This window comes from Lentzea sp. NPDC055074 (assembly GCF_053608005.1).
This window is the reverse complement of sequence record NZ_JBSGUQ010000002.1, coordinates 278,780-326,781: the sequence shown is the minus strand read 5'-3', so window position 1 is coordinate 326,781 and position 48,002 is coordinate 278,780. Positions and strand designations below refer to the sequence as shown.

The 48,002-nt window shown below is 70.5% G+C and carries 56 protein-coding genes (1 of these 56 cut by a window edge); 32 read left to right on the top strand and 24 right to left on the bottom strand.

The features are described 5' to 3' along the window. The first annotated feature begins 219 nt into the window (after positions 1 to 219). Both ACWF7A_RS05620 and ACWF7A_RS05615 read left to right on the top strand, forming a co-directional pair. Entirely contained in the window at positions 220 to 567 is a 348-nt protein-coding gene (locus ACWF7A_RS05620) for a PadR family transcriptional regulator (protein WP_452249227.1), read from the top strand. Then, positions 564 to 1,451, top strand: a complete 888-nt coding sequence (locus ACWF7A_RS05615; protein WP_452249226.1) for a hypothetical protein — start codon at positions 564 to 566, stop codon at positions 1,449 to 1,451. The genes ACWF7A_RS05620 and ACWF7A_RS05615 overlap by 4 nt, the downstream gene beginning before the upstream one ends. Here the strand turns inward: ACWF7A_RS05615 and ACWF7A_RS05610 are convergent. Further along, the gene (locus ACWF7A_RS05610; protein WP_452249225.1) at positions 1,448 to 2,860 is read right to left on the bottom strand and encodes an MFS transporter; all 1,413 of its coding nucleotides are present in this window, start codon (positions 2,858 to 2,860) and stop codon (positions 1,448 to 1,450) included. The genes ACWF7A_RS05615 and ACWF7A_RS05610 overlap by 4 nt on opposite strands. A gap of 54 nt (positions 2,861 to 2,914) precedes the next feature. Further along, positions 2,915 to 3,676: a glycerophosphodiester phosphodiesterase gene (locus ACWF7A_RS05605; RefSeq protein WP_452249224.1), complete on the bottom strand. Its 762-nt coding sequence runs from the start codon at positions 3,674 to 3,676 to the stop codon at positions 2,915 to 2,917. A 296-nt stretch (positions 3,677 to 3,972) separates the two neighbouring features. On the opposite strand from ACWF7A_RS05605, the gene ACWF7A_RS05600 reads away from it, so the two are divergent. The 3 genes from ACWF7A_RS05600 to ACWF7A_RS05590 all read left to right on the top strand — a co-directional run bounded on the left by ACWF7A_RS05600 (position 3,973) and on the right by ACWF7A_RS05590 (position 7,047). Continuing rightward, a complete protein-coding gene (locus ACWF7A_RS05600) occupies positions 3,973 to 4,314 on the top strand; it encodes a hypothetical protein (protein ID WP_030475304.1) in 342 nt (113 codons plus the stop codon). 72 nt (positions 4,315 to 4,386) lie between these two features. Continuing rightward, the gene (locus ACWF7A_RS05595) at positions 4,387 to 6,387 is read left to right on the top strand and encodes a putative bifunctional diguanylate cyclase/phosphodiesterase (RefSeq protein WP_452249223.1); all 2,001 of its coding nucleotides are present in this window, start codon (positions 4,387 to 4,389) and stop codon (positions 6,385 to 6,387) included. A gap of 15 nt (positions 6,388 to 6,402) precedes the next feature. Continuing rightward, a complete protein-coding gene (locus ACWF7A_RS05590; protein ID WP_452249222.1) occupies positions 6,403 to 7,047 on the top strand; it encodes a VOC family protein in 645 nt (214 codons plus the stop codon). On the opposite strand, the gene ACWF7A_RS05585 is transcribed toward ACWF7A_RS05590, so the two are convergent. Together ACWF7A_RS05585 and ACWF7A_RS05580 are read right to left on the bottom strand one after the other, a co-directional pair. Further along, on the bottom strand, positions 7,040 to 7,429 hold the full coding sequence (locus tag ACWF7A_RS05585) for a hypothetical protein (RefSeq protein WP_452249221.1): 390 nt from the start codon (positions 7,427 to 7,429) through the stop codon (positions 7,040 to 7,042). The two genes, ACWF7A_RS05590 and ACWF7A_RS05585, sit on opposite strands and share 8 nt — an antisense overlap. 19 nt (positions 7,430 to 7,448) lie before the next feature. Next, entirely contained in the window at positions 7,449 to 7,913 is a 465-nt protein-coding gene (locus tag ACWF7A_RS05580) for a PPOX class F420-dependent oxidoreductase (RefSeq protein ID WP_452249565.1), read from the bottom strand. Between the two features lie 10 nt (positions 7,914 to 7,923). On the opposite strand from ACWF7A_RS05580, the gene ACWF7A_RS05575 reads away from it, so the two are divergent. Next, positions 7,924 to 8,766 (top strand): alpha/beta fold hydrolase, encoded by an 843-nt coding sequence (locus tag ACWF7A_RS05575; RefSeq protein WP_452249220.1) that lies wholly within the window; start codon positions 7,924 to 7,926, stop codon positions 8,764 to 8,766. A 4-nt stretch (positions 8,767 to 8,770) separates the two neighbouring features. Here the strand turns inward: ACWF7A_RS05575 and ACWF7A_RS05570 are convergent, their stop codons facing one another. The 3 genes from ACWF7A_RS05570 to ACWF7A_RS05560 form a co-directional block, all read right to left on the bottom strand. After that, positions 8,771 to 9,961, bottom strand: a complete 1,191-nt coding sequence (locus ACWF7A_RS05570) for a diguanylate cyclase (protein WP_452249219.1) — start codon at positions 9,959 to 9,961, stop codon at positions 8,771 to 8,773. A 274-nt stretch (positions 9,962 to 10,235) separates the two neighbouring features. Then, entirely contained in the window at positions 10,236 to 11,435 is a 1,200-nt protein-coding gene (locus tag ACWF7A_RS05565; protein WP_452249218.1) for an MFS transporter, read from the bottom strand. A gap of 3 nt (positions 11,436 to 11,438) precedes the next feature. Further along, positions 11,439 to 12,935: a carboxylesterase/lipase family protein gene (locus ACWF7A_RS05560; RefSeq protein ID WP_452249217.1), complete on the bottom strand. Its 1,497-nt coding sequence runs from the start codon at positions 12,933 to 12,935 to the stop codon at positions 11,439 to 11,441. 144 nt (positions 12,936 to 13,079) lie between these two features. Between ACWF7A_RS05560 and ACWF7A_RS05555 the strand changes: the two genes are divergently transcribed. The 4 genes from ACWF7A_RS05555 to ACWF7A_RS05540 are packed head-to-tail and all read left to right on the top strand — an operon-like array spanning position 13,080 to position 16,459. Next, complete coding sequence (locus ACWF7A_RS05555) at positions 13,080 to 13,736, top strand: HAD family hydrolase (RefSeq protein WP_452249216.1); 657 nt, start codon at positions 13,080 to 13,082, stop codon at positions 13,734 to 13,736. Next, the gene (locus ACWF7A_RS05550; RefSeq protein ID WP_452249215.1) at positions 13,733 to 14,737 is read left to right on the top strand and encodes a phosphotransferase family protein; all 1,005 of its coding nucleotides are present in this window, start codon (positions 13,733 to 13,735) and stop codon (positions 14,735 to 14,737) included. The genes ACWF7A_RS05555 and ACWF7A_RS05550 overlap by 4 nt, the downstream gene beginning before the upstream one ends. Continuing rightward, a complete protein-coding gene (locus ACWF7A_RS05545; protein WP_452249214.1) occupies positions 14,737 to 15,948 on the top strand; it encodes an acyl-CoA dehydrogenase family protein in 1,212 nt (403 codons plus the stop codon). Before ACWF7A_RS05550 ends, ACWF7A_RS05545 begins: the two co-directional genes overlap by 1 nt. A gap of 4 nt (positions 15,949 to 15,952) precedes the next feature. Beyond that, positions 15,953 to 16,459 carry a GNAT family N-acetyltransferase gene (locus ACWF7A_RS05540; RefSeq protein ID WP_452249213.1) on the top strand — a complete coding sequence of 169 codons (507 nt, stop codon included), beginning with the start codon at positions 15,953 to 15,955 and terminating at the stop codon, positions 16,457 to 16,459. A 13-nt stretch (positions 16,460 to 16,472) separates the two neighbouring features. Here the strand turns inward: ACWF7A_RS05540 and ACWF7A_RS05535 are convergent, their stop codons facing one another. Together ACWF7A_RS05535 and ACWF7A_RS05530 are read right to left on the bottom strand one after the other, a co-directional pair. Further along, positions 16,473 to 17,186, bottom strand: a complete 714-nt coding sequence (locus ACWF7A_RS05535) for a poly-gamma-glutamate hydrolase family protein (RefSeq protein ID WP_452249212.1) — start codon at positions 17,184 to 17,186, stop codon at positions 16,473 to 16,475. A 54-nt stretch (positions 17,187 to 17,240) separates the two neighbouring features. Next, positions 17,241 to 17,672, bottom strand: a complete 432-nt coding sequence (locus ACWF7A_RS05530) for an Hsp20/alpha crystallin family protein (protein WP_189153443.1) — start codon at positions 17,670 to 17,672, stop codon at positions 17,241 to 17,243. A 104-nt stretch (positions 17,673 to 17,776) separates the two neighbouring features. Between ACWF7A_RS05530 and ACWF7A_RS05525 the strand changes: the two genes are divergently transcribed. Beyond that, a complete protein-coding gene (locus ACWF7A_RS05525) occupies positions 17,777 to 18,322 on the top strand; it encodes an HSP18 transcriptional regulator (protein ID WP_452249211.1) in 546 nt (181 codons plus the stop codon). Positions 18,323 to 18,325: 3 nt separating this feature from the next. Here the strand turns inward: ACWF7A_RS05525 and ACWF7A_RS05520 are convergent, their stop codons facing one another. Together ACWF7A_RS05520 and ACWF7A_RS05515 are read right to left on the bottom strand one after the other, a co-directional pair. After that, positions 18,326 to 19,174 carry a S66 peptidase family protein gene (locus ACWF7A_RS05520; protein ID WP_452249210.1) on the bottom strand — a complete coding sequence of 283 codons (849 nt, stop codon included), beginning with the start codon at positions 19,172 to 19,174 and terminating at the stop codon, positions 18,326 to 18,328. Beyond that, a complete protein-coding gene (locus tag ACWF7A_RS05515; RefSeq protein WP_452249209.1) occupies positions 19,171 to 21,057 on the bottom strand; it encodes a dipeptidyl-peptidase 5 in 1,887 nt (628 codons plus the stop codon). Before ACWF7A_RS05515 ends, ACWF7A_RS05520 begins: the two co-directional genes overlap by 4 nt. 78 nt (positions 21,058 to 21,135) lie before the next feature. Between ACWF7A_RS05515 and ACWF7A_RS05510 the strand changes: the two genes are divergently transcribed. The 6 genes from ACWF7A_RS05510 (at position 21,136) to ACWF7A_RS05485 (ending at position 25,807) form a co-directional block, all read left to right on the top strand. Continuing rightward, on the top strand, positions 21,136 to 21,702 hold the full coding sequence (locus tag ACWF7A_RS05510; protein ID WP_189153447.1) for a DUF3090 domain-containing protein: 567 nt from the start codon (positions 21,136 to 21,138) through the stop codon (positions 21,700 to 21,702). 1 nt (position 21,703) lies between these two features. Continuing rightward, a complete protein-coding gene (locus ACWF7A_RS05505) occupies positions 21,704 to 22,489 on the top strand; it encodes an SCO1664 family protein (RefSeq protein ID WP_452249208.1) in 786 nt (261 codons plus the stop codon). A 178-nt stretch (positions 22,490 to 22,667) separates the two neighbouring features. Further along, entirely contained in the window at positions 22,668 to 23,702 is a 1,035-nt protein-coding gene (locus ACWF7A_RS05500) for a S66 family peptidase (protein WP_452249207.1), read from the top strand. A gap of 135 nt (positions 23,703 to 23,837) precedes the next feature. Further along, on the top strand, positions 23,838 to 24,284 hold the full coding sequence (locus ACWF7A_RS05495; protein WP_452249206.1) for a hypothetical protein: 447 nt from the start codon (positions 23,838 to 23,840) through the stop codon (positions 24,282 to 24,284). Between the two features lie 254 nt (positions 24,285 to 24,538). Beyond that, entirely contained in the window at positions 24,539 to 24,991 is a 453-nt protein-coding gene (locus tag ACWF7A_RS05490) for an aminoglycoside phosphotransferase family protein (RefSeq protein ID WP_452249564.1), read from the top strand. A 9-nt stretch (positions 24,992 to 25,000) separates the two neighbouring features. Beyond that, a complete protein-coding gene (locus ACWF7A_RS05485; RefSeq protein ID WP_452249205.1) occupies positions 25,001 to 25,807 on the top strand; it encodes a DUF3097 domain-containing protein in 807 nt (268 codons plus the stop codon). On the opposite strand, the gene ACWF7A_RS05480 is transcribed toward ACWF7A_RS05485, so the two are convergent. After that, a complete protein-coding gene (locus ACWF7A_RS05480; RefSeq protein ID WP_452249204.1) occupies positions 25,804 to 26,220 on the bottom strand; it encodes a hypothetical protein in 417 nt (138 codons plus the stop codon). The genes ACWF7A_RS05485 and ACWF7A_RS05480 overlap by 4 nt on opposite strands. 98 nt (positions 26,221 to 26,318) lie before the next feature. Here ACWF7A_RS05480 and ACWF7A_RS05475 point away from each other — a divergent pair, with 98 nt between their 5' ends. From ACWF7A_RS05475 to ACWF7A_RS05455, 5 genes are all read left to right on the top strand, one after another. After that, on the top strand, positions 26,319 to 26,744 hold the full coding sequence (locus tag ACWF7A_RS05475) for an NfeD family protein (RefSeq protein WP_452249203.1): 426 nt from the start codon (positions 26,319 to 26,321) through the stop codon (positions 26,742 to 26,744). Positions 26,745 to 26,770: 26 nt separating this feature from the next. Beyond that, positions 26,771 to 27,976, top strand: a complete 1,206-nt coding sequence (locus tag ACWF7A_RS05470; RefSeq protein ID WP_452249202.1) for an SPFH domain-containing protein — start codon at positions 26,771 to 26,773, stop codon at positions 27,974 to 27,976. 186 nt (positions 27,977 to 28,162) lie between these two features. Continuing rightward, positions 28,163 to 28,585 (top strand): YciI family protein, encoded by a 423-nt coding sequence (locus ACWF7A_RS05465; protein ID WP_452249201.1) that lies wholly within the window; start codon positions 28,163 to 28,165, stop codon positions 28,583 to 28,585. 194 nt (positions 28,586 to 28,779) lie between these two features. Next, positions 28,780 to 30,069, top strand: coding sequence for an RNA polymerase sigma factor (locus ACWF7A_RS05460; protein WP_452249200.1), 1,290 nt, complete (start codon positions 28,780 to 28,782; stop codon positions 30,067 to 30,069). A gap of 69 nt (positions 30,070 to 30,138) precedes the next feature. Then, the gene (locus tag ACWF7A_RS05455) at positions 30,139 to 31,215 is read left to right on the top strand and encodes a hypothetical protein (RefSeq protein ID WP_452249199.1); all 1,077 of its coding nucleotides are present in this window, start codon (positions 30,139 to 30,141) and stop codon (positions 31,213 to 31,215) included. A 36-nt stretch (positions 31,216 to 31,251) separates the two neighbouring features. On the opposite strand, the gene ACWF7A_RS05450 is transcribed toward ACWF7A_RS05455, so the two are convergent. Then, positions 31,252 to 32,676 (bottom strand): amidase, encoded by a 1,425-nt coding sequence (locus tag ACWF7A_RS05450; RefSeq protein ID WP_452249198.1) that lies wholly within the window; start codon positions 32,674 to 32,676, stop codon positions 31,252 to 31,254. 50 nt (positions 32,677 to 32,726) lie between these two features. Between ACWF7A_RS05450 and ACWF7A_RS05445 the strand changes: the two genes are divergently transcribed. Beyond that, positions 32,727 to 33,239 (top strand): hypothetical protein, encoded by a 513-nt coding sequence (locus ACWF7A_RS05445; RefSeq protein ID WP_452249197.1) that lies wholly within the window; start codon positions 32,727 to 32,729, stop codon positions 33,237 to 33,239. A 37-nt stretch (positions 33,240 to 33,276) separates the two neighbouring features. Here the strand turns inward: ACWF7A_RS05445 and ACWF7A_RS05440 are convergent, their stop codons facing one another. After that, the gene (locus tag ACWF7A_RS05440) at positions 33,277 to 33,777 is read right to left on the bottom strand and encodes a CGNR zinc finger domain-containing protein (RefSeq protein WP_452249196.1); all 501 of its coding nucleotides are present in this window, start codon (positions 33,775 to 33,777) and stop codon (positions 33,277 to 33,279) included. Between the two features lie 25 nt (positions 33,778 to 33,802). Here ACWF7A_RS05440 and ACWF7A_RS05435 point away from each other — a divergent pair, with 25 nt between their 5' ends. Together ACWF7A_RS05435 and ACWF7A_RS05430 are read left to right on the top strand one after the other, a co-directional pair. Beyond that, on the top strand, positions 33,803 to 34,009 hold the full coding sequence (locus tag ACWF7A_RS05435) for a hypothetical protein (protein WP_452249195.1): 207 nt from the start codon (positions 33,803 to 33,805) through the stop codon (positions 34,007 to 34,009). Further along, positions 33,996 to 34,610, top strand: a complete 615-nt coding sequence (locus tag ACWF7A_RS05430) for a TetR/AcrR family transcriptional regulator (protein ID WP_452249194.1) — start codon at positions 33,996 to 33,998, stop codon at positions 34,608 to 34,610. Before ACWF7A_RS05435 ends, ACWF7A_RS05430 begins: the two co-directional genes overlap by 14 nt. On the opposite strand, the gene ACWF7A_RS05425 is transcribed toward ACWF7A_RS05430, so the two are convergent. Genes ACWF7A_RS05425 through ACWF7A_RS05415 form a run of 3 tightly spaced genes read right to left on the bottom strand, consistent with a single transcriptional unit; the run spans position 34,564 to position 36,645 of the window. After that, positions 34,564 to 35,214, bottom strand: a complete 651-nt coding sequence (locus tag ACWF7A_RS05425; RefSeq protein WP_452249193.1) for a hypothetical protein — start codon at positions 35,212 to 35,214, stop codon at positions 34,564 to 34,566. The two genes, ACWF7A_RS05430 and ACWF7A_RS05425, sit on opposite strands and share 47 nt — an antisense overlap. 4 nt (positions 35,215 to 35,218) lie before the next feature. Continuing rightward, on the bottom strand, positions 35,219 to 35,740 hold the full coding sequence (locus ACWF7A_RS05420; RefSeq protein WP_452249192.1) for an AAA family ATPase: 522 nt from the start codon (positions 35,738 to 35,740) through the stop codon (positions 35,219 to 35,221). Positions 35,741 to 35,781: 41 nt separating this feature from the next. Next, positions 35,782 to 36,645: a sucrase ferredoxin gene (locus ACWF7A_RS05415; protein WP_452249191.1), complete on the bottom strand. Its 864-nt coding sequence runs from the start codon at positions 36,643 to 36,645 to the stop codon at positions 35,782 to 35,784. A gap of 111 nt (positions 36,646 to 36,756) precedes the next feature. Here ACWF7A_RS05415 and ACWF7A_RS05410 point away from each other — a divergent pair, with 111 nt between their 5' ends. Further along, on the top strand, positions 36,757 to 37,128 hold the full coding sequence (locus ACWF7A_RS05410) for a DoxX family protein (RefSeq protein WP_452249190.1): 372 nt from the start codon (positions 36,757 to 36,759) through the stop codon (positions 37,126 to 37,128). Here ACWF7A_RS05410 and ACWF7A_RS05405 read toward each other — a convergent pair whose 3' ends face one another. After that, positions 37,129 to 37,452, bottom strand: coding sequence for a hypothetical protein (locus ACWF7A_RS05405; protein WP_452249189.1), 324 nt, complete (start codon positions 37,450 to 37,452; stop codon positions 37,129 to 37,131). It lies immediately after the preceding gene. Continuing rightward, positions 37,449 to 38,036, bottom strand: coding sequence for a PadR family transcriptional regulator (locus ACWF7A_RS05400; protein WP_452249188.1), 588 nt, complete (start codon positions 38,034 to 38,036; stop codon positions 37,449 to 37,451). The genes ACWF7A_RS05405 and ACWF7A_RS05400 overlap by 4 nt, the downstream gene beginning before the upstream one ends. A 49-nt stretch (positions 38,037 to 38,085) precedes the next feature. Between ACWF7A_RS05400 and ACWF7A_RS05395 the strand changes: the two genes are divergently transcribed. Beyond that, the gene (locus ACWF7A_RS05395) at positions 38,086 to 38,784 is read left to right on the top strand and encodes an SDR family NAD(P)-dependent oxidoreductase (RefSeq protein WP_452249187.1); all 699 of its coding nucleotides are present in this window, start codon (positions 38,086 to 38,088) and stop codon (positions 38,782 to 38,784) included. Between the two features lie 50 nt (positions 38,785 to 38,834). After that, entirely contained in the window at positions 38,835 to 39,464 is a 630-nt protein-coding gene (locus ACWF7A_RS05390) for a class I SAM-dependent methyltransferase (RefSeq protein WP_452249186.1), read from the top strand. Between the two features lie 6 nt (positions 39,465 to 39,470). Here the strand turns inward: ACWF7A_RS05390 and ACWF7A_RS05385 are convergent, their stop codons facing one another. After that, the gene (locus tag ACWF7A_RS05385) at positions 39,471 to 40,559 is read right to left on the bottom strand and encodes an epoxide hydrolase family protein (protein WP_452249185.1); all 1,089 of its coding nucleotides are present in this window, start codon (positions 40,557 to 40,559) and stop codon (positions 39,471 to 39,473) included. Positions 40,560 to 40,611: 52 nt separating this feature from the next. On the opposite strand from ACWF7A_RS05385, the gene ACWF7A_RS05380 reads away from it, so the two are divergent. Together ACWF7A_RS05380 and ACWF7A_RS05375 are read left to right on the top strand one after the other, a co-directional pair. Next, positions 40,612 to 41,556 carry a helix-turn-helix transcriptional regulator gene (locus ACWF7A_RS05380; protein WP_452249184.1) on the top strand — a complete coding sequence of 315 codons (945 nt, stop codon included), beginning with the start codon at positions 40,612 to 40,614 and terminating at the stop codon, positions 41,554 to 41,556. A 2-nt stretch (positions 41,557 to 41,558) separates the two neighbouring features. Beyond that, complete coding sequence (locus ACWF7A_RS05375) at positions 41,559 to 41,825, top strand: hypothetical protein (protein WP_452249183.1); 267 nt, start codon at positions 41,559 to 41,561, stop codon at positions 41,823 to 41,825. Here the strand turns inward: ACWF7A_RS05375 and ACWF7A_RS05370 are convergent. Together ACWF7A_RS05370 and ACWF7A_RS05365 are read right to left on the bottom strand one after the other, a co-directional pair. Further along, positions 41,773 to 44,685: an NACHT domain-containing protein gene (locus ACWF7A_RS05370; RefSeq protein WP_452249182.1), complete on the bottom strand. Its 2,913-nt coding sequence runs from the start codon at positions 44,683 to 44,685 to the stop codon at positions 41,773 to 41,775. The two genes, ACWF7A_RS05375 and ACWF7A_RS05370, sit on opposite strands and share 53 nt — an antisense overlap. 30 nt (positions 44,686 to 44,715) lie before the next feature. Further along, complete coding sequence (locus ACWF7A_RS05365; protein WP_452249181.1) at positions 44,716 to 45,267, bottom strand: cadmium resistance transporter; 552 nt, start codon at positions 45,265 to 45,267, stop codon at positions 44,716 to 44,718. A gap of 94 nt (positions 45,268 to 45,361) precedes the next feature. Between ACWF7A_RS05365 and ACWF7A_RS05360 the strand changes: the two genes are divergently transcribed. Together ACWF7A_RS05360 and ACWF7A_RS05355 are read left to right on the top strand one after the other, a co-directional pair. After that, positions 45,362 to 46,228, top strand: a complete 867-nt coding sequence (locus ACWF7A_RS05360; protein ID WP_452249180.1) for an SDR family NAD(P)-dependent oxidoreductase — start codon at positions 45,362 to 45,364, stop codon at positions 46,226 to 46,228. A 9-nt stretch (positions 46,229 to 46,237) separates the two neighbouring features. After that, complete coding sequence (locus tag ACWF7A_RS05355) at positions 46,238 to 46,798, top strand: TetR/AcrR family transcriptional regulator (protein WP_452249179.1); 561 nt, start codon at positions 46,238 to 46,240, stop codon at positions 46,796 to 46,798. Here ACWF7A_RS05355 and ACWF7A_RS05350 read toward each other — a convergent pair. Beyond that, positions 46,787 to 47,584 (bottom strand): LLM class flavin-dependent oxidoreductase, encoded by a 798-nt coding sequence (locus ACWF7A_RS05350; protein ID WP_452249178.1) that lies wholly within the window; start codon positions 47,582 to 47,584, stop codon positions 46,787 to 46,789. The genes ACWF7A_RS05355 and ACWF7A_RS05350 overlap by 12 nt on opposite strands. 64 nt (positions 47,585 to 47,648) lie before the next feature. After that, on the bottom strand, positions 47,649 to 48,002 hold the 3' portion of the coding sequence (locus tag ACWF7A_RS05345; protein WP_452249177.1) for a DinB family protein. 141 nt of this gene lie beyond the right edge of the window; the window shows 354 of its 495 coding nt (coding positions 142-495); its start codon lies beyond the right edge, outside the window — the gene reads right to left on this strand; its stop codon occupies positions 47,649 to 47,651.

Sequence of the window (48,002 nt, the reverse complement as noted above, 5' to 3'; positions counted from 1 at the left end):
GGGGGGGGGGGGGGCGGGGGTGGGCCCGCCGTGGCCGGTTTGGGGGCCCCCTTCCGCGCTGGTCACAGCCCCCCCCCGGGTGCCGATCGGCATGTCACCTGCGCGAACGGAGCGCTCATCAGCGCTCGAACTGCTCGATAACTTCAGTGTTGACCGAAACCAGCTCTTACTGATCCTTCCGCTTCCCGATATAGCTCGCGCCGCGATATATTCAGCGACATGAGTGGTCGGGTCATGTCCGAGCAGACGTTCTTGGTGCTCACCGCGCTGGCGGAGGAGCCCCTGCACGGCTACGCCATCGTGCAGGCGGTGGAGCAGCTGTCCGAGGGGCGGATGGTGCTGAGGGTCGGCACGCTGTACGGCGTGCTGGACCGGTTGGTGGCCGACGGTCAGGCCGAGCGTGACCGCGAGGAGGTCCACCAGGGCCGGCTGCGGCGCTACTACAAGCTCACCGACTCCGGTGTGCGGGCGTTGCAGGGGGAGGTCGCGCGGCTGAGTGCCAACGTGCGGGCGGCGAGTGCCGTGCTGAAGGGGAGAGGGCTGCGGGCGTGGGCGGGTCTGGCGTGAGGAACCTGGAGCGGCGGTATCGCACGCTGCTGAAGGTGTTGCCGCAGTGGTACCGGCGGGACCGCGAGGAGGAGATGGTCGGGATCTTCCTGGCCGAGCGGGACGACGACCTCGACCTCGAGCACAGCTGGCCGGGGTGGGGGGAGACGGGGGCGGTGCTCGCGCTCGCGGTGCGCACGCACCTGGCGGCGGGGGCGGCGTTCCCGAGCGTGCCGGTGAAGGTGGCGTGGCGCGGGGAGATCGTGCGGGCGCTGGGGATGCTCGGGTTGCTGCTGGGGCTGTTCTACGCGACGGCGGCGGTCGTGGACGTCGTGCTGCGCTCCGGGAGCGAGTACCCGGCGGTGTTCCCGTGGTGGCGGGTGCTGGAGCTGGGGCCGTTCGTGGCGTTCGGCGCGTTGCTCGGCGGGCGGCGGACGCTGGCCAAGGTGGCGGCGGCCGGGCCGGTGGTGGTGGCGGTGGTGTCGATGTCGTTGCCGCACAACCCGTTGCTGTGGGGGCTGTTCCAGCTGCCGTCGTTCGTGACGCTCGTGTGTCTGTGCCTGGGTTTCCACCGGGAGGCGCCGACGCCGCCGGCGGGCAGGCTGCTGTGGTGGGGCGGGGGAGCGGTGGCGCTCGGGGTGCTCGGTGGTGTCGCCACGGGGGTGGGGCTGATCTCGGTCGGGCTCGTCACGGTGCTCGCGCGGGTGGCGGCGTTCGTGCGGGGTGACGCGGTGCTGGGGCGGGCGTTGTCGTTGTTCGCGGTGCTGCAGCTGGTTCCGCTGGGGTTCCTGGTCTTCGCGGATCCCGGGGTGTTCGTGCTCGCGGGTGCGCTGGCCGCGGTGCTGGTGCTCGTCGTGGTGCTGCCGGTGCGGCGCCGCCCGAAAGCGGCGCCGCGGACCGCTTAGACGAGTGCGGGTTCCTTGTTGCCCACGGCCTTGATGGCGCGGCGGACGGGCACGAAGATCAGCAGGACGAAGCCCGCGACGAAGAAGATGATCAGGGCGAGGATGGCGGGCCGCAGGCTGCCGGTGGCCTGGCCGACGCCGGCGAAGACCAGCGGGCCGAGCCAGCTGGTGGAGCGCTCGCCGACCTCGTAGAGCGAGAAGTACTGGGCTTCGCGGCCGGGCGGCACCATCTGGCTGAACAGGCTGCGGGACAGGGCGTTCGTGCCGCCGAGGACGATGCCGATGCCGGCGGCGACGAGGTAGAACGAGGTCTCGTCGCCCGCCTCGACGAAGAACGCCGCGGTGATCACGACGATCCACACGACGAGGGAGCCGAGGATCGTCTTCTTGGCGCCGATGCGCTTGGCGACGAAGCCGTGCAGGACGCCGCCGATGAAGGCGACGAACTGGACGATGAGGATCACGGTGATCAGCGTCTGCTGGGTGAACTTGAGCTCGACGCTGCCGTACTGGGCGCTGACGTTGGCGACGGTGGCGATGCCGTCGGTGTAGATCAGGTAGGTGCCGAGGAACGCGAGCGTGAGCGGGAAGGCCTTGGCCTGCCTCAGGGTGGTGCCGAGTTCCTTGAAGCCGGCGGAGACCACCGAGGCGCCGTGTTCGCCGCCGTGAGGGCGCTGGTGCTCGGTGAGGGCGCGCAGCGGGATGATCGTGAAGGCGGCCCACCAGATGCCGGAGATGACGAACGCGATGCGCGCGGCGTCGCCGGAGGTGATGCCGAGGGAGTCGGCGGAGAGCGTGATGCCGAGCTGGATGGCGAGGGCGACGCCGCCGCCGAGGTAGCCGAAGGCCCAGCCGCGGCTGGAGACGGCGTCGCGTTCGTCGGGGGTCGCGATCTCGGGGAGGAAGGCGTAGTAGACGACGACGCTGGAGCCGTAGCAGATGTTGGCGAGGATGAAGAAGACGACGCCGAGCTTCCAGTTGGTGCCTTCGACCGCGGCGAGCGCGATGGTGGCGGCGGAGCCGGTGAAGGCGAAGAAGCCGAGCATCTTCTTCTTGTTCTGGGTGCGGTCGGCGATGGCGCCCATGACGGGCAGCACGATCACCTGGACCACGGTGGCGATGGAGAGCAGGTAGCCCCACAGGGAGCCGGAGGGGAACTGCAGTCCGAGGATCGTGACGTCGCAGTTGGCGAAGGCGTTGTCGTTCGCGCAGGGGTTGGCCCCGTTGAGCGCGGTGTCGGCCTTGGCGGCGTTGGTCGCGATGCTCGTGAGGTACAGCGAGAGGAAGACGGTGATCACCGACGTGGGGAACACCGAGTTCGCCACGTCGTACCAGACCCAGCCGCGTTGTTCTTTCTTGCGGCGCCCGGCGGTGTTGGCGTCGGCGGTGTCGTCGCCCGTGCTCTTCATGTCGGCGGACTGTACTTGTCCGCCGACACGGCCGATGATCTAGCGCCCAACCTGTTACCAGCTGTTGCGCGACTGGAGAACTTCGCGCAGAACGTCGGGTCTGTCGGTGACGAGTCCGTCGACGCCGAGATCGAGTAGTGCGCGCATGTCGGCTTCGTCGTCGATGGTCCAGACGTGCACTTCGAGGGACCTGCGGTGGGCGGCTTGGACGAAGCGGCGGTCGACGATGTGCAGGCGTCCCTGGCTGACGGGGACCTGGGCGACCTGGCCGCGGACGGCGAGTCCGGCGAGGGGGACGCGGCCGGCGGCCCAGAGGGCGCCGGCGGAGCGGGGGCCCATGGAGGTGAGCAGCTGGGGTCCGGCGATCCTGCGCATCCTGGCGAGGCGGTTGTCGGAGAAGCTGGCGAGGCAGACGCGGTGCAGCGACTTGGCTTTGCGCAGCAGGGTGAGGATGGGTTCGACGGCGTTCTCGGACTTGACGTCGATGTTGAAGAACGTGTCGGGGAGCTCTTCGAGGACGTCGGCGAGGCGGGCGATGGGTTCGCGGCCGCCGACGCGGGCGTGGCGGACCTCGGTCCAGGGGAGCTCGGAGACGATGCCGTGTGCGTCGGTGGTGCGGTCGAGGGTGTGGTCGTGGTGGACGACGACCTCGCCGTCGGCGGTGGCGTGGACGTCGGTCTCGATGTAGCGGTAGCCCTCCTGCACGGCCCGGCGGAAGGAGCTCAGGGAGTTCTCCATGCCGGTGAGGTCGTCGACGTGCCAGCCGCGGTGGGCGAAGGCGCGGGGGCGCGGGCCTGCGAGGTACGGGTGTGTCACGTGACGTGAGTCTGCCTTCCGGCGGTGGCTCCGGGGTGGACAGTGGGTGGCGACACACTTTCTTCTTTTTCTCTATTGCTTCAGTGTCGCCTAAAATAAAGCCTGTCAGCCACTCGTCTCAGCGCACGCTCTGATCCACACCCGCACAGGACGGGCGGGAAGCGACGGAAGTTGATCAAACCCCACCCGAAAGCGCCACGAACGGCCCGCCGGGTACTGTCCGGTTCCCTACGAAGGTCGGGCTTTCTGGCGCGTCGCTGGAGACCACCCGCCACCATTCGCTACCGTCGCGCGCCATGGAGCGCTCCATGGAGGCGGATGAGCCCAGGCACTGTGCGTGGTGCGGGAGGCGGTTGCCCGGGAGCGGGCGGATCGGCCGGCCGCGGAGGTACTGCGCGCAGCCGTGTCGTCAGCGCGCGTACGAACGCAGGGCGGCGTTGCAGCGGGGTGGTCTGCCGGAGGACGCGGTGGTGCTCAGCACCGCGGAGCTGGCGGACCTGCAGGACAGGTTGTTCCAGCTGCGGTGCGCCGCGGAGGACGTGGTGACGGCGGCGCAGGACGGGGCCGAGAACGAGGAGCTGAGGAAGCTGGCGGCGGAGCTGGTGGAGTCGGCGAAGGGTTTGGAGCGGCTTAGATAGCCGTTCGCACAACAGCGAACTGACCGGCGTAGCGGGTTGCTTACGTCCGGTGATCGGACGATCATGACGCGCGTGACCTCCTACTGCCGCACGGTGCTGGACCGAGCGGGTGTCGGCTATGCCGTGACGGATTCGCGCGGGAACCTGTTGTGGTGCAACCGCGCGTTGGGTGTTGTGCTGGGGGTTCCGGTCGAGCAGGCGTACGGGCGGTCGTTGCCCGCGTTGCTCCCGGGGGTGCCGGAGGTGCCTGCCCCGGTGCGGGAAGTGCTGGTGCCGGGTCCGAAGTGGCTCGAGGTGCGGTGTTCGCGGCTGGGTGACGACCTGATGTACGAGGTCGTGGACGTGTCGGCGTGGCGTGATCGTGAGTTGACGGTGACGCAGGAGGCGGACGCGTTGCGGCGGGCTCAGGCGCTGGGTCGCATGGGGACGTGGGAGTGGTCGATCCGCGAGGACCGGGTGACGTGGTCGGACACGTTGCTGGAGATGTTCGGGTTCGCGCCGGGGACGGCGTTCGACTTCGAGATGTACTCGCAGCTGGTGCACCCGGACGATCTGCCGATGATCGAGGAGACGCTGGACTCGGCTCTGAAGACGGGGTCGGTGTTCACGTACACGCATCGGATGTTGCGTCCGGACGGCAAGGAGCGGGTGTTCGAGTGTTTCGGTGAGGTCGTCGTGGGTGACGACGGCACGCCGTTGCGGGCTTTGGGGACGGCGCACGACGTGACGCAGTCGTCGCGGGTGCACGACGAGCTCGTGAGGATGGCGGAGCAGGATCCGTTGACGGGGTTGCCGAACCGTCGTGCGTTGACGCGGGCTCTGGAGCAGGAGCTGGCGAACGGCGTGTCGGGTGCGTTGCTGGTGCTGGATCTGGACAACTTCAAGGACGTCAACGATCTGCGTGGTCATGCGGTGGGTGACCGGGTGATGCGGATGCTGGCGAGTGCGTTGCAGTCCCGTTTGGGTGACAGGTTGATCGCTCGTCTGGGTGGTGATGAGTTCGCGGTGGTGTTGCCGGGGGCGTCGCCGAAGGACGCGTCCGAGGTGGCCGATGGGCTGCGGGACGCGGTGGCGGGTTTTCCGCTGGCGGGGATCGGGACGCCGGCGCGGATCACGGTGTCGACGGGGCTGGCGGAGTTCGGTCCGGGTGACTCGTGGGAGCTGGTGCTGGCGAACGCGGATCTGGCGTTGTACGCGTCGAAGGCGGCGGGCCGGGACCGGGTGACGGTGTACGAGCCGAACCATTACGCGGACACGGTGAAGCGGGTCAGTGTGCTGGACCGGTTGCGGGCGGCGCTGGCGGGTGGCGGGCTGGCGTTGTACGGGATGCCGATGGTGGATCTGCACACCGGTGAGGTGCTGGGGCACGAGTTGTTGCTGCGGCTGGAGGACGGGCAGGAGCCGTATCTGGGTCCGGCGGACTTCCTGCCGGTGGCGGAGCGGTCGAACCTGATCCTGGACGTGGACCGCTGGGTGTTGACGACGGCGATCGACGCGTTGGTGGCGCAGCCGGATCCGCGGTTGCGGTTCAACGTGAACGTGTCGGGCCGGACTCTGGAGGATCCGGACTTCGGTGACTTCGTGCTGGAGAAGCTGGGGTCGGCGGGGGTGGCGCCGGGTCGTCTGGGGTTGGAGATCACGGAGACGGCGGCGGTGACGAACCTGGACGCGGCGGTGACGCTGGCGACGCAGTTGCGGGGGTTCGGATGCCGGATCACGCTGGACGACTTCGGTTCGGGGTTCGGGTCGTTCGTGCATCTGAAGCATCTGCCGATCACGGGGATCAAGATCGATGGTGAGTTCGTGAAGGGCATCGAGACCAGCGAGGCGGACGCGGTGCTGGTGTCGGGGATCGTGCAGATCGCGAACGGGCTGGGGTTGTCGTCGGTGGCGGAGTGGGTGGAGCGTCCGTCCCAGGTGGATGCTCTGCGCAAGCTGGGGGTGCGGGTGGGGCAGGGTTTCCACCTGGGTCGGCCGGTGCCGTTGCGTGACGTGGTGAGTGCGGAGCGCATGCCGCCGAATGGCGCATTGTCGTCTCAGGTGGTCGGAGCAGAGGATGGGGCCCGCTCCTGATCCCCGCCCGATGGGATGTCCGTGTCGTCTTGTGGTGTTCGTCGTCTCGAGTTGAGTGTCGCCGAGCCTGAGGTGTCGGTGGATTTTTTCGCCGGTGTGCTCGGGTGGACGGTGATCGCGGAGCCGGGTGGGTCGTTCTCGGGTTTCGTGGGGGATCGGCTGGCGGCTCATGTCGTTGCGGGGGAACGGGGTTGGCGTGTGTTCTTCGGTGGTGACGGGGCGCGGGAGCTGAAGGCGAACTCCTCTGTGGACGGCGGCCGGGTGTTGCACGGTCCGTGGGCTCCTCCGCCGCGTTCCGGTGAGCCGTGCTGGGTGGAGTTGATGACGGAGTCACCGGAGGACGGGTACTGGGCGGGTGAGCTCGGGTGGGAGAGCCGGGCCGAGGGTGAGGACTTCGTGGTGTTCACGTCCTCGCGGCACGGGGATCCTCGTGCGGTGGCGGGGCGTCTGACGACGTCGCGGGCGCAGGGGTGGCAGATGTACTTCGCGGTGGACGACGTGGCGGCGGTGTGCGCGCGGGTGTCCGAGTGGGACGGTCGTGTGCTGCTGGAGCCCACGACCGTGCCGACGGGGTTGGTGGCGTCGATCGAGGGCCCGCACGGCGGTTCGTGCGTGGTGCTGGAGAAGCCGGCGGGCTGGGGCGGGAACTGGGCTAGCTAGCGGGGTCGCGGTCGAACCAGGCGACGGCGAGCAGGGTCAGGCCTGTGGCGATGCTGACGCCGGAGTTGATGAGCAGGTCCGAGGTGGCCATGCCGATCTCTCGGCCCCAGTGGGCGAGTTGTGCGCCGGCGTCCCAGAGCAGGTACATCAGCGCGTTGACGATGATGATCTTGCGTCGGTCGGTGGCCCTGGGCAGTCCCATCGCGATGATCGTGACGGCGATGATCAGGACGTGGTAGCCGGCGACGGCGTACCACTGGAACGCGCGGGTGGGGGTCATCTCGCCGCCGAGGTAGGCGCGGTCGGTGAGCTCGGGGCTGAGCGTGAGGACGACGGTCTGCAGCAGGTTGAAGGCGATGTAGACCCACAGGACGATCTTCATCCAGAGCTTCACGGCGGGGTCACGCGTCCAGTTCGGGTGGGAAGCCGCCGGTGGCGATGGGGCCCCAGGTGTCGATGGTGATGCGGATGAGGGACTTGCCCTGGCGGAGCATGGCGGCGCGGTACTCGTCCCAGTCGGGGTGTTCGCCCGCGATGCAGCGGTAGTAGTCGACGAAGGCGTCGAGGGCGTCGGGCAGGTCGAGTACTTCGGCGGTGCCGTTGATCTGGACGTAGGCGTCGTTCCAGTCGTCGGAGAGCACGCACATGGTGACGGCGGGGTCGCGGCGGGCGTTGCGGACCTTGGCGCGCTGGGGGTAGGTGGCGACGACGATGCGGCCCTCGGTGTCGACGCCGCAGGCGACGGGGGAGACCTGGAGTCCGGCGCCTGCGGCGCGGTGGGTGATGAGGACGCCGTGGTGGCGGGTGGAGAGGAACTCGAGCAGCTGCGGCCGGTCGACGAGGTCGGCCGTGGCGATCTTCGGCATGATGTGCAGCATGGCACGCTTCACCTCGTTCGACGGCACGGAACTGGCTTACCGGGACATGGGTGAGGGGGTTCCGCTGCTGGTGCTGGCGGGTGGTCCCGGCCGGGCTTCGGAGTACCTGGGGACGGTGGGCGGGCTGGACGCGTCGCGGCGGCTGGTGGTGCTGGACAACCGGGGGACGGGCGAGTCGGACGAGCCCGCGGATCCGTTCACGTATCGGCGGGACATGCTGGTGCGGGACGTGGAGATGCTGCGCCGCCACCTGGGTCTGGACGTGGTGGACGTGCTCGGGCATTCCGCCGGCGCGGGGATCGCGATGGGGTATGCCGCGGACTTTCCCGCGCACGTGGGGAGGCTGGTGCTGCTTACTCCCGCGTTGCGCAGTGTCGGGTTGTCGCCGGAGCAGAGCGACTGGGACGAGTTCCTGGCCGCGCGTGTGGGCGAGCCGTGGTTCGGGGCGGCGACGGCGGCGTTGGAGCGCAATGCGGCGGGTGACGACTCGGTGGAGAACCGGGTGGCGGCGTCGCCGTTGCTGTACGCGCGGTGGACGGAGGCGGCGCGGGCGCACGCCGAGGCGGAGCTGGGGCAGTGGAAGTATCCCGTGGCGCTGGGGTACAACGCCGAGGGCGCGTTCGTGCCGGGGGTGTTGCGGCGGGCGCTGGCGGACTTCGCTCGTCCGGTGCTGGTGTACGCGTGTTCGGAGGACCCGATCTCGCCGGTGCGGCGGGACGTGGAGCTGGCGGGGTTGTTCCCGGACGCGACGTTGTACGTGCACGAGGGTGTGGGGCACTACCCGTGGGTGGAGGAACCGGGCCGGGTGGCGGCGCGGATCGAGGCGTTCCTGCGGGCGTGACGGGTCAGCGGGCGCTGGCGGCGGTGGCGACGCGGTCGCGGCCGTTGTTCTTGGCCTGGTAGAGGGCCTCGTCGGCGGCGAGCAGCAGCGGGGACAGGTCGGTGGCGTTGTCGGGGAACACCGCGGCGCCCACGGAGGCGGTGAGGCCGGCGACGACCTGGCTCTCGCCGAGGCGGTCGAGCGCGACGATGTGCAGGCTCGCGATCTCGAAGCGGATGCGTTCGGCGGTGGCGCGGACCTCCTCGGTGCTCACGCCGGGCAGCAGGACCGCGAACTCCTCGCCGCCGAAGCGGCCGACGAGGTCGTAGGAGCGCACCGAGTGTTTGAGGGCGTCGGCGACGGCGCGCAGGACCTTGTCGCCGGCGAGGTGGCCGTAGGTGTCGTTGATCTGCTTGAAGTGGTCGAGGTCGAGGATGAGCACGCCCACCGTGGACACCAGGCGGCGGGCGCGTTCGATCTCGCGGCCGGCGACGTCGTGCCAGAAGGTCGCGTCGACGAGGCCGGTCTTGGAGTCGGTGCGGGCGGCGACGCGGAACTGCGGCAGCAGCAGGCCCATGTGCAGGGCCAGGACGGTGAGCAGCAGCAGCGGGGTGAGCCACGGGCGGCTGGTCATCATGATCGCGAGCACCGAGCCCAGGCCGATCGAGGCGAGGATGATGAGCTGGTCGGAGGCGTTGCCCAGGGCGGCGCGGGCGGGCTGGTCGCGGTTGGTCATGACGATGGCGCCGACGACGAGCGCGTAGTTGACGAGCCAGTAGACAAGGCCGGCGCTGGTGAGCGCGAGCAGCCCGAGTGGACCGTCAACGTCAAGAGGCCGGTTCGAGAAGAATCGAAGAATGAGTTGCGCGGCGGCGCATGCGAGTACGACAGTGGCCGCGGAGAACACCTTGCGGAACAGGACCGCCCGCCGTTTGTAGACCCGAAGCCACGCGTGCAGGTAGCTGATGGAGATCAGCGCGACCAGCAGCGGCGTCGGTAGTACGAGCACGCCCGCGAACAGCCACACGGACTGCATGTGGGCGTGCGGCGAGCCCTCGCGGGAGATCTCGCGGATCCGCTCGATTCCCTGGGCCGCTTCCAGGTGCAGCACGGCGCCGCCGACGAGCAGCAGGAACAGGGGCCAGGTCAAGGCCTCGGCAGGGGTACGCCATGCGGTGGCGAGCGTGACGAGGGACGCCAAAACGACCACCGTCACGACATAGGCCAGCACCACAGGAGGAAGCGACCATAACCTCCATCGGCGCGGGTCGAGCCAAGGCACGCTGCCACCCCCACACCACCGTCAGGAAGAAACAACTGTAGCTACCGGGTAACTCAAAGTCGTGGCTCCATGTGGGGGACCTCACCCTGAGTAGTACTCACGATTTTTCGCACCCTTTTTCCGAAGGAGATCGTCATGATCGTTCGTTCCGGCTCCCCGCGTCCCGTCCGCCCGAACGACTGGAAGCGCCCCAACGACTGGCAGCGTCCTAACGACTGGCGTTCGAGCGAGACCCGCTGACCCACCAGACGACCGCCGCACCGCCTGCCGCGAGCACTCCCAGTGCTCCGGCGGCGGCGATGACCAGGTGCACCGCGATTCGTTCCGCCGCCACGCCCGCCAAGGCCACGCCGACGCCTTGGGACACCCGCAGTGCCGTGACGGCGAGACCGAACGCCTGCCCGCGCGAGGAGTCCGGAACCGAGCGCACGAAACTCGTGTTCGCGACCAGGTGGTAGGCACTGGCCGCTCCGGACAGCGCGAACAGCACCACGCTGACGGCCAGGCCGGGTGCGGCCGCGGCCGGGACGAGCACCGCGCAGGCGGTGATCGCGAGCCACGGCATGAGCCGCTGCTGGCGGCGTTCGTCGAGCCGTGCGACGAGCAGCATGCCCACCGCCGCGCCGGCGGCGTAGGCGCCGAAGATCGCTCCGACCCCGGCGGGTCCGGCTCCGAGCTGCGCCGAGTAGGGCGCCGCGAGTGCCTCTCCGGTGATGTAGAACCCGGAGACGCAGGCGAGCGCGACCAGGGCGCGCAGCCGCCGGTCGCCCCACACCAGCCGTGCTCCGCCGACGAGGTCCGCCGGCCATGCGCGCGCGTGCGGTCTCGTGGGTGCGGGCCGGTTCAGCAGGAACATCCCGACGAGCAGCGCGGCGAGCAGGAACGTCGTGGCGTCGGCGACGAGCACCAGTGCCGGTCCGAGCAGTGCCACGAGCGCGCCGCCGCCGACGAACCCGGCGACCTGCGCGGCCTGGGTCAGGGTGCCGAGCACGGCCTGTCCCATCGGGTAGCGCTCGTCGGGGAGGATCTGCGGCAGCAGCGCCGCCCGTGCCGCGCCGTGCGGTGCGCCCGCGAACTGCACGAGCACCAGCAGTGCGGCGAGCAGCCACAACGGCAGGCCCGGTGTGGCCATGAGCAGCAGCAGTGCCGCCCGGACGAGGTCGGCGACGACCATGACCTCGCGGCGGGGGAACCGGTCGGCGAGCCCGGAGAGCAGGGGCCCGCCGAGGAGGTCCGGCAGGAACGTCAACGCGTAGGTCAGCGCGGTCAGGCCCGCGCTGGCGGTGCGGTCGTAGACGTGCACCGTCAGCGCGACCCTGGCGAACTGGTCCCCGGCCACCGACACCACGTGCGCCACGAGCAGGGCGCGGAACTCGCGATCGCGAGCGAGGTCGCGGTAGCCGGGCATGCGCTACAGGATGGACGACCAGAACCCGCACTGGTGATCTCGGGCGAAATCGGCCGGGCCGGTCGAGCCGGGCGCGAGGGTCTGCACCCCGGCCCGCCACCCCGGGGCACCGGTGCGCGCGAACCGGCCCCACGCCGCGATCATGTAGTCGGAGACCTCGCGCTGCGCGGGCGTGAGGGTCTGGCCCATGTCGAACAGCATCAGCAGCTCGGAGCCGTGGTAGGCCTGGTAGCCGCCGGGGAACGGCGGGAAGCCCGGGAAGATCATCGGCACGTCCGGGTCGGAGAACTCGTAGCCCGAGACGCGGGTGTGCCGGCCCAGTTCCTCTCGCGTGACCTGCGCGGTGCAGGCCCACGACCGGTCCGTGAGCAGCCGGGCGATCTCGTCGCGGGCGTCACCGTTGCCGTTGACCGGGTACCGCGCGCCGACCTTGCCCGCGTCCGCGCCGAACAACCCGGTGAGCTGCTGCGCGTAGGAGGTCTCGGGGACCGGCTGCGGCCAGAACAGCGGCGCGAACAACGTCATCTCGTCGTGCGTGGTCCCGACCAGCGTCGGTACCCGGTGGGTCCGGCCGGTGCGCTGCGCCACGACGGGGTCGATCGGCAGGACGGCGGTGTCGTAGGACGGTGAGGCGAACAGCTCGTGCACCGTCAGCAGCTCGGTGACCGGCTTGGCCCGCAGGCACGCCACGTCGGCGCAGCCCAGCGTCCCGGCGCCCGCGTTCTCCGTGTCGGTCCGGGAGCGCCACACGTGCGTGAACTCGCCCTGCCCGCCGGTGGCCGGCAGGGCCAGCCCGCACGGCCCGGACTGGATGATCGCCTTGGCGAACAACCCCGCCGCACGGGGCGAGGCGAGCTGCGCGCAGATGCTCAACGCCCCCGCCGACTCGCCGAACACCGTGACGTTGCGCGCGTCGCCGCCGAACGCACGGGCGTTGCGCTGCACCCACCGCAGCGCCGCCTGCTGGTCCGCGAGCCCGAACGTCCCCGACCCGGCCAGGCCGGGGTGCCCGAAGAACCCGAACACGCCCAGCCGGTAGTTCACCGTCACGACCACGGCGTCGTTCTCGGACGCCAGCCACGTCGCGTCGTACATCGACGCACCGCCCGACACGAACGACCCGCCGTGGATCCACACCATCACCGGCCGCGCCTTGCGCGCGGGATCGGCCGGGGTGGTGACGTTCAGATACAGGCAGTCCTCGGTCTGCGAGGGCGGCCGGCCCAGGCCCGCGCCCTGCGCGCACATCGGCGCCGGCGTCGTCGCGTCCCGCACCCCCTGCCACCGCGTCACCGGCTGCGGATCGCGCCACCGGTTCTCACCCACCGGCGGCGCCGCGAACGGGATGTTCCCGAACGTCCGCACCTGCCCGGTCACCGTGCCGCGCACGACACCCTTGTCGGTCCTGACGACCTGCCCGCCCTGCGCCAGCGCACCCGGCGCCGGGAGCAGGGCCAGAGTCATCGCGGCGGCCAGGGCCACCGTCGTTGTCCGTGCCATGAGTTGTCAGACCCCCTTCGGACTCGAACGTATCGAGGTCCGCCGGGCCCGGGAACCACCCGAAGACACTTGCCGGGTACATCGAAAGGTGGACGGAACAGTCACCGGTTGCCGACATACCGACCGGTCGGTACCCTCCTGGGCGTGGGTGACACAACGCTTCCGCAGCAGCCCCTGGTCGACGCGCTGATCTTCGACTGGGGCGGCGTCCTGACGGTCTCCGTGCCCGAGTTCGTCGGAGCCTGGCTGCACGCCGAGGCCATCGACCGCGACGTCTACGGCCGCATCATGCGCGACTGGCTCGGCCGCGACGCGCTCCCGGACAACCCCGTGTTCCGCCTGGAGACCGGCGAGCTCACGGTGCCCGAGTTCGAACGGCTGCTCGCCGCCGAGCTCATCACCACCAGCGGCGCGGGCATCGACGAGACCGGGCTGCTCAAGCGCATGTTCGGCGGTGCCACCCCGGACCCGGCGATGGTCGAGCTCGTCCGCAAGGCCCGTGCCGCCGGACTGCACACCGCGCTGCTGTCCAACAGCTGGGGCGAGGGCTACCCGAAGGACCTGCTGCTGGAGCTGTTCGACACCGTCGTCATCAGCGGCCGGATCGGCCTGCGCAAACCCGACGAGCGCATCTACCTGCACACCCTCGAGCAGGTCGGCGTCCCCGCCGCGCGGTCGGTGTTCTTCGACGACGCGCCCGTCAACGTCGAATCCGCCCAGGCCGTCGGCATGCACGCCTTCCGCCACACCAGTGCCGAGAGCACCCGCGCCCACCTCGCCACCCTCGGAGTGAACCTGTGACCGACCTTCCCGGCCTCGACCTGCAGGCCCTGGCCACGCACCTGGGCACGGGCCCGCTGACCGGCGAGCTGTTCCGCGGCGGCCGCTCCAACCTCACCTACCGCGTCAGCGACGGCACCCAGACCTGGGTCCTGCGCCGCCCGCCGCTGGGCCACGTCCTCGCGACCGCGCACGACATGGCCCGCGAGTTCCGCGTCATCTCCGCGCTCGCCGACACCACCGTGCCCGTACCGGGCGCGAAGCTGCTGGTCGAGGACACCTCGGTGATCGGCGCGCCGTTCTACCTGATGCAGGAGATGCCCGGCGCCGCCCTGCGCGAACGGTCCCAGTGCCCGTGGATCACCCCCGAGGACGCGCGCACCCTGTCCGAACGGCTCGTCGACGTGCTCGCCGAGCTGCACTCCGTCGACCCCGCCTCCGTGGGCCTGCAGGACTTCGGCCGCCCCGAGGGGTTCATGGCCCGGCAGGTCAAGCGGTGGGGCAAGCAGCTCGACGCCTCCCGCAGCCGTGACCTGCCCGGCGTCGAGGAACTGCGCGACAAGCTCGCCGACACCGTCCCCGGCTCGCCGCGCGCCGCGATCATCCACGGCGACTACCGCCTCGACAACGCCCTGGTCACCCAGGACCCGCTCGCCATCAGCGCCGTCCTGGACTGGGAGATGGCCACCCTCGGCGACCCGCTCGCCGACCTCGGCCTGCTCTACGTCTACTGGGCCGGCCTCGGCGCGGACAACGACCCGATCACCGGCGGCGTCACCTCGCTTCCCGGGTTCCTCACCGCCGACGAGCTCGTCGCCCGCTACACCGCCGCCACCGGCACCGACACCTCCGGCCTGGGCTGGTACATCGCCTTCGGCTACTTCAAGCTCGCCGTCATCGTCGAAGGCATCCACTTCCGCTTCGCCAGCGGCAAGACCGTCGGCGCCGGCTTCGAAAAGCTCGGCGCGTTCACCGTTCCCCTCGTGCGGCAGGGACTCGCCGCCGCCCACAAGGAGCTCTAATGGACTTCGCCTACGACGCCAAGACCGAGGAACTGCGCACCAAGCTCCTCACGTTCATGGACTCCCACGTCTACCCGGCCGAAGCGGTCCTCGAACAGCAGCTGCACGACGCCGCCGACCCGTGGGAACGCCAGCCGATCCTCGAAGAGCTCAAGGCCGAGGCCCGCCGCCAGGGCCTGTGGAACCTCTTCCTGCCCGACCCCGAGCACGGCGCCGGTCTGACGAACCTGCAGTACGCGCCCCTGGCCGAGATCACCGGCCGCAGCCCCCACCTCGCCCCCGAGGCCCTCAACTGCGCCGCCCCGGACACCGGCAACATGGAAGTCCTCACCATGTTCGGCACCGACGAGCAGAAGAAGCAGTGGCTGCAGCCGCTGCTCGACGGCGAGATCCGCTCCGCGTTCTGCATGACCGAACCCGAGGTCGCCTCCTCCGACGCCACCAACATCGCCACCCGCATCGAACGCGACGGCGACGACTACGTCATCAACGGCCGCAAGTGGTGGTCCAGCGGCGCGATGAACCCCAACTGCGCCATCTTCATCGTCATGGGCAAGACCGACCCCGACGCCGAACGCCACCGCCAGCAGGCCATGATCCTCGTGCCCCGCGACACCGCCGGGGTCACCGTCAAACGCGCCCTGCACGTCTTCGGCTACGGCGACCACGCCCACGGCGGCCACGCCGAGATCGTCTTCGACAACGTCCGGGTCCCCGCGTCGAACCTGATCTCCGGCGAGGGCGAGGGCTTCGCCATCGCCCAGGCCCGCCTGGGTCCCGGCCGCATCCACCACTGCATGCGCCTGATCGGCATGGCCGAACGCGCCCTCGAGCTGATGTGCCGCCGCGTGTCCTCGCGCGTCGCGTTCGGCAAGCCCATCGCCGTCCAGGGCGTCGTGCACGAGTGGATCGCCGAGTCCCGCGTCCGCATCGAACAGGCCCGCCTGCTCGTGCTCAAGACCGCGTGGCTCATGGACACCGTCGGCAACAAGGGCGCCCACACCGAGATCCAGGCCATCAAGATCGGCGTCCCGTCCATGACCGAATGGGTCCTCGACAAGGCCATCCAGGCCCACGGCGGCGCCGGCGTCAGCCAGGACTTCCCGCTCGCCGAACTGTGGGCCGCCACCCGCACCCTGCGCCTCGCGGACGGACCCGACGAGGTCCACCGCATGTCGCTCGCGAAGCGGGAGCTGAAGAAGTACTTGTAGAGGCATGGACATCACGCGAGGCGGGCCGGCCGACGTACCGGCGATCATGGCGATGCTCGACGACGCCCAGGACTGGCTCGCCTCGCAGGGCCGCACCGGACAGTGGGGGACCGACCACTTCTCGGCGCAGCCCGCCGCCTGGGAACGGTTCACCGACCACGCCACCACCGGCACCGTCTGGCTCGCGAAGGCCGGCGGCGACGTCGCGGGCGTGATCGTCACCTCCACCACGCCACCGGAGTACGTGCCTGCTGTCGCCGAACCCGAGCACTACGTCCTGCTCCTGGTCACCGCCCGCGCCCACACCGGCGCGGGCGTGGGCGCCGCTCTGCTGCGTCACGCCCGCGACGAGGCCCGCGCCGCCGGCGTCGGGCTGCTGCGCGTGGACTGCTACGACGGCGACGACCACCGGCTCGTCGCCTACTACGAGAAGCAGGGCTTCACCTCGGTCGACACGTTCACCGCACGCGGCGGCACCTGGCCCGGCCGCGTGCTCGCCCAACGCCTCTGACCGTCCAGGACCTCTAGTTGTTGAGGGCCTCGCGGGCCGCCAGCGCCGCCCGGCACGCGTGCACGAAGTCCCAGAACACCTCGGTCGTCGTGTGCCGCCGGTCCGACCGCGAGTTCTCGGAGAACATCGCCGACCGCAGCGGGGTCGTGAGCTCCAGCTGCGCGCCCTGCCGCGACCTCGTGCGGTTCGCGATGTTCGCCCGGTCGTAGCCGCCCAGGATCGGGTGGTCGACGGCATCGATCGTGTGGAACCCCGCCCGCCGCAGCCGCGTCAGCAGCTCCAGGCGCAGCAGCGCGTCCCGGCCACCGACCAGCACCGCCCGGTCGTGGTCCTCCAGGCCCGCCGCCGCGGCCGTGCACCCGTGCAGGCCCAGCGCGTGCGACGCGCCCGACACCAGCTGCCGTGCCACGCGGTCGTCGCAGTTGGACGACGTCACGTGCAGCTCGTCGTTCGAGGCCGTGCGCAGGCCCTCGAACATCCAGTAGTCGTGGGTCTGCCCGACCGGCACGCGCGTGGAGGGGTGGTAGCCCGCGATCGCGAGGCACAGCTCCGAGGTGCCGACCTCGATGCCACCGCCGTGCGGGGCGAGAACGACCGACGGGGTGCGGGGCCGGTGCCGCCGGAAGCGGCGCCGGTAGTCCACCCGTTCCACCAGTCGGGGATCGGCGTAGAGGTCGGTGTTGGACTCGTAGACGTCCGACGCCGTCCACTGTGGATGGGGTCTCATGGCGGGCGGAAGCCTACCTGCCGTCACCCGGAAGGCCGCCGCCCGCCGGGTGAGTCACGCGTCGATCTGCCGCGGGGCGTCCTCGCCGGCGGAGATCGCGATCTTGCGGGGCTTCGCGCGTTCCGCGATCGGGATCCGCAGCGTCAGCACACCCGCGTCGTACTGGGCGTCGATCCTGTCCGTGTCGAGGGAGTCACCGAGGAACAGCTGCCGGGAGAACACACCCAGCGGCCGTTCCGACACCTGCATCTCGACGTCCTTGCCGACCGGCCTGCGCTCCGCCTTCACCGTCAGCACGTTGCGCTCGACGTCGAGGTCGATCGCGTCCGGCGCCACTCCCGGCAGGTCGAAGGCCACCACGAACTCGTCCCCGTCGCGGTAGGCGTCCATCGGCATCGCCGTGGGCCGCGACCACGTGCCCGCCGACCCCAGCACCTGCTGCGTCAGCCGGTCGAGCTCCCGGAACGGGTCAGTGCGCATCAACATCTGACACCTCCAGCCATTTCTCGTAGGACTGTCAATGCGCTGCCCCACTGTTCTAACATGTCATCGGAACGATGACAAGTGCTCATCGTCGTCGGGAGGATGACATGACTGACGACTACGACGCCGTGCGGTCCGCGGCCACCTCACCCGGAGACGCCTCCGAGGTCCTCGCGGCGTTGATGCTGCTCAGGCAGCTGCGTGACGAACTGTCCGGCTGGGAGCCCCAGCTCATCGAGGCCGCCCGCGCGCTGGGCACGAGCTGGGCCGACCTCGCCCCCGTCCTCGGTGTCGCCAGCCGGCAGGCCGCCGAGAAGCGCTACCTGCGGGTGCGCCGCACCGGCGAGACCGGCACCGGTGACGAACGCGTCCAGGCCGAACGCGACCGCCGCTCGGGAGACAGGGCCGTCGCCGCCTGGGCACGCGACAACGCCGCGGTGCTGCGCGGCCTCGCCGCCCAGGTCGGGCCGCACGACGCCGCCGTGCAACGGGCACTGGGCGGCGACGACGTCACGGACCTGCTCACACCACTCGCGCAGGCCGGCCCCGGGCTGCGCGACGGGCAACCCGGCCTCGCCGACCGGATCGCCGACATCGGCGAGCACACCGACCGGCTGCGCGCCGACGCCCGCCTCCGGCACCCACGCCCCTGACCCTCAGGCCAGCGACAACGTCCGCGCCTCGACGTCGAGCACCGCGTCCACGCCGATCGGCAGCGACCACGAGCCCGCGCAGTGCCCGAACCCGAAGTCGCCCAGCACCGGCACGCCCAGCCCCGACAGGCGGTCGGCCAGCACCGCCGAGACGTCACCGCAGTCCGTCCACGACCCCAGCACGATCCCGGACACCGGTTCGAACCAGCCCGCCCGCAGCAGCTGCGTCAGGATCCGGTCCAGCCGGTAGGCCTCCTCGCCGACGTCCTCCAGCAACGCGATCGCCCCCGGCACCGGCCGCGCCCACCGCGGCCCGCCGACCGACGCCGCGAGCAACGCCGCGTTCCCGCCCGTGAGCACACCGCGAGCGGAACCCGGGACCACGGGGGTGCCCGCGGTCCACGACCGCACGCCGTCGAACAGCACCTCCCGCATCCGCGCCTGCGCCAGCGGGTCGTCGACGAAGTCCGAGGTGCCCGGCATCGGCCCGAACACCGTCGGCTGACCCACCGCGTTGAGCTCGGCGTGCAGCACCGTCACGTCCGACGACCCCACGAACACCCGCGCGGGCAGGTCCTTCCACGGCACGAGGTCCGTCATCCGCAGACACCCGTAGCCGCCGCGCACGCAGAACACCGCCGCCACGTCCGAACACCACGCCGACACGAACTCATCGGCCCGTGCCTGGTCAGAGCCCGCGAGATACGGCAACGACCACGGATCCACCACAGGCGTGGTGACCTCGAGCCCCCACGAGCGCAGCACGTCGGCGCCCGCGGCGATCCGCGAGGCCAGGGCCGGGCCGGCCGGTGACACCAGCGCGACCCGGTCCCCGCGAGACAGCAGGCTCACTCCGACAGGTCCAGCACCGGCACACCGGGCGGCACGAACCCGAACGCCTGCCCGTAGAACGACAGCTCCGCCTCCAGGGCGGTCTTGATGTTCTGCGCCATCCGGAACCCGTGCTGCTCACCGGCGAACGTCAGGTACGCGTGCGGGATCCCCGACCCGGCCAGGTCCGCGGCGAACCGGTCCGCCTGCTCCGGCGGGCAGATCTCGTCCTCCAGGCCCTGCAGCAGCAGCACCGGGCCCGACACCTCCCGCGCCTTGCGCGACGGCGACCGGTCCCGGTAGCGGTCCGCGGCCTCGGGCAGCGTGCCGACCAGGCCCTCGACGTAGCGCGACTCGAAGTCGTGCGTCTCGCCGCCCTCCGACGTCCAGCCCGCCAGGTCCAGGATCGGGAACGCGACCATGCCGCACCGGTAGACGTCCGTGGAGGTCAGCGACGCCGCCGAGGTCCAGCCGCCCGCCGAGCCGCCCCGGATGCCCAGGCGCTTCGGGTCCGCCGTGCCCTCGGCCGCGAGCTGCTGGGCGACGAACGCGCAGTCCTGCACGTCCACCACACCCCACTGCTCGCGCAGCCGCTCCCGGAACGCCCGCCCGTACCCGGTCGAGCCGCCGTAGTTCACCGCGACCACGCCGATGCCGCGGCTGGTCAGGTAGGCGATGTCGCTGTCGAGCTTGGGCAGCGCGCGCCCCGTCGGCCCGCCGTGAACGTGCACCACGTACGGCGGCAGCTCGCCCTCGGGCCCTTCGAAGTCCGGGTTCGACGGCGCGTACACGTACGCCGGGATCTCCCCGAACATCCGCTCCACCGGCACCGGCAGGTACGCGGCCTCCGGTGACTCCTCACCGCCGGTCAGGTAGGTCAGCTCGCCGTTGGACAGGTCCAGGCGCACCACGGCGAAGTCCGACGTCGGCCCCGCGGCCGCGCAGATCACCACGCCGTCGCGCACCGACAGGTCCGGCACCCACGTCGGCAGGTCGGTCTGCACGTCGGTGACGGTGCCGCTGCGTTCGTCCAGCACCGCGAGGTGCCCGGAGCGCACGACCAGGTAGCGGCCCGGCGAGAGCGTCGCGAACCAGCGGTTGCCCAGCCGCCACATCGGGCCGCCCAGCTCCTCCTCGCACGGCGCCAGGTTCACGCGCGTGCCGTCGGGGGAGACGCGGAACAGGTTCCACCAGCCGTCGGGGTCGGTCAGAGCCAGCAGGGAGTCGCCCTCCCACTCGAACTGGCACACCGCCTCGGTCTCCGACCCCGCCACGACCTCGTGCGCCGAGGACCCGACCTCGGCGACGCACAGCTCGGTGCCGTCCCACGGCATCTGCGGGTGGTTCCAGCCGATCCACGCGAACCGCGTGCCGTCCGGGCTGATCCTCGGGCCGGTCATGAAGTGGTGCGACGCGCCCAGCACCCGCACTTCACCCGCCTGGGTGATCGCCACCAGGTCGCGGCGCACGTCGGTGCGCGCGTCACCCGTGACGGTCTCCCGCACGCACCACACCTCGCCGTCCGGGCCCGCCGACAGGTCGGAGTACCGCACCCCGTGATGGCGTTCCGGTGCCTCGGTCAGCGGCGTGGGCTCGGGCGAGTCCGGGTTGAACACGTACACGCGCTGGTCGTCCCAGTGCGTGAACGCCACCCTGTCCCCGGCCAGCACGACGAACGGCCGCCCGCCGTACTCGTGCACCCGGTTGCGGGCGTTCCACGGCGCGGGCAGCACCTCCACGCCGTCGCGCACCAACGCCACTCTGCCGCCCTGGGCCGGTCGGCTCTCCGCCCACCACACCCGCTCGCCGTGCAGGTCGGCCCACTGGAACCCACCGCCCGGCTTCGACGTGTCGCCTGCCGTGATGGGCGAGGTCCAGGTCCCGTACGAAGCGATCTTCACCACAACCCGACCCTATACGCGGAGTGTTTGGTGGGGGAGGACCTGCCGACGATCTCCGCGTGGCCTAGGCTCGTTTCTGCCATGGCTCGCGTCATTCACGTATTCCGCGCACCCGACCGGTTCATCGCAGGAACCGTCGGGCAGCCCGGCGACCGCATCTTCTACCTGCAGGCTTCCGAGCAGAGCAGGTTGATCAGCGTCGCCCTGGAAAAGCAGCAGGTCCAGGTCCTCGCCGAGCGCATCGGCTCGTTGCTCGAGGAGGTGCATCGCCGCTTCGGCACCGACGTGCCCGACGACGCCCCACCCGACGACCTCGACACCCAGCCCCTCGACGTGCCCGTCGAGGAGGAGTTCCGCGTCGGCACCATGGGCCTCGGCTGGGACGCCGAGTCCAAGGCGGTCGTCATCGAGCTCCTCGCGGTCTCCGAGGAGGAGGTCGACGAGGCCGTCGTGCTCGACGACACCGAGGAGGGCCCCGACGCCGTGCGGGTCTTCCTGTCGCCGTCCGCGGCCCGTGCCTTCGCCGAACGCGCCGACCGCGTCGTCAACGCCGGCCGCAAACCCTGCCCGCTGTGCAACGAACCGCTCGACGCGGACGGCCACATCTGCCCGCGGCAGAACGGCTACCGCCGCACCGAAGAAGACTGACGTGGACACCTCCGCGGCCCTGCGGTTGCTCGAACACGGCCGCATCGAGGTCGAAGGACGCCTCGTCGACGCCTCCAACGCCACCTTGTTCTGCAAGATCTCGTTGGACGGCGTCGACGCCCAGTGCGTCTACAAACCCGTGCGAGGCGAACGGCCGCTGTGGGACTTCCCCGACGGCACGCTCGCCGGCCGCGAGGTGGCCACCTACCTGATCTCCGCCGCGTCCTTCGGCGTCGTCCCGCCCACCGTGCTGCGCCCCGGCCCGTTCGGCACCGGCATGGTGCAACTGTGGGTCGACACCCGCGAAGAGGACGAGCTCGTCGACATCATCAGCGTCGACGACGTCAAACCCGGCTGGATCCCCGTCTTCCACGCCCACGACCGCTTCGGCGACCCGGCCGTGCTCGTGCACGCCGACCACCCGCGCATCGCCGAGATGTCCGCCTTCGACGTCGTCGTCAACAACGCCGATCGCAAGGGCGGCCACGTCCTGCACGCCCTCGACGGCGCCGTCTACGGCGTCGACCACGGCATCTGCCTGCACACCGAACCCAAGCTCCGCACCGTCCTGTGGGGCTGGGCCCGCGAACCCCTGCCCGAGCACGTCACCGAGACGCTGCGCCGCCTGAGATCGTCGCTCGACGGCGAGCTGGGGGAGTCGCTGCACGACCACCTCACCCGCGCCGAGGTCCGCGCCGTCGGCGAACGCGTCGAGAAGCTCCTGGCCGCGGGCGTCTACCCCGAACCCTCCGGCGACTGGCCCGCCATCCCCTGGCCGGCGTTCTAGGTCAGCAGCTCGGCCAGCTTCGCGATCCTGCAGCGCCAGAGCAACGTCGTCGGCCAGGATCACCGCGTGCACCCCGGTCTCCGGTTCGGCCACCTGTGATCACCGCAACCCCCGCGTCGACGCCTGGCACCGGTAAAGGTCGCACCCTCCGCGTCCGGCGTTACTACGCTCAGCGACCATGTCGTTGATCAACCCGCCCAAACCCCGGCCCGGCGACCGTGTCGCGATCCTCTCCCCGGCCGCAGGCGTGGCGGGCCTGTTCCCCCTGCCCCACGAACTGGGCCTGCGCCGCCTCGAACAGGACTTCGGCCTGATCCCGGTCGAGTACCCGACCACCCGCAAGATGGGCAGCACCCCGCAGGAACGGGCGAACGACCTGCACGCCGCGTTCGCCGACCCGGACATCAAGGCCGTGATCGCGACGATCGGCGGCGAGGACCAGATCACCGTCCTCAAGCACCTCGACGAGGAGCTGATCAGGGCCAACCCCAAGCCGTTCTTCGGGCACAGCGACAACACCAACCTGCTGACCTGGCTGGCCAACCGCGGTATCACCGGCTTCTACGGCGGCAGCGTCATGGTCCAGTTCGGGCGGCCCGGCGCCATGCACCCCACCACCGAGGACTCGCTGAGGGCCGCGCTGTTCACGCCGGGGGAGTACCGGCTCACCGAAAGCCTGGCGTACGGCGACAAGGACAGCCCCTGGGACGACCCGGCCACCTTCGGCACCGAGCCGGTCCTCGAACCCAGCGGCGGCTGGATCTGGCACCAGCCCGACCGCACCGTCAAGGCCAGGTCGTGGGGCGGCAACCTGGAGATCCTGTCCTGGCTGATGATGGCCGGCCGGGAGATCAACGACCCCGGGCACTACGACGGGCAGGTGCTGTTCTTCGAGACCAGCGAGGAGATGCCGTCCGCGACCGAGGTCTACCGGATCCTGCGTAACATGGGCGAACGCGGCCTGCTCGCCAGGTTCCCCGCCGTGCTCGTCGGCCGCGCCAAGGCCTGGTTCTTCACCGACCAGGACACCGACCGCGCCACCCACACCCGCGAGCAGCGTGAGGCGGTCCTGCGGGCGTTCGCCGAGTACGCGCCCGAGGCGATGATCGTGTTCGACGTCGACCTCGGCCACACCGACCCGCAGGTGATCATCCCCGTCGGCGGCACCATCGAGGTCAACGGGCCGGACCGGACGATCACCGTCACCTACTGACAGTGGCCGTGATCGGCGAACTATTCCTTGCCCATTGACATGTTCCAATTGAGACGGGCCGGGGGTTTGACGTGCGGATCACCGTGCCCCTATCTTGCTGGAGGCTTTCTGACCTGCGTGAACATCGAATTGTGAATGCGGGAAACGGTTGACATGACCTATTTCGAACGGATCGTCGTCGTGGGCGCGGCCGATCTCGGCGCGTGGGCGGCCGCGTGTCTCGCGCGACGATTCGGGCCCGTCGACCTGATCGGGCCCGGTGCCGACCGGCTCGCCGACGTCGGCGTCCGCCGCTACCCGCACGCCACGGTCCGCGACTTCGACCTCGACACCCCGGCCGTGATCGTCGACAACGACGGCGGACGGCTGCAGCGGCTGGTGTGCGACCGGCTGCTCATCGCCGGGTGGCCCGTGCCGCTGCTGCCCGCGAACCGGTGGGTCGTCGACGGGAAAGTCGTGGTGACCGGTGACGGAGCGGACCTGCGGCTGCTCTCGACGTGTTTCGACGTGAACGGTCTGTGGCGCCCGGCGCTGGCGGACTACCAGTTCCGCCGCCAATCCGGAGCGAACTCGCTAATCTGAGTTGAGTGATCGATGAGGACGCCAGAGCGCGGCTGACCCGACGTTTCGGTACCGGCGTGTCCGGGTGGATCGACGCGCTGCCCGACCTGGTCGCCACCCTCAGTGCCCGCTGGGGCCTCACGAACCTCAGGCACGTACCCGGCGGCACCGGCGCCACGTTCCTGTGCACGGGCGGCGTCCTCAAGCTCACCCCCGACCACGACATCGCCGTGCACGAGGCGCGTGCGCTCGCCGTCTGGGCCGACACCCCCGCCATGGTCGGCCTGCTCGACGCCGACCTCAGCCGCGGCGCGCTGCTGCTCGAGACCATCTCGCCCGGCACCCCGGCGGCCGATCCGGCGAAGGTCGTCCCGCACCTGCACGAGGCGAGCCCCACCGGGTTCCCGCCGCTCAAGGCCCGTGTCGACTTCCTGTTCGAGACGCTGCTGACCCGCCGCACCGGCACCTACTACGCCACCGAGCACCACCGCGCCCGCAAGCTCGCCGCCGACAACGTCAAACCCGTGCTGCTGCACGGCGACATGCACCCCGGCAACGTCCTGCAGGGCCCGCGCGGACCGGTCGCGATCGACCCGCGCGCCTGCGTCGGCGACCCGGCCGTCGACTGGCTCGACTTCGTGCACGGCGGCTACGACCTGCACGGCGCCGAGGTCGACCTCGACCGCGTCCACGAGTGGCTCACCGTCTTCAAACCGTTCTACGGCTAGGGTCTTCGCGTGCGTTCCCACGACTACGGCCGCGACGTCCTGTCGACCCCGAAGCGCAAGAAGGTCCCCGAGATCACGGCCGAACCCGGCCTCGTCGTCGAGGACCCCGCCAGCGGCTTCTGCGGAGCCGTCGTGAAGTTCGAGTACGGCCAGGTCGTCCTGGAGGACCGCCACGGCCGGCACCGGCTGTTCCCGCTGAACCCCGCCGGGTTCCTCGTCGACGGGCAGCCCGTCACGCTGGTCAAGCCCATGCCGGGCCCGCAGAAGCCGAAGACCACCGCGTCCGGGTCGGTCAAGGTCGAAGGCCTCAGGGCGAGGACCGCCAAGGCCAGCCGCATCTGGGTCGAGGGCAAGCACGACGCCGAGCTCGTCGAACGCGTCTGGGGCCACGACCTGCGTGTCGAGGGCATCGTCGTCGAACCCCTGCACGGCGTGGACGACCTGCCCCGTCTGATCACCGAGTTCGGCACCGCACCGCACCGCCGCCTCGGCGTCCTGGTCGACCACCTCGTCGCGAACTCCAAGGAGCAGCGCATCGTCGAGGAGATCCGCGACGACAACGTGCTCGTCACCGGCCACCCCTATGTCGACATCTGGCAGGCGGTGAAACCGGCGGCTGTGAAGATCAAGGCGTGGCCGGTGGTCCCGCGCGGCGTCGACTGGAAGACCGGCGTGTGCGAGCGGCTGGGCTGGGGCGAGACCTGGGAGGGCTGGCAGCGCGTCCTGAACTCGGTCAGCAGCTACAAGGACATCGAGTCCGACCTGCTCGGCGCCGTCGAGCGGCTGATCGACTTCGTCACCGTCCCCCAGGACTAGACGTCGCGCCGCTGCGGCGTCCACGCGATGAGGTTCATGCCCACCGAGCCGAGCGCCAGCACGCTCAGCATCACGCCCAGCACCCAGAACACCTGGTCGTTGTCGGCCAGCGCCGCGTCCACCACCCGGCCGTCGCGCAGGTCGTAGCGCACGGTCACCCGCGTGCCCGTCTCGTGGGCGGACCCGTTCTCCGAGAGCGTCTGCACCTGCTTGGTGCCGTCGGGCAGCGCGTACTCGACGCGCACCGACGCGCTCTTGCCGGACTTGATCCGCTCCTGGACCGTCGCCTCGGTGCTGGCCCACGACTGCTGCTCGGCCGCCGACCGCAGCACGATCACCAGACCCACGACCGCGCCCACCAGCACGAGCCCCGACACGAACCGGCCGGTCCGCGACTTCACCGTCTTCGCCACGCCTGAATCATCTGCCGTTGATCGATTTCGTTACGGTCCGGGGCTCAGCACGGTGAATCTTCCCGTTGCGTGGTCCCCGTTGGTGTATGTATGGGCTCATGGCCGCGCTGATCTGGCTGATCGTCGGGATACTGCTCGTCGTCGCCGAGGTTCTCTCAGGTGACTTCGTGCTGGTCATGCTCGGCGCCGCCGCGCTGGCCGCGGCCGGGGTGTCCGCCGTGGGCGCCGCCGACCTGGTGAGCGTGCTCGTCTTCGCGGCCACGTCGCTGGGCCTGATCGTCACGGCCCGGCCGTTGCTCAAGAAGCGGCTGCAGCTCGGCTCGAACATCCGGATGCACCACGAGGCGCTGCTGGGCAGCCGGGCCGTCGCGGTGACGCAGGTGACCGAGCACGGCGGGCAGGTCAAGATCGGCGGCGACACCTGGAGCGCGCGCACCCTCGACGGGTCCGTGGTCGAAGAAGGCGAAGCCGTCACCGTTGTCGAGATCTCGGGCGCCGTCGCCGTGGTGATAGCCGCGGTCTGAGCGCCCGCAGGAGGGTGTGAACCGAGTTGGACCCGATCACCGCTGTGATCGCCGCCGTCATCGCGATCTTCGTGCTGACCATCGCCGTCAAGTCCGTGCTGGTCATCCCGCAGGCGCAGGCCGCCGTCATCGAACGCCTCGGCCGCTACCGCAACACCGCGGCACCCGGCCTGAACATCATGGTCCCGTTCATCGACAAGGTGCGCGCCCGCATCGACCTGCGCGAGCAGGTCGTGTCGTTCCCGCCGCAGCCGGTGATCACCCAGGACAACCTGACCGTGTCCATCGACACCGTCGTGTACTTCCAGGTCACCGAGCCGCGTTCCGCGGTCTACGAGATCTCCAACTACATCGTCGGCGTCGAGCAGCTCACCATCACGACGCTGCGCAACCTCGTCGGTGGCATGAGCCTGGAGGAGACGCTCACCTCGCGTGACCACATCAACGGTCAGCTGCGCGGGGTGCTCGACGAGGCGACCGGCCGCTGGGGCCTGCGCGTCGCCCGCGTCGAGCTCAAGTCGATCGACCCGCCGCCCTCCATCCAGGACTCGATGGAGAAGCAGATGCGCGCCGACCGCGAGAAGCGCGCCATGATCCTCACCGCCGAGGGCCAGCGCGAGTCGTCCATCAAGACCGCCGAGGGCCAGAAGCAGTCGCAGATCCTCGCCGCGGAAGGCGCCAAGCAGGCGTCGATCCTGTCCGCCGAGGGTGAGCGGCAGTCGCAGATCCTGCGAGCGCAGGGTGAACGCGCGGCCCGCTACCTGCAGGCGCAGGGTCAGGCGAAGGCCATCGAGAAGGTCTTCGGCGCGATCAAGGACGGCAAGCCCACCCCGGAGGTGCTGGCCTACCAGTACCTGCAGACGCTGCCGCAGATGGCGCAGGGCGACGCGAACAAGGTCTGGATGATCCCGACCGACTACGGCAAGGCCCTCGAAGGGTTCGCCAAGATGCTCGGCGCGCCCGGCGAGGACGGCGTCTTCCGCTACGAGCCGCCCACCGACACCACCGAGCGTCCCAAGCCCGAGGACGACGACGAGTCGGTCGCCGCCTGGTTCGACCTCAAGTCCGACCCGAAGGTCGCCGAGGCGGTCGCCGCCGCGGAGGCCGTCGCGCGTCAGGAGGTGCCCGGTCCGCTGAGCACCCCGCCGCGTTCGGTCGGCGGCGCGTTCCCGGTGCCGGAGCTGGAGGCGGAGCAGCCCCGTTCGCTGCACCAGCCCGACGACCGGGTCTGAGCAGCAGCACGGCACGCCCAGCGGCCCATCCCGATCACCGGGGTGGGCCGCTTCGTCGTCTCACCAGCGCGAACAGAAACTTTCTAAGAAATTCCGGGTCGTGTGTCGATCGAACGCCCGGCCCGTTCGACCTGAGCGTGAAAGGGTCCACAACGGACCCGCACGAACCATCTGGGAGAGACCGACATGAAGTTCATGCTGATCTGGCGCGTGACCTCCGACGAGGCCTGGGGCAACCTCGGTGAGATCGACTTCGACCAGATGCTCGAGACCGTCGGCAAGTTCAACGAGGAGCTCATCGAGGCCGGCGTCCTGGTCGCCGCCGAGGGCCTGGCCCCGGCCGAGGAGGGTGTCGTCGTCGACTTCTCCTCCGAGCCGCCGGTCGTCACCGACGGCCCGTACGGGGAGACCAAGGAGCTGTTCAACGGCTTCTACCTGATCAACGTCCCCACGATCCAGGACGCGGTCGAGTGGGCCAAGCGCACGCCGATGACCGCGGCCGGGTTCAAGACCGAGATCCGCCGCGTGCCGACGATCGACGAGTTCCCGCAGGACAACGAGTGGATCAAGAAGGAACGCGCGTGGCGCGAGTCCACGGGCCAGCTCTGAGCCCGTTCATCCTTGATCTAGTGGTGTGACTCGGAACGTCGGCGAGGTGATCCACGCTCAGCAGGGCACCTCGCGGCGCCGCCCCCACACCCCCGTACAACCAGTACGAGGAAGTGGGGGCGACACCACGATGCACCCGTCCGACCGCGAATCCCCCCGGCAACGTTCCGAGCCACACCACTAGTTTGGGTCCCATGAGCGACCCCACGGGACGCAAGGCCGTAGCAGCGGTGTGGCGCATCGACTCCGCGAGGATCATCGGTGCGCTCACCCGCTACACCGGTGACTTCGCGCTGGCCGAGGACCTGGCGCAGGAGGCACTGGCCGAGGCGCTGGTGACCTGGCCGCGCGAAGGCGTCCCGAACAACCCGGCGGGCTGGCTGCTCACCGTCGGGAGGCGACGCGCGATCGACGCGTTCCGCCGCCGCAGCGCCCGCGACGAGAAGTACGCCGCCATGGCCCACCACCTGTCCGAGGGAGGCGCGTTGACCGGCGCCGACCCCGGGCCCGCCCCCGACGACGTGCTGTGGGACCCCGACCAGATCGACGACGACACCCTCGCGCTGATGTTCACCTCGTGCCACCCGGTGCTGTCGCGCGAGTCCGGGGTGGCGCTGACGTTGCGCGTGATCGGCGGTCTGACCAGCGACGAGATCGCGCGGGCGTTCCTGGTGCCCACGGCGACGGTGCAGGCGCGCATCACCCGCGCGAAGAAGTCCCTCGGCGCGGCCGGGGTGCCGTTCGAGGTGCCGCCCGCGGCCGAACGACCCGCGCGCCTGGCGCAGGTCCTCAGCGTCGTCTACCTGATCTTCACCGAGGGCTCGTCCGCGAGCTCGGGCGACGAGGTCATCCGCTTCGACCTGGCCGGAGAGGCACAGCGGCTCGCCCGGATCCTGTCGCGGCTGATGCCGGAGGAGCCCGAGGTCCACAGCCTGCTCGCCCTGCTGGAGCTCACCGCCGCCCGTTTCCCCGCGCGCCGGGGCCCGGACGGGCGGACGGTGCTGCTGGAGGAGCAGGACCGGCGGCGCTGGGACCGGTCCGCGATCGCCCGCGGCCGCGCCGCCCTCGCCAAGGCCACCGACGCCGGCCGCGGGTACGGCTACTACGGGCTGCAGGCCGCGATCGCCGAGTGCCACGCGCTGGCGTCCTCGGTGCAGGACACGAACTGGGGCCGCATCGTCGCGCTCTACGACGGCCTGGGCCGGCTGGCCCCGTCGCCGGTCGTGGACCTCAACCGCGCCGTCGCCGTGTCGATGGCGCAGGGCCCCGAGGCGGCGCTGCCGATCGTCGACTCGCTGGCGTCCGCGGACGCGTTCAAGGACTCGCACCAGCTACCGGGTGTGCGCGGAGAGTTGCTGCGGCGGCTGGGCCGGTTCGGCGAGGCCCGTACCGAGCTTGAGCAGGCGATTCGATTGTGCGGCAATGAACGCGAGCGGGAGGTTCTGACCAGGAAGCTGGCCGAGCTGTCGCCATCTGACCACTGAGGGTGAACCTTAAATCCGTTAGGGCGACATCCGTAGCACTCGACCGGGTGACGCGGTAATGATGTTGTGATGGACTCGCTGCCCGCCACCGTGGCCTCCGCGCTCGTCGAGGCCGACAGCGAGACCGCCGACTGGCCCGCCCGCTGGCAGGCGCTGACCGCCGTGTCGGTCGAGCTGCAGTCGCTGCTCGTCACCGATCCCGGTCCGCGCCTGGTCGCGCTGGTCGAGCAGATCGTCACCCAGCTCGCCGACGGGGTCGCGGCCAGCCGCCGTCACCGCGTCGAGCTCGCGGAGCTGGCCCACCGGGTGCTGGCCACCCACGCCCGCGCGTGCGCCGCGACCGCCCCCGACCCGCTGCGCCTGGCGGACTGGCTGCTCGACCTGCAGCTGCAGCACCCCGACGCGCCCGACGTCAGCCTGTCCGCCTACACCGGCGCGCTGGACGACGACGGTCTCGCGCGCTACCGGGAGCGGGCGGTGGCGTTGTTCGAGCCGCTGCCGGTGATCGGGTTCGGCGAGACCGGCCGCTACGACCGCGCCCGCTGGGCGTTGCTGCGCGTCATGGAGGAGCTCGCCGAGTACACCGAGGACGTCGACCTGCAGCTGCTCGTGCTGTCCAAGGACCTGTCCTCGGGCTGGCACTACCTGCAGGTCGCGACCGTGCTGTGCGACAACGGCCGGTCGGAGGAGGCCCTGGAGTGGGTGGAACGCGGGCTGCGCGCCGTGGGTGGACGCGGTGCGGCGCTGCGGCTGATCGACCTCGCCGTGGAGGAGCACCTGCGCCGGGGTACGCCGCGGCGGGCCGTCGAGGTGTGCCGGGAGGCGTTCTTCGCACGCCCCAACCTCGACGTCTACCTCAAGATCCGGGCGCTGGTCGTGCACACCGACGACTGGCCGCCGTTGCGCGCGGAGCTGGTGCAGCACCTCGTGACCGACGGCAGCCGGCTCGCGATCGAGGTGTACCGGCGGATCGTGGAGGTCGAGCTGGCGCGGCGGGGGATCGAGGAGCAGGAGCTGCTCGTGGAGTGGCTCGCGCAACTACGCGGTCTGCAGCCCGACGCGTTCGCCGACTACCTGGACCACATCAAGTCGCGGCACGTGGCCGACCGCGAACTGCTCGACGAGTTGTCCAAGCGCGGATTCTGATCGTTTCCGGTTCGGATAGTCCGTACTCGTAATATCCTAGTTCGCATGATCGAGGCCGGAGGGGGTCCGGTCCGCCCACGGCCGAGCGCGCTCGAGCTGGGCGGACACCGACAGCAGCGTGCACTCGTCATGCTGGCGGCCCACGAGCTGCACCGCGAGCGGCAGGCCCGTCGACGTGCGGCCGGCGGGAACGGACGCGGCGGGGTTGCCGACGATGTTCCACAGCGGCAGGAACGTCGTGTAGTGCGACGCCGCGAGCAGCGCCGTGACGACGTTGCGGCCGTCCCACTCGCCCACGCGGATCGGCGGGCGGGTCAGCGCCGGGGTGAGCAGCACGTCGATCGAGGTGAACACCCGGTTCGCGTACGCGGTGAGCGTCGCGTCGTCCTTGGCCGCCCACCGCGCCGTCGCGCGCGGCACGCGGCGGCCCAGCTCACCGACCGCCCGCGTGCGCGGTTCGACCAGGTCGGGGAGTTCCATGCCCGCGCGCGCCAGATAGGCGTTGTGCAGGTAGCGGGCCGCGAACTGGGTGGAGGCGGTGACGTCGCGCATCGGCGGGTCCAGGCGCACCACGTCGTGACCGAGGTCGGTGAGCAGCGCGGCGGTGTCCTGCACGGCGTCGCGGACCTCGTCGGCGATGGCGATGCCCGGACCCCACGGCCGCAGCGACACCCCGATCCGCAGCCGGCCCGGATCGGTGCGCGCGGCCTCGGTGAAGCTCGTGCGCGGCGGGTGGGCGACGTGCGCGTCACCGGGGGTGGCGCCGTGGATCTGGTCGGCGACCAGCGCCCAGTCCGCCACCGTGCGGGTGATCGGCCCCGCCACGACCAGTCCGCCCCACATCTGCGGTTCGGGCGCCAGGGAGATCCGGCCGCGCTGGGGCTTGAGCCCGAACAGTCCCGTCACCGCGGAGGGGATGCGGATCGACCCGGCGCCGTCGGTGCCGATCGCGGCCGCAGCCAGGCCCGCCGCCACCGCCGCGGCCGACCCGCCGCTGGACCCGCCGGGGGAGTGCGTGAGCGACCACGGGTTGCGCGTCGGCCCGGCCCAGGAGCTCTCGGTGAACGGCCACAGGCCGAGCTCGGGCATGCGGGTGCGGCCGATGATCACCGCCCCGGCCTCGCGCAGCCGCGTGACGATCGCCGAGTCCGCGGGCTGCGGGGTGCGCGCGGCGTTGGTGCCCTTGGTGGTGGGCAGGCCTTCGAGCGCGATGTCCTCCTTGACCGCGATCGGCACGCCCAGCAGCGGCAGGTCCTCACCCGCCGCCCGGCGTTCGTCGGCGCGCGCGGCCTGGGCGAGGGCCTGCTCGGTGAAGACCAGCCGGAACGCGTTGAGCCGCGGGTCGATCCGCTCGATGCGGCGCAGGTGCTCGGCGACCAGGTCGTGCGCGGTCACCTCACCGGACCGCACGGCGTGCGCCTGCCTCGCGACCCCGGCGAAACACAGCTCCGTCAGCTCCATGAACCGACCCTAAGCGCCCACAGGTGATCTACGGAATGGGAGTACCACGCATGAGAGTCCTCGCGATCGCCGCGGCCGCGCTCGTCGCCCTGAGCACGCTGGTGTCACCGGCGTACGCGGCCGGAGCGCCGATCTACCGCTACGAGATCATCGACCGCGCCAACAGCTGGCTGACGGCGAACAACGGCACCCGCGTGCCCTACTCGCAGAGCCTCAAGTGGACCGACGGCTACCGCCAGGACTGCTCCGGCTACGCGTCGATGGCCGCGAAGCTCGACAAGGTCCCGGACGCGCCCAACACCGAGGCGCTCATCTCCTCGACCTGGACGTTCTCGATCTCGATGTCCGAGCTCAAGCGCGGCGACCTGGTCATCGACGCGATCGGGGACGGCGACAACCGCCACGTCGTGATCTTCGACCGCTGGACCGACACCACCAGGACCCGCTACTTCGCCTACGAGCAGCGCGGCGGCTGGGGCACCGACTACCGCTCCCGCACCTACGGCCTGGAGCCCTACTCCGACTACAAGCCGCGCCGCCTGCACAACGTCATCGACAAGTGACCGCGCCGCCCACCGGTCTGCCCGGGCCGGTGGGCACTCACGCCGTCTGACGGCTGCGGTGGTTCGCCACGGCGACGCGGTTGGCGCACTTGGTGGAGCAGAACCGCCTGCGGCCGTTGCGGCTCGTGTCCACTAACACCGCGTCACAGCCGTCGCGGTCGCACGAGCCGATGCGTCCGGCGTCCTCGCAGAACAACGCCGCCATGCCCGCCGCCGTGTACGCCTTGAGGCGCACGTCGGTGGGCGCGTCCTCGCGGGCGTAGTGCAGGTGCGGGGCGCGTCCGTCGTGGGTGGAGATGTAGTGCGTCATCGACGACTGGGCCAGCAGGTCGTTGAGCAGCTCGACCGTGGGCTCGCGGAACACCTGCCGCAGCCGCTCGACCCAGTCTCGTACGTCACGTTCCTGGCGTGCGTCGAGCGAGCCCAGGGGCTTGTAGTCCGACGCTTTCAGCACGTCGAGCAGGTGTGCGTCCCGGTCGGCGTTGACCAGCGTCGCGGCGAGTTCGGCGGCCGCCCCGCCGTAAGGGTTGAAATGCACTAGACCATGACATCACGCTGGGGTCATGATCGCCACCTGCCCCGCCTGCCACTGGCCCGCCCCCTCCGCGCTGTCCTCGCACGGCGCGGTCGCCTACCTCCGCTGCGTCTGCGGCCTGTTCCTCGTACTCGAACGCGGCGCCGTCACCGCCACGGCCGGGACCAGCGCGTTCGCCCCGATCGGCCAGGTCAGCGGTGATCTTGCTAGTGTCCCGGACCGTGAGCCGTCGTGATCTCCTGTGCGACACCGCGATCCAGATCCTCGCGGTGGAAGGCGGCCGGGGCCTGACCCACCGCGCGATCGACCGCGAGGCAGGCGTCCCCATCGGCACCACCAAGAACTACTTCCCGACCCGCGAGGCCGTGCTCACCGCGTGCGCGGCCCGGATGACGTCCCTGCACCGCGCGGCCGTGCAGCGCCTGCGGGAGACGACCCCGGCCGACATCAGCGCCAGCGACGTCGCCGAGCTCTACCCGGCGCTGCTGCGCCGCGCGGTCGCCGACGACCCGACCCAGATGCTCGCGATGGTCGAGCTCTACCTGGAGGCGGTCCGCCGGCCCGGTGTGCGGGAGGCGCTCTCGGGCATGGTCCTGGCCAACGCCGAGGCCGCCGCCGCCCTGCAGCAGGCCGCGGGCCTGCCCTCGACGGTCCGCGACACGGGCCTGCTCGACGCCTACTTCCTGGGCGTCGCGATCTCGTTGCTGGCGCTGCCGACCGAGACGCTGGCGACCGTGGGCCTGGACGACCCGTACGCGCTGGGCATCGGTGTGTTCTCCGCGACCGCGCCTAGCGCCGGCCCGTCACCAGAACGGCGATCAGCAGGATCAAGCTGATCACCGCGGGCGTCGCGAGCGCGACCGCGGGCTGGGCCAGCTCGAGCGGTTCACCGCCGCGGTAGGCGACGACGGCCCAGGCCGCGACACCGCCGCACGCGAGCGTGACCACGCTCAGGACCGTCGCGGCACGTCGCTTGTGCGGCGCGCGCACCGGTTCCCGCCGTGCGTCCGGGCAGCGGGTGGTCAGCGCGGACACGATGACGCGGCTGTTCTCGGTGAGCCCGCTGAAGTACAGGAGCCGGCCGTCGGTGAAGCGGACCGTCGCGCCGGGCCCGTCGGTGGTGTACTCGCGGGGTTCGGCGATGTCGACGGCCTCGACCTGGTCCCACGTCCACGACCGCCTCAGCTCGCTCACGGCGTGTGTGATGCCCTCGTCGTCCAGCTCGATCAGCTGCTGCCTGCCGGGCCTGACCAGCAGGACCACCGCGTACGGCGCGGCGAGCACCAGCGGCATGACGGCGAAGACCAGGCCGTTCTCGGCGCCGCCGAGGTCGATGACGAACGACCCGGCCAGCAGCGCGGCGCACGCGACCGCGATGACCGCCATGACCAGGCCCAGGACGCGTCGCCGGTCGGAGGGGACGCGGTGCGTGCTCTGCATTCGATCAACCTACGGCCAGTGCCGCCCTGAGCGCGGCATAAGTCCGTTCGACGTCCCCGGTGGCGTCGAGGACCGTCGTGGCGGGGGTGAGGTAGGCGGTGACGCGGTCGTGGCTGTCGTGGACCACCTGCTCGCCGCCGAGTGCCTCGACGACGTGGTCGATGTGGTGCTCACGGCCGCGGTAGCGACCGGCCACGGTCTGCGGCGGGGCGAGCAGCACGAACTCGACGTAGTCCGCGCCCGCCGACGCCGCCGCGGCGGCGAACCTGTCGCGTTCGCCACCGCGCATGATCAGCTGCGGCATGACCACGTCGTTGCCCGAGGCGAGGTGCGTGGCCGCCATGGCGAGCGCGAGAGGCCGCACCAGGCCGACGGCGCCGTGGAAGTCCTCGCGCCAGCCGCCGACGAGCCGGACGATCTCGTCGGCGTCGAGATCGAGGGTTCCGGGGTGGTCGGCGGCGTAGCGGGCGGCGATCGTGGACTTGCCGACGCCGGTCGGGCCGTTGAGGTGGATCAGCCGAGGCACCCGGCCGAGGCTAGCGATCACCGCGCGGCGGCGGGCACCGCCTACCGGCAGACCTTCACCAGCTCGTCGATCGCCGTGGCGACCAGCGCGATCGCGATGTCGGGCGACTTGCCGCAGCTGGCGGGCCGCGGCGGCACCGGCTGCTCGGTCAGCGCCACCCGCCACTCCCGGCCGTCGGTGTGCCGCACGGTCGCGGAGTCGGCGTCCTCCCCGACGACGGTCAGCACGTCGCGGGTCTCGCCGATCTGCTCCCGCACGGCGACCTCGGCCACCTGCCCTCGCGGGGTGAAGCAGGAACGGCCGCGGCAACGATCGGCGACGATGCCCTCCGTGACGACGCGCTGGGCCAACTGGTGGTCGATGCGTCCGTACAGGTGACCGGTGGGCAGGAGCACTCCGGTCGGTGCGAAGCGGTGGCCGCCGGTGTGGGTGCACTCCCACAGGTTCAGCGCGGTGGCGATCGGGCGGCCGTAGAGGGCGCAGCAGACGTCGCGTTTGCTGTTCGTGCAGACCAGCAGCAGCGGATCTCGCACCGGGGTGCCGAACGCGGTCGAGCGGCCCGCGCCCAGGGCCTCGAAGTCGAGTTCGAGGGCTTCATCGGGGGCTGCGAGGTCGGCCTGCTCGAGCCATGATCCACCGGGCTTCGTCGAGGCCAGGTACAGGCGGCGGCGTGCGGGGACGTGGTTGTCGGCGTGTTTGCCGGGGCGGCGGATCAGCAGGATGCGCACACCGGTGCCGGCGGCGCGGCGTTGCAGTTCGGCGCCGAGCTCCGGGTCGAGGTGGCTCTCGGTCAGAGCGTCACGGCCCCAGGGGCCGGGCTGTTCCAGGCACAGCCACGCCGTCGCGGTCGCGGCCGTGCCGGCCAGCGGTTCGCCCGCGAAGTCGGAGAGTATCGAGCACCTCATCTGCACACTCTATACGGCCGTTCGGGTGAGGACTAAGGCCACCCTTAGTTGATCGGTGTGTGGCCTCGGTGGCGGTGTGTCCGGGCTGGGGACGGGGCTAGGTTTTCGTTCATGAACGTCGCGGTGTGGATCGTGTCGGGTGTCGTGGTGGCGGTGTACCTGGTGGCGGGCTTCACCAAGCTCGCCAAGTCCAAACAGGAGCTGCTGGCCGAACCGCGGATGGGATGGGTCGGGGACTTCTCGGCCGGGCAGGTCAAGGCCATCGGCGCGGTCGAGCTCGCGGGCGCGGCCGGGCTGGTGCTGCCGTGGCTGACCGGCATCGCGCCGATCCTCACCCCGATCGCCGCGCTGGGCCTGGCGCTGATCCAGGTGGGGGCGGCGGTCACGCACATCCGGCGTGGTGAGGGCTCGGTGGCGCCGGCGAACCTGGTGCTGTGCGCGCTGGCGGTGTTCGTCGCGGTGGTGCGCTTCGGTCAGCTCTGACTAGCTCTGAAGCCGCCGCACCCGTTCGCGCATCGACGCCTCGAGGCCGGCGCGGTAGCCGAGGAACAGCTTGTTCGCCAGGTAGGGAGCCCAGTTGCCCTGCCTGGCGATGTTGTAGACGCGGTGGCGCAGCAGCGCGCCCTCGGGGTGGGGGTGCAGCGTGTCCTCGCCGCGGTACCACCAGTCGCCCCAGTAGGCGATGACGCCCTGCTCGCGGTCCACGAGCCGGTGCGGCCCGGACTCTCCGGCGTCGGCGAACATCCGTGCGCGCACGTCCTCCAGCGGCGCGTGCACCACGCCGGTGACTTCGAACAGCAGTCTCATCGGTGCCTGTCCTCCCAGTCGGGGTAACCGCCGACGGTGCCCTCGCGGGTGGCGGTGGCGAACCAGGACAGCCAGGCGCGTTCGGCGCGCAGCATGGCCATCCGGTAGTCGAGCTCGATCCACGCGAGCTGGGGCAGGCCCATGCCCGCGAGCCTCTCCAGCAGCACGGCCAGCGCGGTGAGCTGTTCGCCCACGGCGCTCTCGCGTTGCCGCACGACCCGCAGCGCGTCGTGCGGGGGCAGCAGGCCGACCAGGGAGATCCCGGCCTCGAAGCGCGGGTACTCGCGGGCGGGGACGGCGATCAGCTCGCGCAGCCAGTCGTGCAGCTCGGCCGTGCCGGTCTCGGTGACGGCGTAGACGGTGCGTTCGGGGCGGTTGCCGGCCTTCTGCACGGCGCAGGCGGTGATCAGCTCGTGGCGGTGCAGCGACTCCACGACGGTGTAGAGGGAGCCGTAGTTGAGCTTGATGACCTCCTCCTGGTGGCGTTCCCGCATGGTCTGCGCCATCTCGTAGGGGTGCATCGGCCGCTCCGAGAGCAGGGCCAGCACCGCGAGGGCCAGGGGGTTCGTGCGCCTGAACGTCATATCCGCTCCCGTATATCCGGCGCCGAGTATACGGGTTAGGGTGGGTCGCATGACAACGGTGATCACCGGGGGAAGCCGGGGTATCGGTGCCGCGACCGCGCGCAGGCTCGTGCGCGAAGGGCACCGGGTCGTGATCAGCTACCGGCAGGCGCAGGACGAGGCACGGCTGCTGGAGCAGGAGCTGGGCGTGCTCGCCGTGCGGGCCGACACGGCGGACGAGGACGACGTGGCGCGCCTGTTCGACGCGGCCGGCGACGACATCACCGGGGTGGTGAGCAACGCCGGCATCACCTCCCCGTCCGGGCCGCTGGCGCAGCTGCGCACGGAGGACCTGCGGCGCGTGGTGGACGTCAACCTGGTCGGCGCGATCTTCGTGGCCCGTGAGGCGGCGCGGCGCATGACGAGCGGGTCGATCGTGAACGTGTCCTCCGGCGCGGCGACGCTGGGCAGTCCGGGGGAGTACGTGCACTACGCCGCCACCAAGGCCGCCGTGGACGCGTTGACCATCGGCCTGGCCAAGGAGCTCGCGCCGCAGGGGATCCGGGTGAACTGCGTGCAGCCCGGCACGGTCCGCACCGACATCCACCGGCTCTCCGGCGAACCCGGCCGTCCCGACCGCGTCGCCTCCCGCATCCCGCTGGGCCGCCCCGGCGAGTCCGAGGAGATCGCGAACGCCATCGCGTGGCTGCTGTCCGACGAGGCCTCGTACACGACCGGTGCGATCCTGCGCGTCGCCGGCGGCATGTGAGGCTTTCGCCTCTGCGGCCGGGGTTCGCGCTGCCCCTAAGCTTCTCCGTCATGTCCGCGCCCACGCTCACCGACTTCGTGCTCGCCAACACGACGCTGGCCCCCGTGCCGCTGGTGCCGGAGGTGGTGCTGCACAGCGCGGCCGAGGCGATGGACCTGTGGGAGCTGACCCACCACGACCAGCCGCCGTTCTGGGCGTTCCCGTGGGCGGGCGGCCAGGCCCTGGCCCGGCACCTGCTCGACAACGCGGGCCTGGTGCGGGACAAGAAGGTCTTCGACCTCGCGTCCGGCTCCGGCCTGGTCGCGATCGCCGCGGCGCTGGCCGGAGCCGAGGTGGTGACGGCGAACGACATCGACCCGCTGGCCCTGGCCGCCGTCGAGCTCAACGCCGCCGCCAACGGCGTCACCGTGCTCACCCTGGGCGGAGACCAGCTCGACAGCGACGCCCACGGCGCCGACGTGGTGCTCGCGGGCGACGTGTTCTACGACGCGGAGATCACCGCACTGGTGCTGCCGTTCCTGGCCAGAGCCTCCGCCCGGGGTGCGCTGGTGCTGCTCGGCGACCCCGACCGCGCGCACCTGCCCCGCGACCGGTTCACCCAGCGGGCCCGCTACGACGTGCCGGTGCCGTTGACGCTGGAGAGCACCGAGACCCGCAGCGCCACGGTGTGGCGGGCCTGAGCGCGGTCACGACAGCTTGGCGAAGAACACCTTCAGGTCACCGGCGAGCAGCCGCGGTGAGTCGTGCCCGGAGTAGTGCCCGCCGGTCTCGAACTCCGACCAGTGCACGAGGTTGTGGTGGTCGCGCTCGGCGAAGCGGCGGATGGTCTGGAAGTCGTCGGGGAAGATCGCGACGCCCATCGGCACCGTCGTGGGCCCGGTGGGCTGGTCCTCGCGGTGCGCGTCCTCGTAGTAGAGCCGCGCGGAGGACCCGGCGGTGGCGGTGAACCAGTAGATCGCGACGTTCGCGAGCAGGAAGTCCTTGCTGACGGCCGGTTCGCCCATCAGCTGCATCGTCCAGGCGAGCTGGCCCGCGGGGGAGTCCGCGAGCGCGAACGCCACGTTCTGCGGCCGTGACTGCTGCAGCTTCGCGTACCCGGACATGGTCTCCCAGAAGTTCTGCAGCACCTCGAGGCGGCGGAAGTCGTCCGGCGTGAGGCCGTCCATCTCGGACGGGTCGCCGGAGGGGAACGAGAAGATCTGCGTCACGTGCACGCCTGCCACGTGCTCCGGGTCGGCCTGCCCGACCTGCGGCGCGATGATCGCCCCCGCGTCGTTGCCGTGCACCCCGTAACGCCGGTGGCCCAGCCGTGCCATGAGCTCCGCGAACGCCGACGCGATCCGCCCGGAGTGCCAGCCCGTCTCGGTCGTGGGCCCGGAGAACCCGAAGCCGGGGATCGACGGGATCACCAGGTGGTGATCCTCGCGCAGGTGCTCGATCACGTCGACGAACTCCATCACCGAGCCCGGCCAGCCGTGGATCAGCAGCAGCGGCAGCGCGTCCGGGTTCGGGCTGGTGACGTGCAGGAAGTGAACGTTCGTGCCGTCGATCTCGGTGACGAACTGCGGGAACCCGTTGAGCCGGTTCTCGACCGCCCGCCAGTCGAAGTCCTCGGCCCAGTACCGCGCCATCTCGCGGACGTCCGCCACCTCGTCGCCGTACCGCGCACCGGCCCCCGCGACCTGGTCGGTCCACCGCGTCCGCGCCAGACGGTCCCGCAGGTCGTCGAGGTCGGCGTCGTCGATCGCGATGTGGAATTCCCTGATCTCCGTCATAACCCGAGGCTAACGACGCTTGCGGCCAGCCTCTGTCCTAAAGTCTCCGTCCATGTTGGAAACCTCGGCGCGCCTGCTGCGCCTGCTCGCCCTGCTGCAGTCACGCCGCGACTGGCAGGGCAGCGAACTGGCCGACGAGCTGCAGATCAGCCCTCGCACCGTCCGCCGCGACGTCGACCGCCTGCGCGAGCTCGGCTACCCGGTCAACGCCACCACCGGCTCGTTCGGCGGCTACCGCCTCGGTGCCGGCGCCGAGCTGCCACCCCTGCTGCTCGACGACAACGAGGCCGTCGCCGTGGCCGCCGCCCTGCGCACCAACGCCGTCACCGGCCTGGAGGAGGTCTCCCTGCGAGCCCTGCTCAAACTGGAACAGGTCCTCCCGTCCCGCCTGCGCCACCGCGTCTCCGCACTCGAACAGATCGAGTCCGTCCCGCGCGACCACCCGGCCCCCGCCCTGGACCCGGAACTGCTGTCCACCCTCGCCGCCGCCTGCCGCGACAGCGACACCCTCCGCTTCGACTACAACGCCCACGACGGCACCCCCACCAGACGCCGCGTCGAACCGCACCGCCTCGTCAACTGGGGCCGCCGCTGGTACCTCGTCGCCTGGGACGCCGACAAACAGGACTGGCGCAGCTTCCGCGTGGACCGCATCACCCCACCCCAGCCCCCGCACGGCCCCCGCTTCACCCCACGAGACTTCGACGCCACCACCTACGTCGCCTCCCGGGTCACCCAAGCCGCCTGGCGCTTCCAGGCCCGAGTCCTGGTCCACGCCCCGGCCGAGACCGTGGCCGCCCGCATCAACGCCGCCATCGGCACCGTCGAAGCCGTCGACGAGGTGTCCTGCGTCCTGGTGACCGGCTCCGACTCGGTGGAGACCCTCGCCGTGTGGATCGGCATGCTCGACCTCGACTTCGAGGTCATCTCGCCACCCGAGCTCGTGGCACACGTTCGCTCTCTTGCGGCCCGCTACGCCCGCGCCGTACAAGACTGAGCATGGCCATCACCGGACGGGACATCGAGCGCCTGCTCTACACCGACACGCCCGACCCGGTCCTGGTCGTGCACCGCGGGGTGGCCGAGATCGTGGCGGCCGCCGAACTCGGGAGACGGCCCGGCGCCATCGTCGTGTGCTCGCGCAGTGAACTGCTCCGTCGCGTGGGGGAGCGCGACCTGACCGAGCAGGAGTTGACCGCGCTTGCGGCCGAGCTCACCAGTTCAACTGGATTCCCAGCTCCTCCGCCACCCGCCTGGCCCGCTTGATCAGATCGGGCGGAAGCTCCCAGCCGACTTCCTTGGGTAGGGATTCGAGAGCATCGCGAACACTAAAACGATCTGGAGTCAACTCACTGTCATGAGTTCCTAGATAGTGCAGCCTCAGCAGACCGTCCAGCTCGTCGGAAGCATAAAGAGAGCCGCCGGCGTCGACGAATGTGGTCATCAGTTGCAAGTCATCGCCGCCGGTGCCCAGCCTGGCGTACAACTCGTGCCAGAACACGACGCCATCGGTATCGGCCTGTCTGAGTTGCTGCAGCGCCGGTACACAATCTTCGACAGGTGCCGCCATCAGCTCTACCAGGGCGCCTGCGATGTCGATGCCATGGAGGTCGACCAAAGGGAACACCGCATCGCACAGTGTTTGGCTGACCTCGTCCAACGTCACGTAAGGCTCCGAGGTCGGTAGGTACTGGGACACCTCTCGCAGATCGGCCAGCTCCACTGAGAACTGCCCATCCGCGTGTCTGTCGTGGTCCACCGACAACCACAGGACCACACTGGCCCATTCGCTCGTTGACACGCGCGACTTCCAGAACAGCGTCAACCGCTGCCAGTCGTCGAGGTTCAACTGCAGGTCGTCGGCACGGGCCTCGCCCGTCAATGCCAGTGCCAGGACCACGAGATTCAGCGAGTACCTCGCGTCCCGTCCTGAGTCGGGCAACCGCACCGGGGCGTAGGTGCCCCGGGAACCCCGCGTCTCGTCCCGCGCGGCGAGCAACCGCACAACGAGGTCGAACAACCCGACCTTGTCGGACTTGGTCGCGAACTCCCGCAGGAAGTCCTGAACCGGCTTGCTGGTGGTCAACGCCATGAACGACAACACCGAGTACAGCTCGGTGTCGTCCACCGTGGACTTGCGTCGTGACCGCGCCTCGTCCTCCCTGCGCAAGTCCATCAACCGGTCCCAGACGAACCGCGCCACCAGATACTCGCCGAACGTCGCGTGCAGGAACTCGTAGGTGCGGAGCCTGGTCCTGTCCTCCCGCACCGCCTCGGTCTTCTGCACGAAGAAGAACCGCCCCAGAACCGTCTCGCCCGCAGACAGGGGAGTCCGGGTTCCCGACAGCCTCTCCGGGGAGGCAACGCCGAGCAACTGCGCGAGGTCGGACGTCACCTGGTGCTCGGCCACCCATTGCACGCCGCGGTTGAACATGGCGAGCGCCACGACCGACAGCTGCTCCAGCTCGGACTCGACGTCTCGTGCGAGGTCCGCCTCCGACAGCTCCTCATCGCCCTTCTCGACCTCGCGCCGGGCGAACCACTCAAGCAGCCGTTCGTACAGCTGTCCGCGGCTCATCCGGAGATGGTCGCGTTGCAACGAGTCGTCGACCGCGTCGTAGAGGGCGAGCATCAGCAACAGCAACGGCTGCGACGCCAGGTCCGGGTACTCGAGTACGGTTTCGGTGGGCAGAGGCCGGTTGGCCTGGTTCCACACCGTCAGCCAGGCACGCACCTGCTCCTCGCTGAACGGCATCAGCCGCACCACCTGCGTGCCCTGCGGCAGTTCCAGGCCCGCGCACACGCTCAACCGGCTCGTCACGACGAAGGCTGCCGGTCTGCCCATGTCCTCCAGCCGCTGCTGGAACTCGGCGATGATCGTCAGGTAGCGCGTCTGGCTCACGCCGGTGGCCTGCAACAGCTCATCGAACCCATCCAGCACCACCAACGGCAAGGCCCCGTCGGTTCGCCTGGAGAAGTCAGCCCAGCTCACCGGCTCCTGCAGCAACACCCGCAGCCCGTGCTCGATCTGCTGTTCCAGAGCGGCGTCGGCGGGAGTACCGCGCAACTCCACCCGCACCACAGCGAAGTCCGAGACGGGCAACCGCGCCGCCATCATCTCGGTCAGCACCGACTTGCCCGATCCGGGATCACCCAGCACCAGCAGAGGAGCGGACAACGCCGCCGGTGAGGTCAGATGGCCCGCCAGGTAGCCGTAGAGGTCGTCACGGACGGGCAGTTCGTCCCAGGACGCGAGAAGGGATGGCGCCGCGGCCCTCTGGTCGGCGACCATCACCTGGAAGTCCGGATCCACGTAGGCCTCGACCAGACTCGGGATCCGCACCCCGTCCGGTGTCTCCGTCGACTTCACGAGCGGGCGTCGCAACGCGCCCTGGTAAGCCCCGGAAAGCTCCGCCAGCCGCACCTCGGGCAGCAGGTCCGTGGTCGTCTCACGCAGAACGTCCTCAAGGCGTGCCAGAGCCTTGCGCACCGACCGCCCGTCAGCGAGCGCGCACCAGAACCGGATCTCCGGGTACTCGGCCGCCAGCTGACCGAGCATCTCCTCGTACCGCTGCAACGCCCGATCCGGTGTCGCCAGGGTCGCCGCGTCCTGGACCCGGTCCTGCTCAGTCGCGTCCAGCCGGTCCCAAGACGACAACGAGGTCAGCGCCTTGAACAGCCGCAGACCGAGCATGCGGTACTGCTTGGCGACCGCCTCCAGGTTCTTCTCGTGTTCGCGGCCGACCGACGGCAACGGAAGATCGAGCCCCCACGGGTCGTAGCTCTCGACCAGGTCGCGGTCCTTGGCCGCCAGTGCCACGCCGACCCGTTGCTCGGCGAACGCCTCGAAGAACGCTGTCATGACTACGACGGCGTGTGCGGCGTGCAGTTGTTGCGTGCGGGTGTAGCGGCTCACGTCCCGGCGCTTGGACGACAACCATGAGACCAGGTCGTTGCTCAGACGGAGGAAGTCCGGCTTGGCGTCGAAGAGACTCAGCACCTCCCACATACCTGCCGAAGCCGCGAGCAGCGCGCCGCCCAGGACCTTGTCCATGGCGGCGATGATCGGGTGGTCGCGGCCGCCGAGGATCTTGACGGCCTCGTTGTAGCTGTAGGTCTTTCGCACCCGAAGGTGTCTACCTGACAGCCGGGCGGGTCAGCCCGAGAACAACACCAAAAGACCAATCGCGATCAGCACCACCGGCAGGGCGACGTGGCCCCACTTGGCCAGCGCTCGGGCCACCACCTGGCGGGAGGTCAGGAACCGGCCCGCCAGGCACCACACGCCCACGAGCAGCAGGAACACGACCACGTAGACCCACAGCGAGTCCGTCACGGTGAAGACCGGGACGTAGACGCCGATGTTGTCGCCGCCGTTGGCCAGGGTCACGCCCGCCATCGCGAGAACGCCCGGCGCGGCGTCGGGCTCGTCCTCGTCGTCCGCGCCCCGCCACAGCGACCAGGCCGCCTTGAGGCCCAGGGCCAGGGGGATCAGGCCCAGCCACGGGCGGAGCTCCGCGGGGAGCAGGGACGCCCCGAGGGCGCCGACGACCGCCACCGCCAGGATCGCCGTGAAGCCCAGGTACTGGCCCGTCACCACCTGCCACGGTGACTTCGCGCGGGCGAAGAACAACGCCAGGAGCACCAGGTCGTCGACGTTCGTCACCGCGAACATGCCCGCCGCCTGGCCGATCACCCCGAGATCCACAGCGGCATTCTCACCGACGCGAAACGGATAGATCATCCGTATGTGTGCTAGCGTCGCCAGTAAGCGGATTCGCTATCCGGATCGAGGAGAAGTCATGACACGCAAGGCAGTCGTCACCGCCGGCACCGGAGGCATCGGACTCGAGACCGCCCTCGGACTCGCCGACGCCGGGTACGCCGTCACCGTCGTCGGGCGCAACGCCGAACGAGGGGACCGCGCCGTCGCAGCGATCAACGCCAGAGGAGGGGAGACCGGCAGGTTCCTGCAGGCCGACCTCGCGTCACTCGACGCGGTGCGCACCCTCGGCGACCACATCGCAGGCGAAGGCGAGCTGGCCGTGCTCGTCAACAACGTCGGAGCGATGTTCCCCGACCGGACCGAGCTCGACGGCGTCGAAGCCTCCTTCGTCGTCAACCACCTCTCGCCCTACCTGCTCACCGAACTGCTCCTGCCCGCGCTCACCGACCGCGTCGTCAACGTGACCTCCGGAGCCGTCACGACCGCCAAGAAGACCTTCGACGCCGTCGAACCACCCGGCGGCTACTACGGCTTCCACTGGTACGGACGCGCCAAGCTCGCCAACCTCGCCTACACCCTCGACCTCGCCGCACGCACCACGACCATCAAAGTCCTCGCAGCCGACCCCGGGGGAGCGGCCACCGACATGACCGACGGCACCCTGCGCACACCCAAGATCGTCTCGCCACCCCTGCGCCTGCTCTGGCCACTCGTGCGCCGCACGTTCGAACGCTCCACCTCAGGACCCGCCGCCCTCGCCGCACGATCCTCGATCATCGCCGCCACCGACCCCGCGCTCACCAGCGGCACCGTCATCGGACGCAAAGCCGTACCCGTCACGCCACACCGCACCGCCACCGACCCGCGCGTCCAGGAAGCCGTCCGGCGACTCAGCGAGAGGCACGCACCACTCCGCCACGTAACGGATGGCGTATCCAAATAGAATCCGGGCATGACGCCGCAGCGAAAGGACGCCGCCCGCAACTGGGAGCACATCCTCACCGTCGCCAGAGAACTCGTCGACGAAGGAACCCCGCTGCAGCTCAACGACGTCGCCCGGCGAGCAGGACTCGGCGTCGGCACGGTCTACCGGCACTTCCCGACCACCGAGGCACTCCTCGAGACCGTCGCCACCCCCTGCCTCGAAGCCCTCGCCGGCCGCGGCGAACAAGCCCTCACCCACGACGACCCCTGGACCGCCTTCGCCGACTTCCTGACCAAGGTCGTCGAAGGACAGGTCACCGACCCCGCACTCGTCAAGGTCTCCGCCACCACCCAGGACGTGCTGCCCCGCACCACCGAGCTCAAAGCACAGATCCTCGCCGTCGGCGCCAAGCTCCTCGCCCGCGCACGCGACGCCGGAGCCGTCCGCCCCGAAGTCGACGACGCCGACCTCGTCCCACTCATGTGCGGCATCGCCTACGCCACCTACGTGCACAGCGCCGGCCCCGAAGACCGACTGCCCACCGCACGCCGCTACCTCGACACCCTGCTCCGCGGCCTACACGCCTGAACGCGGGGGACCAGCCGCCACGAACGCCCGCAACTCGTCCAACCCCCGCGCGCCACCGTCGGTCAACATCCACGTCACCCCCGCCTCCTCGTACTCCGCCACCTCCTCCGGCAACGAACCACCACCCCACAACACGACATCAGCGTCAGCCGAACCCCCCGACGCCACGAAATCCGCCTTCACCCGAGCGGCATCGGCAGGGGAGAGCACCACCAGCCCCTCCGGACCGAACGTCGCCGGCACCACACCCGCCGCGACCGCCGCCGCACGAAACGGCACAGACCGAGGCCACGCACCACCCACCCAGATCGGCACCTCCACCGGCGCGAAACGCACACCCGACACGTCGAACAACGCGCCGTGATGCTCCACCTCGACCCCCGACAACAACGCACGCACCACCTCGACGCCCTCCGACAACGCCTCCGCACGCGACACCCGCTCGCCGAAGGGGGAGTAGTCCTGCGGCACACCCGCACCCACACCCAGCACCGCACGCCCACCCGACAACCGCTGCAACGTCGACGCCTCCAACGCCACCTTCCACGGACGCCGCCGCCCCAACGACGTCACCAACGGCCCCAGAGAGATACGAGACGTCCGCGCAGCCACCGCACCCAACGTCACCCAGACGTCCGCCACCACAGGCTCACCCGGCACCACCACGTGATCCCACAGGAAGAAACCGTCCCACCCGGCCTCCTCCGCGGACACAGCGAGCGACACCAGCACAGACGGATCACCCAGCGACGAACCGAACGACGGCACATAGATCGCACAACGCATGACCCGAGTGTGACAAGCACCCCCGACAAGATCATCTACAAGCGGGGGAGCAGCACAAACCCCCTCAACGACCCTCTCCGGTCGCCCCGTCCAACTGCTCCCGCAAGATGTCCGCGTGCCCGGCGTGCCGCGCCGTCTCCGCCACCCGATGCACCAGAACGTTGAACAACATCACCTCAGGGCGCGGCCACCACGGCACAAAACCAGGAGCATCCACAGCAAGCGCCGAGATCGTCGCATCCGCATGCACCCACACACGCCGATAGCGCTCCACGATCTCCTCACGCGACTCCGACTCATCCGCCCGCATGTCCAACCCACGCGCTGCCAAGTCGTCCCACCGCGGCAACGCCTCGGGAAACGGCCGCCCGAACACCTCACCGAGATACCGCGACTCCCACAACGCCAGATGCTTCAC

Coding starts and splice junctions, on each gene's coding strand:
- ACWF7A_RS05620 (WP_452249227.1), top strand. CDS start 220: ATGAGTGGTCGGGTCATGTCCGAGCAGACGTTCTTGGTGCTCACCGCG.
- ACWF7A_RS05610 (WP_452249225.1), bottom strand. CDS start 2,860: ATGAAGAGCACGGGCGACGACACCGCCGACGCCAACACCGCCGGGCGC.
- ACWF7A_RS05600 (WP_030475304.1), top strand. CDS start 3,973: ATGGAGCGCTCCATGGAGGCGGATGAGCCCAGGCACTGTGCGTGGTGC.
- ACWF7A_RS05590 (WP_452249222.1), top strand. CDS start 6,403: ATGTCCGTGTCGTCTTGTGGTGTTCGTCGTCTCGAGTTGAGTGTCGCC.
- ACWF7A_RS05585 (WP_452249221.1), bottom strand. CDS start 7,429: ATGAAGATCGTCCTGTGGGTCTACATCGCCTTCAACCTGCTGCAGACC.
- ACWF7A_RS05580 (WP_452249565.1), bottom strand. CDS start 7,913: ATGCCGAAGATCGCCACGGCCGACCTCGTCGACCGGCCGCAGCTGCTC.
- ACWF7A_RS05575 (WP_452249220.1), top strand. CDS start 7,924: ATGGCACGCTTCACCTCGTTCGACGGCACGGAACTGGCTTACCGGGAC.
- ACWF7A_RS05565 (WP_452249218.1), bottom strand. CDS start 11,435: ATGCCCGGCTACCGCGACCTCGCTCGCGATCGCGAGTTCCGCGCCCTG.
- ACWF7A_RS05560 (WP_452249217.1), bottom strand. CDS start 12,935: ATGGCACGGACAACGACGGTGGCCCTGGCCGCCGCGATGACTCTGGCC.
- ACWF7A_RS05545 (WP_452249214.1), top strand. CDS start 14,737: ATGGACTTCGCCTACGACGCCAAGACCGAGGAACTGCGCACCAAGCTC.
- ACWF7A_RS05540 (WP_452249213.1), top strand. CDS start 15,953: ATGGACATCACGCGAGGCGGGCCGGCCGACGTACCGGCGATCATGGCG.
- ACWF7A_RS05535 (WP_452249212.1), bottom strand. CDS start 17,186: ATGAGACCCCATCCACAGTGGACGGCGTCGGACGTCTACGAGTCCAAC.
- ACWF7A_RS05530 (WP_189153443.1), bottom strand. CDS start 17,672: ATGTTGATGCGCACTGACCCGTTCCGGGAGCTCGACCGGCTGACGCAG.
- ACWF7A_RS05525 (WP_452249211.1), top strand. CDS start 17,777: ATGACTGACGACTACGACGCCGTGCGGTCCGCGGCCACCTCACCCGGA.
- ACWF7A_RS05510 (WP_189153447.1), top strand. CDS start 21,136: ATGGCTCGCGTCATTCACGTATTCCGCGCACCCGACCGGTTCATCGCA.
- ACWF7A_RS05500 (WP_452249207.1), top strand. CDS start 22,668: ATGTCGTTGATCAACCCGCCCAAACCCCGGCCCGGCGACCGTGTCGCG.
- ACWF7A_RS05495 (WP_452249206.1), top strand. CDS start 23,838: ATGCGGGAAACGGTTGACATGACCTATTTCGAACGGATCGTCGTCGTG.
- ACWF7A_RS05490 (WP_452249564.1), top strand. CDS start 24,539: ATGGTCGGCCTGCTCGACGCCGACCTCAGCCGCGGCGCGCTGCTGCTC.
- ACWF7A_RS05475 (WP_452249203.1), top strand. CDS start 26,319: ATGGCCGCGCTGATCTGGCTGATCGTCGGGATACTGCTCGTCGTCGCC.
- ACWF7A_RS05465 (WP_452249201.1), top strand. CDS start 28,163: ATGAAGTTCATGCTGATCTGGCGCGTGACCTCCGACGAGGCCTGGGGC.
- ACWF7A_RS05460 (WP_452249200.1), top strand. CDS start 28,780: ATGAGCGACCCCACGGGACGCAAGGCCGTAGCAGCGGTGTGGCGCATC.
- ACWF7A_RS05455 (WP_452249199.1), top strand. CDS start 30,139: ATGGACTCGCTGCCCGCCACCGTGGCCTCCGCGCTCGTCGAGGCCGAC.
- ACWF7A_RS05450 (WP_452249198.1), bottom strand. CDS start 32,676: ATGGAGCTGACGGAGCTGTGTTTCGCCGGGGTCGCGAGGCAGGCGCAC.
- ACWF7A_RS05445 (WP_452249197.1), top strand. CDS start 32,727: ATGAGAGTCCTCGCGATCGCCGCGGCCGCGCTCGTCGCCCTGAGCACG.
- ACWF7A_RS05435 (WP_452249195.1), top strand. CDS start 33,803: ATGATCGCCACCTGCCCCGCCTGCCACTGGCCCGCCCCCTCCGCGCTG.
- ACWF7A_RS05425 (WP_452249193.1), bottom strand. CDS start 35,214: ATGCAGAGCACGCACCGCGTCCCCTCCGACCGGCGACGCGTCCTGGGC.
- ACWF7A_RS05415 (WP_452249191.1), bottom strand. CDS start 36,645: ATGAGGTGCTCGATACTCTCCGACTTCGCGGGCGAACCGCTGGCCGGC.
- ACWF7A_RS05410 (WP_452249190.1), top strand. CDS start 36,757: ATGAACGTCGCGGTGTGGATCGTGTCGGGTGTCGTGGTGGCGGTGTAC.
- ACWF7A_RS05405 (WP_452249189.1), bottom strand. CDS start 37,452: ATGAGACTGCTGTTCGAAGTCACCGGCGTGGTGCACGCGCCGCTGGAG.
- ACWF7A_RS05400 (WP_452249188.1), bottom strand. CDS start 38,036: ATGACGTTCAGGCGCACGAACCCCCTGGCCCTCGCGGTGCTGGCCCTG.
- ACWF7A_RS05395 (WP_452249187.1), top strand. CDS start 38,086: ATGACAACGGTGATCACCGGGGGAAGCCGGGGTATCGGTGCCGCGACC.
- ACWF7A_RS05390 (WP_452249186.1), top strand. CDS start 38,835: ATGTCCGCGCCCACGCTCACCGACTTCGTGCTCGCCAACACGACGCTG.
- ACWF7A_RS05385 (WP_452249185.1), bottom strand. CDS start 40,559: ATGACGGAGATCAGGGAATTCCACATCGCGATCGACGACGCCGACCTC.
- ACWF7A_RS05380 (WP_452249184.1), top strand. CDS start 40,612: ATGTTGGAAACCTCGGCGCGCCTGCTGCGCCTGCTCGCCCTGCTGCAG.
- ACWF7A_RS05375 (WP_452249183.1), top strand. CDS start 41,559: ATGGCCATCACCGGACGGGACATCGAGCGCCTGCTCTACACCGACACG.
- ACWF7A_RS05360 (WP_452249180.1), top strand. CDS start 45,362: ATGACACGCAAGGCAGTCGTCACCGCCGGCACCGGAGGCATCGGACTC.
- ACWF7A_RS05355 (WP_452249179.1), top strand. CDS start 46,238: ATGACGCCGCAGCGAAAGGACGCCGCCCGCAACTGGGAGCACATCCTC.
- ACWF7A_RS05350 (WP_452249178.1), bottom strand. CDS start 47,584: ATGCGTTGTGCGATCTATGTGCCGTCGTTCGGTTCGTCGCTGGGTGAT.